Below are 55124 nucleotides of genomic sequence, written 5' to 3'. Positions count from 1 at the left end.
TCGTCGACGAGGTCCTCGGCGGCCCAGTCCTCGCCCTCGACGGCCGGGTTCTCGCCCTCGTCGGCGTCCTTGGCGGCGGTCTTCTTCGCCGCCGCGGTCTTCTTCACGGCGGTCTTCTTGGCGGCGGTCTTCTTGACCGTGCGCTTCTTCGGCTCGGCGGCGGCCTCGGCCGGCGCCGCCGCCTCCGCAGCCGCGGCGGCCGACGGAGCGGATATCGCCGAGGCAGTGGACGTGACGGTGGTGGCCGCGGTCTTGCGCGCACCGATGGGGCGCGGCGCGGCGGCGGCCTTCTTGGTCACGGTACGGGCGGGGGCGGCGGCAGCCTTGCGGGGCTTCTTCGCGGCAGCCTTGGTGGCGGGGGCCGCGCTGACGTGAAGGGCGACACCCTCCTCGTCGAGGACCTGGTTCAGGCTGCGCAGGACCCGCTTCCACTGGTCCACCGGGATGCGGCCGGCCTCGAAGGCCTGGCGCACGTCGTCACCGTTGATGTGACCCTGCTCGCGGCCGCGCTCGACGAGCGCGACGAGGGCCTCGGATTCGGCGATCTCCGGAGGGAACGTACGGGACGGGCTGAGCGACACAAGGAGCCTCTCGTTGCGAACAGATAAGGGGTGGGCGGGACATCATCGCGCGAACTCGGGAAACAGACCCGAGGGGGGTCTGTATTCCGGGCCGCGCGAGGACACCTGTCGGTTCATCGCCTGCCCGAGTCGATTCGTTACGCGCTGAATTGAGTGACCTGCGCCACGCTACGGCAGGGCAACCGGATCGGGCGTGGATCCGTCGCCCTCCACATCAGTCCGTTTTGCGGGCCTCGATCAGGAAACGGGCGGTATGTGCGACGAACGGGCCGTCGCGCTCGATCCGTTCGTGCAGCTCGCGCAAGCGGTCCCGGTACTGCCCGACCGTGAAGCCGGGCACCATCCAGATCACCTTCCGCAGGAAGTAGATCACGGCTCCGATGTCGTGGAACTCGGTGCGCAGTCGTTCCGAGCGCAGGTCGAGGACCTCCAGACCAGCCTTGGCGGCGTCGGCGGCGGCGTCGTCGGGATGCCGGGCGCGCCGGACCTCCTCGGGCTGGGGCCCGAGGAAGTACTCGACGAGTTCGAAGACGCTCGCCGGGCCGACCTGCTGCGAGAGGTACGTGCCGCCGGGTGTCAGCACCCGGGCGATCTCGTCCCACCAGATGGTCACCGGGTGCCGGCTGGTCACCAGCTCGAAGGCCTCGTCGCCGAAGGGCAGGGGCGGCTCGTCGGCGTCCGCGACCACCACCGCGCCCAGCGGGTGCAGCAGCCGGGTCGCCCGCTCGACGTTGGGGGGCCAGGACTCCGTGGCCGCCATCAGGGGCGGCAGGGGCCCGGACCCGGCGAGGACCTCGCCGCCGCCGGTCTGGATGTCCAGGGCGGAGCGGACCCGGGCCAGGCGCTCGGCCATCAGGCGCTGGTAGCCCCACGAGGGACGCTGTTCGGTGGCCCGCCCGTCGAGCCAGGAGAAGTCCCAGCCGTCCACGGACACGGACTCGGCCTCGGCGACAAGATGGTCGAAAGTGCGCGTCATGTACTGATCGTCGCAGGTCGGGCGCCGGGCGACCACCGGTTTGGTGGACTACAGTGGTCGGCGGGCCGTGACTGGCGTTCGGGTGGATCACCACCGGGGAGCGGCCCGGCGCACCCGAGGACCTCCGGTGGCGTCGACTGCCGCGCGCCTGGGCGAACCGCGAACCGCGACCGCGATCCGCAGCGACGTTCAGGAGATCCCGTGACGACTGCCCAGACCGCCCCCGCCGCCGGCACCGCCCGGCTGATGGACGGCACCGCCCTCGCCCGCCGCGTCTCGGAGCGGACCGCCGCCCTCGCGGCGAAGATCACCGAGCGCACCGGTACCGCGCCCTGCCTCGCCACCGTGCTGGTCGGGGAGGACCCCGCCTCCGTCACCTACGTCCGCATGAAGCAGAACCGCTGCGCGAAGGCCGGAATCACCTCCCGCCACGTGGAGCTGCCGGCCTCGACGACCACGCAGGAGCTGGTCGCGGCGATCACGGCCCTCTCCGAGGACCCGGAGATCAGCGGCATCCTGCTCCAGCACCCGGTCCCGCACCACATCGACGAGCGCGCCGCCTTCGAGGCCATCGCCCCCGGCAAGGACGTCGACGGCGTCACCATGCACTCCTTCGCGGCCATGGGCTTCGGCCTGCCGGGCTTCGTCTCCTGCACCCCGGGCGGCATCATGCGGCTGCTCGCCGAGTACGACGTGGACCTGACCGGCAAGCACGCCGTGGTCGTCGGCCGCAGCGCCATCCTCGGCAAGCCGGCCGGCATGCTGCTGCTGGAGCAGAACGCCACCGTCACCTACTGCCACTCCCGCACCCGGGACCTCTCCTCGATCGTGCGCCAGGCGGACGTGCTGGTCGCCGCCGTCGGCAAGGCCGAGTTCATCCGGGGCGAGGACATCAAGCCGGGCGCGGTGGTCCTGGACGCCGGCTACAACGAGGGCAACGTCGGCGACGTCCACTTCGAGTCGGCGGCGGCCCGTGCCTCGCTGATCACTCCCGTGCCGGGCGGTGTCGGCCCGATGACCATCGCCGTCCTGCTGGAGCAGACGGTGCGGGCCGCGGCCGCGCAGGCCGGGCTGGACCTCGCGGACCTCTGAGCCGCTCCGCCGTATCGCGCGGCGCCCCGGACCCCGGTCCGGGGCGCCGCGCGTTTCTCAGGCCACCACCGGGGCGGGGTCCCGCCCGCCGCTCATCGGGCCTGTCCGACGGGGTCGGCCGGGCCGACCGGATCGGTCGCCGGGCCGGTGGGGGCGGCGGTGCCGGTGCTGCCCCCGGAGCCGCTGCCGGAGCCGGTGCTGCCGCCGGAGCCGGAGCGGGAGTCGCTCCCGCCGTGCGTGCCGGGTGTCGGGCCGAGCCCCGCGACCGCCCGCTCGGCGGCGGTGAGCGGGGGCGCCTTCAGCGCGCCCCGGTCGGAGGCGCGCATCACGTGCCAGACCACCGACGGGCGCAGCCAGTGGGTGGGCTCGATGCTCATGGTGAGGACGTTGAACAGGGCGGCGGTGAGCGCCTCGTCCGTCGTGGCTCCCGTCATCAGGCGGTTGACGTAGCCGTTGAGCACGTTGGTGCCGGCGCGCGGCTTCATCCCGGTGGCGCCCGGGTAGAGGATGTCCTGCGAGGTGGCGAGCTCCCAGGCGGTGGCGACCTGGGGCGCGATGACGCGCTGCGCCTCGCGGCCGATCCCGGGATGGGCGAGGCCCTTGTCCCGCAGCAGGGTGCGTACGGCGAGCAGACCCTGGGCGGCGACGGTCATGCCCTGCCCGTACAGCGGGTTGAAGGTGGCCACGGAGTCGCCGACGGCGAAGAAGCCGTCGGGCAGCTCGGCCTTCTCGAAGTAGACCCGGCGGTTGGCGGTGCCCTGGGTGACGGCGACGTCCGTGAGCGGCTTGCGGTGCTCCAGGAGCTCGCCGACGATCGGGTCGCGGACGGACTTGGCGAAGGGGATGAACGCGTCGGGGTCGCCGGTGGGCTGGCCGCCGCGGGTGCCGGACAGGGTGGCCTGCCACCGGCCGTTCTCGATGGGCACGATCGTGGCGGTCTGCCCGGGCACGGGCACCCGGGGGTCGGACTGCACGTTGACGATGGGGAAACCCATCTCGTGCGCGCCCGGGGGAGCCTCGAAGATCCGGGTCGCGTAGACGAGACCGGAGTCGACCTCGGCCTGCCGGATGCCGCTCACGCCGAGCGCCTGCAGCCACGTCCGGGCCCGTGAGCCGCGACCGCTGGCGTCGACCACGAGATCCGCGGTCACCAGCCGGTCCTGCTCCTCGGGAGTGTCGACGCGGACGCCGGTGACCCGGGACGCCGCGCCCTCCAGGCCCCGGACCCGGCTCCGCGTGAGGGTGGTTACCCCGGGCAGACCGGTGACGCGGGCGCGGACCACGGAGTCGAGGAGGTCGCGGCTGCAGGAGATGTTGAACTGCTTCTCGCCGCAGCGCGGGATCCAGCCCTGGGCGGTCTTGGTGACCAGGTCGGTGGGCAGGCTGCGGCGGATGGCGCCGGCCTTCGTCCAGTCGTCGGTGATACCGGGCAGGATCCGCTCGATCGCCCGGGCACCGCCCGACCACAGCAGATGGGTGTGCCGGGCCTGCGGGAGTCCGCGGCGCGGGGCCGGTCCCTCGGGCAGCGGGTCGGCGTCGATGACGGTGACCGTGGCGTGCTCGGCGAGGACAGCGGCCGCGAGGAGGCCGGCCAGGCTGCCGCCTATGACGACGGCGTGGCGGCGCGGGGAGGACTGGTTCATCGTGGCGGGCTCTCTGTCAGGGCCGTGCTGAGGGCATCGGCGTGAGGGATGCGGCGACTGGCTGGTGCTGGTCACGGCGTGGCACGGGGCTTCCCCAGCCGAGTGAGGACGTGATGCGCTCGATCGCCTCGGGGAACTGCTGCTCCCGGGGCGACGGCAGGTAGGTGCGCAGGATGGTGCCGAGGTGCAGTCCGAAGGTCTCGGCGCGGACCTCCGCCGCGTCGTGCGGAGTAGGCGGCGCACAGCGCCCCGATGATCTCCGCGACGTCGGCCGGTGGCGTCAGGCGTGCGCCCTCCAGCAGTTCGGAGCCCAGCTTGCGCATGGCCCGTGTGGTCCTCATGGTGTTTCTCCCTCGGCGGCGGCGCCCTCGTTCGGCGCCCCGCCCTTCGTGCCCCGAACTCCGAGCTGCCCCTCGCGCGCGAGGAGGTCGTCCAAGTGGTCGGCCAGTGACTTCCAGCCCTGGGGCGACAGCCGGCCGGCCCGCGTGACGATGCTCCGTACATCGTGCGCACGCAGCACGGCCAGCATCGGATTCTCCCGTTCCCGTTCCACGCACTCCAGTTCGCCCTCGATCAGCGCGAGTGCCGTGGCGAGCGCCTCGCTGTCGTCGGCGAGCAGGAAACCGCCGTCGACACCGTAGAAGCGCTGGATCCCGGCGGCCGCGGCGAGGTTCGGCATGCCCTCGCCCTGGGCGAGGCGGGTCAGCGACTGCCCCGACGCGTCGAAGGACCTGGCTATGGCCGTCAGCGAGTGGGCCTGGCCGTCCTCCCGCGGCCGGGTGCGCCGCAGGTGCTCGAACCGCTGGTGCACCTGCTCCTTCAGGGGGAGCCGGGGCGGCCGGCCGTCGAGCGTCTGCCGGACGCCCTGGGGGCTGATGCCGGTCAGGTACGAGAGATGCTCCAGCTCGTCGCGGCCGTCGGAGACGGTGGTGGCGGACAGGGCGAGGGCCCGTTCCACCGCGCTCTTGCAGTCGGCCAGCAGGAAGCCCGCGTAGACGCCGAAGAACCGCTGCACGCCGGCCGCGTGACCCATCCGCGGCAGCCCGGTGCCCGCGTTGAGCGGGCCCAGGGAGGCGCCGGGGGCGCCGAAGTCGTGGGCGATGGCGGCGAGCGGCCGTTCCCGGCCGTGTGTGTCGCGGCGGGTCGCGCGCAGCAGCCGGAACCGCTGGTGCACGCGCTGCTCCAGCGGCACTTCGGCGGCCGTGCCCGCTACCACGCGGGGGACGCGCCGGGGATCGACGCCGGACAGATGACTCAGCCGCCCCACCGCCAGCACCTCGCCGGGATCCCGGCCGCACCGCTCCGCGAGTGCCCCGACGCGGCGCCAGATCGCGGCGAGGTCGGGTCGATCGGCGGCTCGCACCTGCGGAATCTCCATATGTCGACAAGGCGTTCGAGTGGATCGGGCTGCGTGAAGCCTAGCCCCCCACCTCCGGCCGAACCACGGGAACCCCAATGTTTCCTGCCGCCCGCCTCAAAAACCGTTGGCATGACCTCGCAGGTAATCGACCCCCCGCGAGGGAGCGCGGCACAGTGGGGGCGTCGGGTTCCGGGTCCGCGCACTCGGTTCCGGGGCCCGGCCCCCACCTGGCCGTTCGACCTCGACGGAGGCTGATTCCCCATGTCCGCGACCCTGCTCTCCGGTTTCGCCCGTACCGCCGTCCCGCAGCTCGCGCTGCGCCGCTTCCTCGCCCTCGACTCCGTCGTCACCACCGGCAACGGCCTCGCCTACGTCGCCTTCTCCGCCCCGCTGGGGCGGCTGCTCGGGGTCGGTCAGGAGCTCCTCCTGGCCCTCGGCGTCCTGCTCGTGCTCTACGGCGCCGCCGTCGGCGCGCTGGCCTCGCGCCGCCGGCCCCCGGTGCTCGCCGTGAAGGCCGTCGTCGAGACCAACTACGCCTGGGCCGCGCTCAGCCTGGTGGCCCTCGTCGTCTGGTTCTCGCCGACCGTCGCCGGGACCGTGTGGATCCCGGCGCAGGCCCTCGTCGTCGCCGGCTTCGCCGTGCTCCAGCAGCTCGCCCTGCGCTCAGCCGCCGAGTGAGCGCAGGTACTTCACCGTCGCCGGGTCGGCCGGGAGCATCGTCTCGATGGCCAGCTCGGCGACGGTCACGTCCATCGGCGTGTTGAAGGTCGCGATGGAGGAGACGAAGGACAGCAGGTGGCCGTCGTGCTCGATGACCAGCGGGAGCGCGATGGACGCGACCGGTGCGCGCGGCTCGCCGTCGTCGGCGCGTTCGGCCACCGGGTAGGAGGAGACCTCCTCGTACAGCGCACGGAGCGGTTCGGAGCGGGCCAGCGCGATCTGGCGTTCCATCTGGGCGAGCAGGTGCCCCCGCCACTGGGCGAGGTTGCGGATCCTCGGGGCGAGGCCCTCGGGGTGCAGGGTGATCCGCATCGCGTTCAGCGGTGGCGTCAGCAGGTGCTCTGGCAGGCCGTCGAGCAGCATCACGATGCCCCGGTTGGCGGCTACGACGTCGTACGTGGCGTCCACCACCAGCGCCGGATAGGGCTCGTAGCCGGTCAGCAGCCGTTCGATGCCCTCGCGCAGGGTCTCCATCGAGGGGTCGTCCAGCGCGGTCTGCCCGTAGCGCGGGGCGTAACCCGCAGCCAGGAGAAGGGAGTTGCGCTCCCGGACGGGGACGTCGAGGCGGTCTGCGAGCCGCAGCACCATCTCCTCGCTCGGCCGGGACCGCCCGGTCTCGACGAAGCTGATGTGCCGGGAGGAGGAGTCGGCGCGGCCCGCCAGCTCCAACTGGCTGATGCCGCGCCGCTCCCGCCATGCGCGGAGCAGGGCGCCGACCGTGGGCGAGGAGGTGGTCATGGCCCCGACGGTAGCCGAGCCCGCCGGGCCGGGGAGCCCCGCCGCGATCAGCCGACATCGAAGACGTTGCGCAGGCCCAGGCGGTACCGCCACAGATCGTGCCGCTTGGCGGACTCCATCTCCGGAGCCCGGTACAGCGGGCGGACGGTGCACCGCGGCGCCGCCGAACCGTCGCGGTCCAGGAGGCTGTTGACGGCCGCGCGGGCCGAGGCGTTGGCGCCCTCCATCGTCGCCAGGTCGATGTCGACGGCGACGTAGTCCCCGCTGAGGAAGAAGTTCGGGACGCGCGTGCCGGCGCTCGGCCGGTTGGGGAGGGTGCCGACCGGGTGGATCAGCAGTTCGTCCTGGTTGGTGGGGTGCGGGGTGCCGAGCCCGTCCACCCCGGGGTCCAGGAACCACGAGTGCAGCTTCGAGTCCGACAGCACGGTCCTCCCGGTGTCGTTGAGCGCGGCCTTCAGCTGCGCCCACACCTCGCGCGCCACCTCGTCGCGGGTGCACTGCTTGGCCGTCTTCCCGTACAGGATCCCGGGTCTGTCCCACTCGGAGATGTCCACCGACAGGCAGTCGACCGCCGCCCCGTCGCCGTAGTCGGCGGGGAAGTCCCGCGACGGCCAGTGCTCCGCCTGCTGGATCGCGGTCAGGGACCAGGGCGAGTCGATGCAGTTGAGGTGGCCGTGCACCAGCGGGGCCCGTTCGGTGAGGTAGAACTGGATGCCGGTCATCCAGTCGGTCCGGAGCCTGTCGCAGCGCCCCAGCATCGGGTCGGCGGCCCGCAGCCCCGCGCTCCAGGTGCGGCGGGCGTGTTCGACGGGCAGGGCGCTGACGTAGTGGTCGGCGGTCACGGTGTGCCGGTCGCCGTCCGGGCCCTCGACCGCCACCCCGCTGACCCGGCCGCCTCCGTACCGCACCTCCCGTACCGTCCAGCCGATCCTGAACTCCACTCCGAGGGCACGCAGATGGGTCTCCCAGGGGCCGATCCACGCTTCGTTGGTCGGCAGGTTGAGGATCCGGTCCGGCGGGCCGTCCGCCCCGCGGCCGAGCAGGTTGAAGACGAAGGCCTCGCCCAGGGTGCCGACCGTGCGGGTGGAGGCCTCTTCCGCCTTGGTCGCCACGATGTTGCGGGTGACGCCGACGGCCAGGATGCGCTGGTACTCGTGCGACATCCGGCCGGCCCGGGTGAACTCCCACCACGGCGTGTGCTCCCAGACCTCGGTCCGCCGCTCGTCGCAGCTGGTCAGGAAGACGAGCACGCGGTCGACGAAGTACGCCGTCTCGTGCAGCGGCAGCCGGAACAGGGTCTGCAGCATGCCGGACAGGGCGCGCCGCACCTCGTCGGGGGTCAGGGCGGCGGGGGAGTGCCCGGGCCAGGGAATGGGGCCGCGCAGGTCCTCGCGGCCCCCGGCGCGGGCGAACATCATCTCGGGCGGGGCCACCAGGTTGTCCCACACGCCGCCTGCGTTGCCCGCGAAGGGGATGCGGCGCATGGTGTCGGGCAGGTTGTGGTAGATGCCGGGGATGAAGCGGAAGCCGTGCTCCGCCGGCAGTGCCCTGCGGCCGCCGCGGGCGCTGCCCGGCACGTCCATGCTGCGCGCCTTGCCCCCGAGTGCCCGGCGCTCGTAGACGGTGACGGCATAGCCGCGCTCGGCGAGTTCGTGGGCCGCGGTCAGGCCCGCCACCCCACCGCCGAGCACGGCGACGCGCCGGCCGTTCGGCGGGGGCGGCGCGGCCGGTGCGGCCGGTGCCGGGGCGGACCCGGCGACCGCGGGCGGAGCCCCCAGAACCGCCGCGGCCTGGGCCGACAGGGCCGCCGCGCCCGTGCCCGCGATGAACGTACGCCTGGAACTCCCGGAGCCGGCCATGGCGAATGCCCCCTCGTTACCGCTGGTAACAGTCACGTCGGCGCAGGAGCCTAGGGGGTGGGCGCCGGAGGCGGAAGATGCAGAAGTACCCGAGCGCACTATGGCGCGAAAGGTTCGATCCGGCGTGCGCTGTGGAAACCTTGACTACACGTCACGGGAAAGGGAGCCGGTGCATGCCGAGTGAACCGCTGTCGCAGAAGGAGATCGAGGACCGGTTGCGGGAACTCCCCGGCTGGTCCTTCGAGGACGACCGCATCATCCGTACCTACCGACTGGGCACGCATTTCGCGGCGAGCGCCCTGGTCGCCCACATCGCCTCCGTCCAGCAGGAGTTGAACCACCACTCCGATCTGACGCTCGGCTACAACACGGTGCGGCTCTCCGTGAACAGCCACGACGCCGGAGGCGTGGTCACGGAGAACGACTTCGCCCTCGCCGAGCGCGTCGAGTCCCTCGCCCCCGCCCACGGGGCGAGCTGATGACCACCCCGATAACGACCGCGAAACCCCTGCTCGACTACGACACGGAAGCCGCGTTCTACGACGCCACCCGTGGCGGCACCCCCCGCGCCGAGGCCGCCGCCGCGGCCGTCCTCAGCCTCCTTCCGGCCGAGGTCGGCACCCTCCTCGACCTCGGTTGCGGCACGGGCATCGTCACCTCCCGCCTCACCCGCCCCGGACTGCGCGTCCTGGGCGCCGACGCCTCCCACGGCATGGCCGGTGCGGCGCTGCGCCGCGGCGTCCCGGTGGCCCTCGCCGACGCCGCACGGCTGCCGGTGCGCTCGGGCTCCCTGGACGCGGTGAGCGCGGTGTGGCTGCTGCACCTGCTGCGGGAGCCGGGACTGGTGCCCGCGGTGCTCGCCGAGGCGGCCAGGGTGCTGCGGCCCGGCGGGGTCCTCGTCGCCACCGTGGACAAGGACTCCGCGCACGACGTCGGCAGCGACATCGACGCCGTGTTCGCCGCGCACCTGACCCCGACCCCCTCGGACGCCTCCGGGGAGGTCGAGGCGCACGCGGCCCGGGCGGGCCTGCGCCCCGGCGGCGAGGCGCACTTCACCGGCCACGGCCAGGGCCGCACCCCGCGCGGCTCCGCGGCGGCGCTGCTCGCCGGACGGTACGCCTCACGCATCGTCCCGCGCGGCATCACCGCGCCGGAGCTGGCCGCCCGGCTGGAACTGCTGCCCGACCAGGACACCCCGCGCCCGGAGCCGACGTACCGCCTGCGGAGCTTCGTACGGGTGTGACGCGCGGGGCCGGGGCCGGGCCGGGTGCTACGCCGGTTCCAGCCGCCACCACTGGGAGGGGGAGTCGGTGTCCTCGCCCTGCCGGACCCGGCCCTCCCCGTCGGCCTCCAGGAGCAGGCCGCTGATACAGGCGATCAGAGACACCACTCCGGGATCGTCGAGGTGCTCCTCGACGATCCACTCCTGCGCGCCGAACGCGTTGGCCCGCCACACCTGCACCCGGGCGCCGCTCTCCGTCGACGCGTTCGCCACGTCCAGACGCCGCTCGTTGTCCTCGCTCACCACGTGGAAGATCCCGCCGCCGCTGTGCACCGGCGCGATCAGCCAGCGGCGGGCGGCCGTCGGGGCGGGCGGCCCGTCCGGGCCGAGCCGCACCCGGGAGGCGCCCTCCAGCTGGAGCACCAGCCCGCTGTCCACGTTGCGGATCCGGTAGGTCCCTTCGAGAAGGTTCAACCCGGCCGCCCTCACACGTCGAATTCGGCCGGGTCCGGGCCGATCCGGCGGCCCGCCGCGCCGGCGCCCAGAGCGTCCAGGGCGGCCATCTCGGCGGCGTCCAGCCCGAAGCCGAAGACGTCCAGGTTCTCCCGGATCCGGGCGGGGGTCACGGACTTGGGGATCACGACGGTCCCGTGCTGGAGGTGCCAGCGCAGCACCACCTGCGCGGCGCTGCGGCCGTGCGCGGCGGCGATCTCGGTGACGGCCGGCAGCGACAGGAGTTCCTTGCCCTGGCCGAGCGGGGACCAGGCCTCGGTGACGATCCCGCGCGCGGTGTGCTCGGCGCGCAGCGCGGCCTGCGGGTGCAGCGGGTGCAGCTCCACCTGGTTCACGGCCGGCACCAGGGCGCTCTCGGCGGCGATCCGGTCCAGGTCCTCGGTGCGGAAGTTCGACACGCCGACGGCCTTGGCGCGGCCGCTCGCCGCGATCTCCTCGAAGGTCTTCCAGATGGCGACGAAGTCGTCGCGCATCGGGCGCGGCCAGTGGATCAGGTACAGGTCGACGTGGTCGAGACCCAGCTTGGTGAGGGAGTCGTCGAAGGCGCGCAGCACCGCGTCGCGGCCCCACGTCTGCTTCGGGCCGTTCCACAGCTTGGTGGTGACGAACAGCTCGCCCCGCGGCAGCCCGGAGGCCGCGACGGCCTTGCCGGTGCCCTTCTCGTTGCCGTAGATCGCGGCCGTGTCGATGCTGCGGTATCCGGCCTCCAGGGCGGTCCCCACGGCGTGCTCCGCCTCCGCGTCCGGCACCTGCCAGACGCCGAAACCGAGCTGGGGCATGAGCGTGCCGTTGTTGAGCCTGATGGCCGGGACCTGGTTCACGTCGGGTCGTTCCCTCACGTCGGCGCGTTGCTGCGCGGTGGTACAGCGTCGTACGAGGGGCGACAACCGGCCCCCCGTGCGACGTATTCCCGCCACCCACCCGGCCGGCGGGGCCGTCCGGGTGACTCCCCGGCCCCGTCCGTGGCCGCCCGGCTCACCCGGCCCCCAGGTACGCCTCCCTCACCAGCGGGTCCGCCCGTACCTCGGCCGGGGTGCCCTCGGCCAGCACCGTGCCGAGGTCCAGTACGACGACCCGTGTGCAGAGGTCCATCACGAAGGCCACGTCGTGCTCGACCAGCAGCACCGCACAGCCCTCCTCGGCCGCCAGCCGCCGCACCACCGCCGCGAGCCGCTCACGCTCGGGCGCCGACATCCCGGAGGCCGGTTCGTCCAGCAGCAGCACCCGTGGCGGGTCGGCCACCGCGCGCGCCAGCTCGACCATCCGTGCCTGCCCGACGGGCAGCCCGCCGGCGTACGAGGTGCTCAGCGCGCCGATGCCGCAGTCGGCCAGCACCCGCTCGCCGCGCACCCGGCGGGCCTGCTCCCGGGCCCGCCGGGCCGGGAGGGCAAGGAGGTCGGCGGCCGGACCGCCCCCGCCGCCCCGCCACTCCTGCGCCACCAGCACGTTGTCGGCCACGCTGAGCTGCCCGAACAACTGCCGGCGCTGGAACGTCCGGCGCATCCCGTTCCGGGCCCGCCACACGGGGGAACGGCGCGTGATGTCCGTCCCGTCCAGCAGGACCCGCCCCCGGTCGGGCCGGCGGATCCCCGACAGGACGTCGAACAGCGTGGTCTTCCCGGCCCCGTTGGGTCCGATCAGCCCGCACACCTCGCCCGCCCCGACCCCGAGGTCCACCCCGCTGAGCGCCCTGACGCCGCCGAACCGCACGCCGACACCGCCCGCGTGGAGCACGTAGCCGCTCATGTCCCCGTCCCCAGATAGGCCTCGGTGAGCCGGTCGGCCTCGACCTCGCCCCGGGGACCGCACCAGGCCACCCGGCCCCGGGAGAGGTAGGCCACGGTGTCGGCGACGCCCAGGATCCCCGCGGCCTTCTCCTCCACCGGGAGCAGTACGGTCCCGGCATCGCGGAACTCGGTGAGCAGCGCGTACACCTCCTCCGCGACGCGCGGAGCCAGCCCGAGTGAGGGCTCGTCCGCGATCAGCACCTCGGGCGGCCGCTGCAGCAGCGGGGCCAGCGCGAGCAGCTGCTGCTCACCGCCGGACAGGGCGCCCGCCGGCACCCCGCGGCGTTCCGCGAGCCGCGGGAAGCGGTCGTAGACGGCGGCCCGGGCAGCGGCCCCCGGCAGGTACAGGGCCAGGTTCTCCTCGATCGTGAGCGACGGGAAGATCCCCCGGCCCTCGGGGGCGAGCAGCACCCCGGCGCGTGCCCGCCGGACGGGCCCGTCGGCGGTGGCGTCCCGCCCGCGGATCCGTACCTCCCCGCCGGCCACGGGCAGCGATCCGGCGGCGACCCGGGCTCCCGGATGCCGGTCTCCGGCTGCCGGCTCCCCGGCTCCGGCCCCCCGGGATCACCTCCGGTAGAGCTCGGCGACCTCCTTCGCGTACGCCTTCTCGATCGCCCGGCGCTTGAGCTTCAGCGAAGGGGTCAGCAGCCCCCGCTCCTCGGTGAACTGCTCGGCCAGCACCCGGAAGGTGCGGATCGCCTCCGCCTGTGACACCAGGGTGTTCGCGGCCACCACCGCCCGGCGGACCTCCGCCGTCAGCTCCGGATCGCTCACGAGGTCCGCGGCCGGCATCTGCGGTCTGCCGCGCATCGACAGCCAGTGCGCTATCCCCTCGGTGTCCAGGGTGAGCAGCGCCGCGATGTACGGCCGGTCGTTGCCCACCAGCACGCACTGCGCCACCAGCGGATGCGACCGGACCCGCTCCTCCAGCGCCGCCGGGGCGACGCTCTTGCCGTTGGACGTCACCAGGATGTCCTTCTTGCGCCCGGTGATGACCAGGTAGCCGTCCTCGTCCAGCCGCCCCAGGTCCCCGGTCGCCAGCCAGCCGTCGCGCAGCACCGCCTCCGTGGCACGCGGGTCGCCCAGGTACCCGGAGAAGATGTGCCCGCCGTGCAGCCAGACCTCCCCGTCGTCCGCGATGTGCACCGTGCTGCCCGGGATCGGCCGGCCCACCGTGCCGTACTTCGTCGCCCCCGGAGGGTTCGCGGTGGCCGCGGCGCAGGACTCGGTCAGCCCGTACCCCTCGAACACCCTGATCCCGGCGCCGTCGAAGAACAGCCCGAGACGGCGGGACATCGCCGACCCGCCCGACATGGCGTACCGCACCCGGCCGCCCAGCGCCTCGCGGACCTTGCCGTAGACGAGCTTCTCGAAGAGCTGGTGCTCCATCCGCAGCGTCGCCGAGGGGCCCGGACCGGTGCCGAACGCCTTCCGCTCGCGCGCCTCCGCATACCGCACGGCCGTCTCCACGGCCCGGTCGAAGGGTCCCGTGCGGCCCTCCGCCTCCGCCTTGCGGCGGGCCGCCGCGAAGACCTTCTCGAAGACGTACGGGACACCGAGCACGAAGGTCGGCCGGAACGCCGCGAGGTCCGGCATCAGCTCGGCCGCCGCCAGCACCGGCTGGTGCCCGAGCTTGACCCGCGCCCGGACCGCGGCCACCTCCACCATCCGCCCGAAGGCATGGGCCAGCGGAAGGAACAGCAGGGTTGACGGCAGCTCGCCCTGCCGGCCCTGGAACACGGACTCCCAGCGGGCCACCAGGGTGTCCGTCTCGTACATGAAATTGGCGTGCGTGAGCACGCACCCCTTGGGCGGGCCGGTGGTCCCCGAGGTGTAGATGACGGTGGCCGTCGCGTCGGGCGTCACCGCGCCGCGGTGGCGGTGCACGACGTCCTCGGCGACCGAGCGGCCGGCCGCGACGAGGTCGTCCACCGCCCCGGCGTCCAGCTGCCACAGCAGTCTCAGGTGGGGGAGCCGGTCGATGACCGAGCCCACCGTCATGGCCTGGTCCTCGTTCTCCACGACGCAGGCCGTGCAGGCGGTGTCGTGGAGGATCCAGTGCACCTGCTCGGTGGACGACGTCGGATAGACGGGGACGGGCTGCGCGCCGATCGCCCACAGGGCGAAGTCGAACAGCGTGAACTCGTAGCGGGTACGGGACATGACGGCCACCCGGTCGCCGAAGCGCACCCCCTGGGCCAGCAGTCCCCTGGCGAGCGCCAGCACCTCGGCCGCCAGCTCGCCGGACGTCACGTCCCGCCAGACCCCCTCGGTCTTCCGGCCGAGGACCACCCGGTCCGGTTCCTCCCGGGCGTGCTGGAAGACGACGTCGGCCAGCCCGCCGACGGGCGCGCCCGTGACGACCGGTGGGACGGTGATCTCACGCAAGGCCCCGCTCCTCTCCGCGCGCCGCGGTGAACGTACCTCAGTGTCAAGGGGGGTTGATGGGCGTTCGGACACCTCCACAAGACCTCCCCAGTGATCACGCCGTTCACGCCGCTGACGTGCGGCTCGCAGGGCGCGGGCCGGTCGCCGTGCGCCCCCTGGCCACCCCCCGTGCGCCGGGCGCCGGACCGAGTCGCCGGACCGATGGGCCGGACCGTGGCGCCGGACCGACGAGCCAGGCGGTCCGACGGGCGCCCCGACGGGCGGCCTCGATCCGGGCGGTCCGCCGCGCGGTCGACGGTGCGCGGCGGTCAGCCGGAGCGGGTGAGCCGGTCCGCACCCGAGAGGACCGCCGCCACCAGCGCCTCGGCCGCGGGCGACGCACGCGGCCCGCGCAGCAGCGCGAACTCCACGGGCCCCAGCTCGGGCAGCCCCCCGACCCGCACCAACCCGGGCGGGATCAGCCCCCGCGTGTGCGCCATCACGCCCAGCCCGGCCCGGGCCGCCGCGACCAGCCCGCTCAGGCTGCCGCTCGTGCACGCGATCCGCCACGCCCGGCCCTCCCGTTCGAGCACCTCCAGGGCCCGTGCCCGGGTGATCCCGGGCGGCGGGAAGACGATCAGCGGAACCGGGCGCTCGGGATCCACCCGCAGCCCCTCCGCGCCGATCCACACCATCCTGTCCCGCCAGACCAGCCGGCCCCGCTCGTCCCCCGGACCCCGCCGCTTCGCCAGCACCAGGTCCAGGCGCCCCGCGTCCAGCCGCTCGTGCAGCGTGCCCGACAGCTCCACCGACAGCTCCAGGTCCACCTCGGGGTGCTCGTGCCGGAACCCCTCCAGGATCTCCGGCAGCCGCGACAGTACGAAGTCCTCCGACGCACCGAACCGCAGCCGCCCCCGCAGCCGCGTACCCGTGAAGAAGGCCGCCGCCCGCTCGTGCGCCTCCAGGATCGTCCGTGCGAAGCCGAGCATCGCCTCGCCGTCCTCCGTCAGCTCCACGCTGTGCGTGTCCCGCAGGAACAGTGGCCGCCCCGTCACCTCCTCCAGCCGCCGCACGTGCTGGCTCACGGTGGACTGCCGTACGCCGAGACGTCCCGCGGCCTGCGTGAAGCTCAGCGTCTGGGCCACCGTGAGGAACGTCCGCAACTGGACCGGGTCGTACATGCCCCCATCGTAGGCGGCTCATCTCGATCCGTGATGACAGTCAGAGCGGTGTACGAGTTTCCCGATCGCCGGCGCGCGCCGACCATGGAGGGGCACCGAGAAGGGGACGAAGAGCATCCGGTCCCGCCCGACCCGACAGCAAGTGAGCACCCTGCGCATGCGCCGCCCGCACCTCCCCGCCCGGCTCCCCGTGGACCCGTACGTCCTGGCCCTGCTCGGCACCGTCGGCCTCGCCGCCCTGCTCCCCGCCACCGGCGTGGCCGCCAAGGCCGCCGGCGCCGCCTCCACCGCCGCCGTGGCCCTGCTCTTCTTCCTCTACGGTGCCCGGCTCTCCGCCCGCGAGGCACTCGACGGGCTGCGCCACTGGCGGCTCCACCTCACCGTGCTCACCTGCACCTTCCTGCTCTTCCCGGTGCTCGGCCTGGCCCTGCGCGCCCTCGCCCCCGGCCTCCTGCCGCCCCCGCTCCAGAGCGGACTGCTCTTCCTCTGCCTGGTGCCCTCGACCGTCCAGTCCTCGATCGCCTTCACCTCGGTCGCCCGAGGCAACGTCCCCGCCGCGATCTGCGCAGGGTCCTTCTCCAGCCTGGCCGGCATCGTGCTCACCCCCCTGCTCGCGGCGGTCCTGCTCGGCGGCCGCACGGGCGGCTTCTCCGCCGACGCCATCCTCAAGATCACCCTCCAGCTCCTGCTGCCCTTCCTCCTGGGCCAGGCCCTGCGCCGCTGGGTCGGCGGCTTCCTCACCCGCCACAGGAAGACCCTCGGGTACGTCGACCGCGGCTCGATCCTGCTGGTCGTCTACACGGCCTTCAGCGCGGGCATGGCCGCCGGCATCTGGCAGCAGGTGAGCCCCCTGCGCCTGGGCGCGCTGATGCTCGTGGAAGCCGTGCTCCTCACCGTCATGCTCCTCGTCACCTGGTACGGCGCGGCGCGCCTCGGCTTCGGCCGCGAGGACCGCATCGCCATCCAGTTCGCCGGGTCCAAGAAGAGCCTGGCCGCCGGACTCCCCATGGCCGGCGTCCTGTTCGGGGCCCAGGCCGGCCTCGCCGTGCTCCCGCTGATGCTCTTCCACCAGATGCAGCTGACGGTCTGCGCGGTCCTCGCCCGGCGCCGCGCCCGGGACCCGCGGCCCGAACTCCCCGCCGACCGTGTGGCGGAGGTCTCCCGTGCGGCCTGATCGGCAAGATCCCCGGGCCCGGTAACGTGCTGTGGTGACCTGGATACGCCCGCTCGGTGCCCACGCCCAACGCCCCTGCACCCTGGTGGTCTGCCGCGGCTGCTGCTGCGGCGACCCCCGCAAGAACCCCGGCTCCGACCACGCCGGCCAGCTCGCCCGGCTGCGCGAGGCCGCCGCCGCCTCCCAGGGCCGCCTGGCCGTCCGTACGAGCGACTGCCTCGGCCCCTGTGCCCAGGCCAACGTCATCGTGGTCCAGCCCACCACCGAAGCCCGCCGCCGCGGCGCCCGCGCGGTGTGGTTCGGCTGGGCCCTCGACGACACCGCCACCGACGAGATCATCGCCTGGGCCGAATCCGGCGGGCCGGGCATCACCCCGCTCCCGGCCACCCTGGACCTCCACCGCATCGACCCGCCGGCCCCGAAGCCGGCGGCCGACGGCGGCCGCCGCTCCCGCAGGGGACGCTGACGTGCGCGACCACAACCTCGCCCGGACGGTGACCATAGTGCTCGGCGTGCTGTTGCTGTCGGCCCTGGCCTTCGGCCTGTTGGGCGACAGGTCCTCCCCGGCGCTGACGGAGGCGGACGTCATCGGGACCTGGCAAGGCGACCGCGGAGCCCGGCTTGAGGTGACGCCCGACGGCCGGGCCCGCCTCTCGGACGCCTCGGGCTGGAAGTGCGCACGGGGCGAGAAGCTTGGAGTGTTCACCGGCGATGGCCGATGGACCCTCGGGCACCTCCCGGACGAGGACCCGGGCATCCGGGTCGAGTTCAGCCCCGAGGGTACGCCCGCGGTGCAGGAGTGCAACGACTGGTTCCTGTTCCACGGCACCGGCAGGGAGGGGGCAGCCGGCGACGAGGTGTGGGCCACCTTCCTCAGTCGCGACGGCAGCGCCGCGGAGCGGTTCCGGCGCGTCCCTACAGGATGATCCGCTCCTCACCCGCGTAGACGTTCATGTCCGGGCCCCGCAGGAAACCGACCAGGGTCATGCCCGACTCCAGCGCCAGGTCCACCGCCAGCGAGGACGGCGCGGAGACCGCCGCCAGCACCGGGATCCCCGCCATCACGGCCTTCTGCGCGAGCTCGAAGGACGCCCGGCCCGACACCAGCAGCACCGCGCCCGCCAGCGGGAGCCGTCCCGCCTGCAGCGCCCGGCCGACAATCTTGTCCACGGCGTTGTGCCGGCCCACGTCCTCCCGCAGGTCGAGCAGTTCGCCCTCGGCCGTGAACAGCCCCGCCGCGTGCAGGCCGCCCGTACGGTCGAAGACCTTCTGGGCCGCCCGCAGCCGCTCCGGGAGCCCGGTCAGGACCTCCACCGGCACGCGTACCGGATCGCCGGCGATCCCCGGGAAGCGGGTCGCCGTGCGGACCGCGTCGAGGCTGGCCTTCCCGCACAGGCCGCAGGACGAGGTGGTGTAGACGTTCCGCTCCAGGGTGATGTCCGGCACCGGGACCCCGGCGGCCAGCTGCACGTTCACCACGTTGTAGGTGTTGGAGCCGTCCGTCGTCGCCCCCTCGCAGTACGTGACCGCCTGCACGTCCGACGCGTCGGCGAGCACGCCCTCGCTCACCAGGAAGCCCACCGCCAGGGCGAAGTCGTCGCCCGGCGTCCGCATGGTGATGGCCAGCGGTCTGCCGTTCAGGCGTATCTCCAGCGGCTCCTCGGCCACCAGTGTGTCCGGGCGGACACCCGCCCCGCCGTTCCGGATCCGGACGACGCGACGGCGCTCGGTGACCCGTCCCATGGTGATCAGCCCACCCCTTCTGTTTCTCGCCGATGCCCGACGTACTCATTCTCCCGGTTCCGGATCCGACCTGGTCCCGGGCAGGGAGCTCCTCGGGAAGCTCCAAAATCAAGGGCCGGAATCCTGTTGGGTCACACGCATATGTACCCATCGGTAGCAGGCGAAGCTGGGTGATCCTGACTTGCCTACGAGGGGGGACCCCGCCCATGACCGGTTCACGCGTGGTGGCGCTAGGGCACTACCAGCCCGCGAAAGTGCTCACCAACGAGGACCTCGCGGCCATGGTCGACACCACCGACGAGTGGATCCGCTCCCGCGTCGGCATCCGTACCCGCCACATGGCCGGCCCGGACGAGCCGGTCGACGAGCTGGCCTTCCACGCGGCCGGTAAGGCCCTGGCCGGAGCCGGCCTGACCCCGGACGACATCGACCTCGTCCTGGTCGCCACCTCCACGGCGATCGACCGTTCGCCCAACATGGCCGCGCGCGTCGCCGCGAAGCTGGGCATGGGCGGCAGCCCCGCCGTCATGGACATCAACGTCGTCTGCTCGGGCTTCACCCACGCCCTGGCCACCGCCGACCACGCCATCCGGGCCGGCTCCGCCACCCGTGCGCTGGTCATCGGCGCCGACAAGATGACCGAGATCACCGACTGGACCGACCGCACCACCTGCGTCCTCACCGGCGACGGAGCCGGCGCGGCCGTCGTCGAGGCCTGCGACGAGCCCGGCATCGGCCCGGTGCTGTGGGGTTCGGTCCCGGAGATGGGCAACGCGGTCCGCATCGAGGGCTCGCCGCCGGTCTTCGCCCAGGAGGGCCAGTCCGTCTACCGCTGGACCACCAGCCAGCTCCCGCCGCTCGCCCGCAAGGTGTGCGAGAAGGCGGGTATCGCGCCCGAGGACCTGGCCGCGGTCGTCCTCCACCAGGCGAACCTGCGCATCATCGAGCCGCTCGCCGCCCGGATCGGCGCGGTCAACGCCGTGGTCGCCCGCGATGTCGTGGACTCCGGCAACACCTCGGCGGCGAGCATCCCGATGGCCCTGTCGAAGCTGGTCCAGCGCGGCGAGGTCCCCTCCGGTGCCCCGGTCCTGCTCTTCGGCTTCGGCGGCAACCTCTCCTACGCGGGCCAGGTCATCAGCTGCCCGTGACGCCTTCCGCGTCCGCTCCCCGCGGCGCCCCCGCGGCGGGGGAGCGGGCGCCCTCGGCGATCACCGCACCGACCAGGACGATTGCCAGGGCCACCAGCTGGCCCGCTCCCGTCCACCGGGTCCCGACGGGCACCGTGGCGAGCGCGAGGACCAGGGCCGTGGCGCGGTAGCGGCCCGGGCCGATGCCGAGCGCCGCACGGAAGGCGAGGTTCCCGGCCAGGTACAGGGCCACCCCGCCGGCCAGCGCGACCGCCGGACCGGTGTGCAGGTGCTCCCCGAGGTGCCCGATCGTCTTCTTCACCCCGGCCGCGAAGACGGCGATGCCCAGCAGCACGGGCAGGAAGGCGTAGTAGTACGCCGCCATCGCGAGCTTGAAACGCCGGTCCGGCGGCATCTGCGCGAAGACCTCCTCCGCCCGGCCCTCGTCGCGCACGAAGTACATCCACCACATCGCCGACGCGATCGCGAGAGCGAGGAACGTACCGCCCGCGATACCGGCGGACAGCGGCAGCGACCCCACCCCGATGCCGATCGCGATCACGGACTCGCCGAAGACGATGATCAGCAGCAGGCCGTGCCGTTCCACCAGGTGCGCGGCGTTCATCCCGCCGAGCTGGTCGCCGACGGTCCGCTCGGGCACCTCCGGCTCCGCCGCGGCCCCGCTCGCCGCGACCCGCTGCACGACCAGCGGCGTCACGAACTGGAGCAGCAGCGCCAGCAGCCACAGCCCCCAGGCCGGCAGCCCCTCGAAGAACCCGGCGGCCGTCACCGCCAGCGCGCACAGCACGTTGGGCAGCGCGAACCACAGCACCCCGCGGCCGTGCGCCTGCGTGAACAGCGCGCCGTGCACCAGGACGACCAGCAGGTAGCCCAGGCCGAAGGCGACACCGCCCGCGCCGAAGGCGGTGGGCACGGCCAGCGCGCACACCATGAACGCGCCCATGGCCAGCATCAGGAGCACGCGCCGCACGGTGCGGTCGGGCGGCACCTGGTTGGTCAGGTGCGCGTAGCCCCCGTACATCCAGAACAGCACGGTGAAGATGAGCAGGACCTGCCCGGCGCCCCGCAGGGTCAGGTCGTCCGCCAGCAGCACCGTCAACTGCGTGATGGTGAAGACGAAGACGAGGTCGAAGAACAGCTCCAGCGTGCTGACGCGGTGCTCGGTTTCCATGCGCGGCTCCCCCCGGACGTGTGCCCGGCCATCCGACCGCCCATCGCCCACCGCTGTCCACCCGGATCCCCACATCCGCCCCCCGGACTCCGGCGAGACGCACCGTCCCGCCAGCCCCCGTTCGGGCATGCCCGCAGGTCAGCCCGGCGTGGCGGACCACCACCGCCCGGATAAGTGGTCGGAGCCCCGCCGATCCTTTGCTATTGTTGTCCATGTCGCCGCGGGAAACCGGGGCCGACCACCGGTCCGGGTGGCGGAATGGCAGACGCGCTAGCTTGAGGTGCTAGTGCCCTTTATCGGGCGTGGGGGTTCAAGTCCCCCCTCGGACACCAGCAGGGACCCCAGTTCATCTGGGGTTTTTTGCATTTCTGGGCGGTGGCGTGACCGACCACGTGACCAAGAGCCCAGCGAATCCCCAGATGGAAGCCGACCCCCGAGACTCAGGCGGAGTGCGAGGGGAGCAGCCCCGCGAACGGTCCGGTACCCGACAGCGAAGCCATCGTCAGGATTCCGGCCCGGTTGATCCCGGTGATCAGGGAGGCATGTGATGCCGTCGAACGTGCCCAGCTTCGCTGAGCTGCTCGGCCAGTGCGAGCGCTCCGCCGTCCACCTGGAGCTGCGCGACTCCTACGCCTCGACCGACCGGTTCGAGGCATGGAAGCGGGGTGAGCGGATCAATTGGGAGGACCGGGAATCCTGGTGGCACCCCTATGACCAGTTGATCACGGACACCGTGGCCCGGGGCGTGGCGATCCGCCGCGCCCGGGTGGTCTCCGAGCCCGTATCGGAATACATCCGCTGGGAGCACTACGTCACCCACGCCAACGTCACTGCGGGCGAGGATGTCCGGTGGCTGCCACGGCGACGGGCCACGAGCATCCCCCTGCCGGGGAACGACTTCTGGCTGTTCGACGGTGCGCTTCTCCGAGTGCACCACTTCTCGGGTGACGGCGTGGTGGTGGAAGACGAGATCACGGCCGACCCGGAAGCCATGAAGCTGTGCTCCCACGCCTTCGAGGCGGTCTGGGAGCGAGCGATCCCGCACCACCTGTACGAGATCTGACGAAGGCCGGCTCCATGCCCCCACACCCCTCATCCAGCGTGCAGAAGGCTCGCGAAGACCTTGCCGGGCGCCTGGGCGAGATCCGGAAGGATGCAGGGATCAGCGGGCGGGAGCTGGCTGTCAGGTGCGGCTGGTCCGAGTCGAAGTCGTCCAGAATCGAGAACGCCAAGACCCCACCATCCGACGCGGACATCAAAGCGTGGTGCCGAGCCTGCTCCGCAGAGGATCAGACCCCTGACCTGATCGCGGCAAACAGACAGTCCGCCAATGCTCATGTGCAGTGGAGAGCACTCCAGCGGGGCGGTCTCCGTCGCCTGCAAGAGTCCACAGGCGATCTATACCAACAAACCAAAGCGTTCCGGGTCTACGTTTCCGACGTGGTCCCCGGATTCCTCCAGACGCCCGGTTACGCCGCTGCTCTTCTGTCGTCCATCGCGGACTTCCGGGGCACCCCCAACGACGTGAGTGAGGCCGTGGCGGCCCGCATAAGGCGCAACGCGGTGCTGAGCAACGGCGCACGCCGGTTCTCATTCGTCCTGGAGGAGTCCGTACTGCGGTATCGCCTGTGCAGTGCCGAGACCATGGCGGCGCAACTCGGGCACCTACTTGGGGTTATGGATCTCCAGAATGTCGCCGTGGGCATCGTCCCCTTCTCAGCACAACGGACCGTGTGGCCGATGCCCACCTTCACGATCTTCGATGACGCCAGGGTGCATGCGGACAGTCTGGATGCTGCTTCCACCCTCATACAGCCCAGCCAAGTCGAGCTGTACGCCAGAGCCTTCGAACGGCTCTCGCAAGGAGCCGCCCGGGGTGCTGCTGCACGATCTCTCATAGCGGGTGCGCTGGCGGCCCTGAACTGAGTCCTCTGACGGCCAGCAGCAGGCTCCGTAGCAGGTTGGACCGGTTGGCCACGTGACCAACGCATGACCAACAGCGGGCGGGAACAGGCAGTAGTGCCAGGTAATCGGGACCAACCGCAGCTACGATGAAGTGACCTCAGGGGGTACGTTTACCCAGGTCAGGTGCCAAAAGGGCTGGTGCCCGAGTGGAGGGTTCACGTCCCCCCTCGGACACAAGCAAGAGCCCAACACACCGTGTGGGGGCTCTTCTGTATCTCCGGGGGCGGGCATGAACACGGAGCGGGCGCTACTGCGGTATGCCTGCGACATCACGGAGGACGACCTCTGGGAGGTCTTCGACTTCCTGCACCCGAGGCTGGAGGCCCTGGAGGCCGGCCACCCTCCGGGAACCGAGGAACACCGGACGGCCGATGCGCTGGCCCGGATGCTGTCCGCTGCCGTGCTGCAACTGGAGTGGGACATCCGGGCGCGGTTCTGGAGGCCCTACCGCAACAGGCGGGGATCGATGCCGGTCCTTGTGTGGGCGCCGCCGCCCGAGGCGGTGCTCCGCGCCCGGGACGAGTGGCGCCTCGACAAGATCCGCGAGAACTGGAACACCCTCTGCGACGGCCTGCGGGTCTGGCGTGACTGCGAGGGCTACGCCCTCGACCGCTGGCACCCGGTCGAGTTCAACGACGCCGCCGCGGAGGCAGAGTACGACCGGCGCTGCGACGAGCTGGGCCTCAGGCGGACGAAGCGGCTGTGACCTCCCGGCTGCCGGTGGGGCGAATCGTTAGGTACCCAGGACCACCAGGCCCGAAGGGCGGGTCAGGCTGCCCGGGGTGACCGAGGTGAAGGTGTGGGGGAGGGACAGGCGGGGGGCGGCGCCGTCCGGGGCCGCGTCGAAGAGGTAGGCCGCCCCGGACGTGGTGTCGCTGACCAGGTGCGGGCCCTGGGGCGCCGCCGCGGCCTCGGCGAGCGGGGTGCGGAAGAGGCGCCGGAGGTGGCGCAGGGTTTCCGGGGTGACCGGGGCCCGCGTCGGCCGCGGCTCGGGCCACCCCTCGGGTGCGGGGCCGGGCTCGGCGGTGGGGGAGGCCGCGGCCTCCGGTGGGTCCGGGGGGATCGCACCGGTCAGGAGCAGCGCGAGGAGGACCGGAACGGCCTTGCGGCGCAGCGTCCCCGTGGCCGAGCGCAGCCGGTGCGCATGGGTCGCGGGCAGGGACAGCGCGAGGCTCCCCGCGGCGCCGCCCGTGGCGATGGGAACCGCCGAGCAGACGACCCCGGGGGCGTATTCGAGCAGGTCGAAGACGGGGGAGCCCGGGGCCACCGCGTCCAGCGCCGTGAACAGGGCCCGGCTGTCGGTGATGGTCTGCGGGGTGAGCCGGGCGGGCCGGTGCCGGGCCACGTGGTCGGCCCGGCGTTCGTGGTCGAGCTGGGTCAGCAGGCACTTGCCGACCGCGCTGGCATGCGCGGCGTCCCGGAAGTCGACCCACTCCCGGACCGGCGGGGTCGCCGGACCGGCCGCCATCTGCGTGATGTGCACCTCGCCCCCGGCGTACCGGCTGAGGTACACCGCGGCGCCCGCGCTGTCCCGGGCCAGGGCGAGGGTGCGCTGGAGCTGCCCGGCCAGGCCCTGCCCGCCGGGGGCGGCGAGCCGGTCCAGGGCCGGGCCGCGCCCGTACACCCCCGCACCCGCCCGGTACGCGTACTCCTCCTCGCACAGCATCGTCAGGAGCGCGGGCAGCTCCGCCTCCGCGAGGCCCGACTCCCGTGCGAGCTGGGCTGCCCGGACCCCCAGCGGGTGCCGCTCCAGGACGCGTACGACGGCCAGGGCGCGGCGGGCCTCCGCCAGCGCCTCGCCCGTGCCGCCCTGTACGACGGTCCCGCGGGCCGCCGCCGTCAGCGCGGGGTGGCGCAGCGGCCCGGCGGCCGGCCGGACCGCCGCCACCGGCGGCACCTGCGCCACGGCCGTGGCGGGCGGCGGCGGCAGGAACGCGCCCAGCGCCCCCGACAGCCCGGCCCTCGGCAACGGCACGGGCCCCAGGTCGGGATCGTCGCACTGGTCGACGTGGCGCAGGACGGCGGCCTGCGCGCACAGCCGGATCTCGCGCAGGTCGCGCCGCCCGGTCGGCCGGAAGCCGCGGTGGCCCAGCTCGCGGGCCCAGTGCCGGGCGTCGTGGTGCTCGCCGCGCCGGGAGTGGTCGAGGAAGAGGCAGTAGGCGGCCGCGGCGGCCCGCGCACTGCCGGACGCGGCGGCGAACTGCCACCAGAAACGGGCGCCTTCGCGCATTCCGGCGAGGTGCAGCAGGCAGCCGAAGACGACGGCGCCGCTCAGGTCGGTGCGCAGGCCGGTGAAGGCGTCGAGGTGCGCGGCGGCGTCCGGCGCGCACACGGAGGCCAGGCAGATCGCCTTGAGGTCGCGCCGGGCCCGCTCGGAGTCGAGCGGTCGGTCCCGGACCGGGTCGCTCCAGCCGTGGGCCGCCCGGCGCCGGGCACGGTGCGGGACGGCCGGGTGCGGGGTGGCACGCAGCAGCCGGGCCTCGGCCGCGCCGAGGTCGTAGTGGCGGTAGCGGTCGCGGACGCCGGCCCGGGCGAGGAACTCGGCCAGGGAGCGGGGCGCCGGGTCGCCGTCCGGCCGCTCCAGCCGGTCGCGGCGCCTCATGACCCGGCTGGTTCGGCCGGTTCCGCCGGATCGGCGGAGGCGTCGAGCAGCCGGGCGAGGCGCCGGTGGGCCTGGCCGAGCTGGGAGCGGACCGTGGCCTCGTCCACGCCCATCACGGAGGCGGCCTCCCCCGGGGTGCACTGCAGCCCGTACCGCAGCAGCACGGCGTCGCGCTGGCGCTCGGCGAGCCGGGAGACGGCGGAGTAGAAGCGGATGGTGTCCGTCAGCACCTCGTACTGGTCGGCGTGGGCCTCCTTGAGGGCCGCCTCGAAGGCGCTGATGTCCGTCGGCTCGGGCTCCTGCTGCCGCGGGTGGAGCCGGTTCCGGCAGTCGACCAGGCAGTGCTTGAGGACGGTCCACGCGTAGGCGTCCAGGCGGTCCATGTGCAGCATCCGCAGCCAGTCGCCCATGATCGAGTCGAAGGTGGCGTCGACCGCCGCCTCGGCCGCGGAGTCGGAGCCCAGCTGCAGGTACGCGAAACGCATGTACGCGGGGCGCCGGTTGGCATGGAAGGCCCAGTACGACAGACGTGCCGTCGGGTCCCACTGGCTCATGGGCGTCGGCCGCCGACGTCGGCTCGGCAGTCCCACGGCCCCACCGGACTCCTCCGGTCCGACATCGCTCACGGCTCCACCTCATCCCCTGGTGCGCAGAACAGGAAAGCAGCGTGGGCGCACTCGGGGGGCGCAGAGAAGAAACCTGGGAAGCAATGCGTCGCGGATGATCGAACCGTGATCGGTACCGATCGGGCGAGGCGCCAGCCAGCACGTATGCATATGCCGCCTGCCGGTGCCGTCGTATCACCGGTCGAGCCTCCGGTCCGGCGCTCCGTCACCCCGCTGTACCATGGGCCCGATCGCGAGGGCCGTGACGCAGGGGTCACTGTCCTCGCTTTTGCTTTACGTCCACCCGAGAACAAATGCGGCGCGTGGCCTTTCGGCGGTTCGATACGATGACCGCACTCACAGTCCGTGACGTCATGTTGCACCGCACATAGGAAATGGAGCATCCGAGGATGGCTCGACACCTGATCACCAGCGCGCTTCCGTACATCAACGGGATCAAGCACCTGGGCAACATGGTCGGGTCGATGCTTCCGGCGGATGTGTACTCCCGGTACCTCCGCCAGCGCGGCCACGACGTCCTGTACATCTGCGCCACCGACGAGCACGGCACCCCCGCCGAGCTCGCCGCCAAGGAGGCGGGCATCTCGGTCGCCGAGTTCTGCGCGCAGGCCCACGACGCCCAGAAGACGGTCTACGACGGCTTCGAGCTGTCCTTCGACTACTTCGGCCGCAGCTCCTCGCCGCAGAACGTCGAGATCACCCAGCACTTCGCACGCCGGCTCCAGGAGAACGGCTTCATCGAGGAGCGGGCGATCCGCCAGGTCTACTCGCCCGCCGACGGCCGTTTCCTCCCGGACCGCTACGTCGAGGGCACCTGCCCGCACTGCGGCTACGACAAGGCCCGCGGCGACCAGTGCGAGAACTGCACCCGCGTCCTGGACCCCACGGACCTGATCGAGCCGCGCTCGGCCATCTCCGGATCCACCGATCTGGAGGTCCGCGAGACCAAGCACCTCTTCCTCCTGCAGTCCAAGCTGCAGCACGAGGTGGAGGCCTGGGTCGCCGAGCACGAGGAGGAGTGGCCGCAGCTGGCCTCCTCGATCGCCCGCAAGTGGCTGACCGAGGGCCTGCACGACCGCGCCATCACGCGTGACCTCGACTGGGGCGTCCCCGTCCCGGCCGACACCTGGCCCGACCTGGCGGCCGAGGGCAAGGTCTTCTACGTCTGGTTCGACGCCCCGATCGAGTACATCGCCTCGACCAAGGAGTGGGCGGACGCCGACCCGGCGAACCGCGACTACAAGGCCTGGTGGTACGAGGCCGAGGACGTCCGCTACACCCAGTTCATGGCCAAGGACAACGTCCCGTTCCACACGGTCATGTTCCCCGCCACCGAGCTGGGCACCCGCGAGCCGTGGAAGAAGGTCGACTACGTCAAGGCCTTCAACTGGCTGACGTACTACGGCGGCAAGTTCTCCACCTCGCAGAAGCGCGGCGTCTTCACCGACCAGGCGCTGGAAATCCTTCCGGCCGACTTCTGGCGCTACTTCCTCATCGCCAACGCCCCCGAGTCCGACGACTCGTCCTTCACGTGGGAGCACTTCGCGGCCACGGTCAACAAGGACCTCGGCGGCACCCTCGGCAACTTCGTCAACCGCGTCCTGACCTTCTCCCGCAAGAAGTTCGGCGACGACGTCCCGGCCGGCAGCCCCGCCGGCGAGGCCGAGGCGAAGCTCGGTGAGCAGATCGCCGAACTGCTGGCCGAGTACGAGGGCCACATGGACACCCTGCAGTACCGCAAGGCGGCGGCCGCGCTGCGCGCCCTGTGGTCCGCGGGCAACGCCTACCTGGACGAGAAGGCCCCCTGGCTGGAGGTCAAGACCGACCTGGAGGCCGCCGCGCTCACCCTGCGCACCGCGATGAACCTCATCCACCTCTACTCGGTGGTCTCCGAGCCGTTCATCCCGGCCTCGGCGCGCGCCATGCGCTCCGCGTTCGCGCTCGCCGACGACACCGCCACATGGGTGACCCCGGAGCAGGCCAAAGCCCTGGACGCGGTCCCGGCCGGGACCCCGTTCACCGTGCCGCCGGTGCTCTTCGCCCGGGTCACCGAGGAGGACCTGGAGTCCTACCGCGAGCGCTTCGGCGGCACCGAGGCGGGCTGACACCGGGGCGGCCGACCGCCGTACCACCGACCGAAAGGGGCGCGAACGCGGGTTCGCGCCCCTTTCGGCGTACCCGGACGCACGGCGGCCGGGCTCAGCCCGCGGCGCGGGTGAAGGTGCGGACCGCCGTGTCGAAGTGGTCGCGGGACTCGGCCGTGCGGCCCACCGGGGCGGAGACCCACACGTCGTAGAGCCGGCCGTCCTCCTCCCAGCACAGGTCACGGGTGTGCCGGGGGCCCTCGGCCGCGGAGAAGCCGTTCCAGGTGAACAGCCACAGGGCGGCGTCGCGGCCGTCGTGCGTGCTCGCGGAGACCTCGGCGTCACGGTAGCCGGGGTTGTTCGCCGGCCCCTTGGCATGGGAGCGCCGGTGCACGGCGAGCGGGCCTCCCGACTCGGTGTCCGACACCTTGATGCCGATGCGGAAGGTCTCGTCCGGCGACATGTAGAAGATCCGCGGGCCGTCGGTCCTGCGGGTGAAGCCGTGGGGGACGGCGAGCGAGAAGCCCGCCGGGTCCTGGACGACGCGGTAGCCGGCGGGGACGGCCTCGCCCTCGGACGACGGACCGGTCCGTTCACCGGGCGCCGACGGCGCCGGGGCGGGCGCGGAGACCTGCGCGCCCGGCGGCGCGGCCGGGGCGCCGCCGGCACGGCCGCCCGTGGCGCCGCTCGCGGCCGCGGGCCGGTCGGCGCGGTCGGCCGGGTCGTCCTCGTTCATCAGCAGGGCCGCGGCCGACGCACCCGCACCCACGATCGCGGCCATGAGCAGGCCGGCGACCAGTGCCGCACCCGGCCGCCGCCGTGCGGGGACGCCGGCCGCCCGCTCGGACACGGGCGCCGTCCGGGCCACGGGGCGCGCTGCCGGGGCCGGTGCCGTCCCGGCCGGTGCAGTCCGGTCCGGTTCCGTCCCGGCGGGTTCCGTCCGGTCCGGTGCCGTCGTCCGGGGCGGCGGAGTCCGGGACGGTGTCGTCCGGGCGTCGGGCACCGCGGGGACGCTGCGCCGTATCGGCGCGTGGCCGCCCGCCGACGGTGCCAGGGCCCGCAGCATCTCCTCCGCCTCGTCCGCGCCGAGCCGCGTGGCGGGGTCGCGTTCCAGCAGGCCCCGCACCACCGGCAGCAGCGGCCCGCACGCGGCGGGCGGCCGGATCTCGTCGTAGACCACCGCGTGCAGCACTCCGCCGAGCGAGTCCCGCCGGAAGGGGGACACCCCGCTGACGGCCGCGCACAACAGGGCGCCCAGCGACCACAGGTCGGACTCGGGCCCGGCCGACGACTGCGCCGACATCCGTTCGGGTGCGGTGTACTCGGGGGACCCGACGAACGCCCCGGTCGCGGTGAGGGTCGTCGCCCCCGACACCTGCGCGATCCCGAAGTCCGTGAGGACGGCCCGGCCGCCCGGCGCCTCCAGCAGGACGTTGGCCGGTTTGATGTCGCGGTGCAGTACCCCGGCGGCGTGCGCGGTCCGCAGGGCGCCGATCAGCGCGATGCCGATACCGGCGGCCTCGGCGGTGTCCACCGGCCCCGTCCGGGCGAGCCGGTCGGCGAGGGAGCCGCCCTCGACCAGTTCCATGACGATGCACGGCCGTTCGCCGTCCGCGACCACGTCGTGCACCACGATGATGTGGGGGTGCTTGACCTGTGCGGCGGCGCGGGCCTCGCGCAGGGTGCGTTCCCGCTGGATCCGGGCCTCGTCGGGGGACAGCGCCGGGTCGAGCGCCATCTCCTTGACGGCGACGCGGCGGCCGAGCAACTGGTCCGTGGCCCGCCACACGACACCCATGCCGCCGCGCCCGAGCTTGGCGTCCAGTCGATAACGCCCCGCGATCAGTCGGGCGTTCTCCCCCTCGGTCAGCATGGCGACATCATGCCGCATCGCCGGAGGGCTCGTGCGCCTGCGGCACGGCGGTGGATCTCCACCGGTCCGCCGCGTGTCGAAGCCGGGCCTTGATCGTTTCTTCAGACGTAGCCCTCATGTCTGCTGCGGAATCGGGAGGACGCGCGGTGACCGCTTGGCAGTACTTCGCCGGGGCCGGTCTGGTGGCGGCGCTGTGTCCGCTGCACGGCCACGTCGCCGTCGCGGGCGACGGCCCCGGCCGCGGGGCGCGGGTCGACCTGTGCGTGCCCGCCGGCCAGCCGAAGCGGCCCGCCGTCCGGCCGTCCGGCCGACCCTCGGTGCGGGTGGCCGTGCCCGGCGCCGACGCCGGGCTCACGGTGCGCCACCCCGGTTGGGCACCCGGGCCCGGTCGGCCCGCGGTGGTGCGGCCCGGTCCGGCGGAGCCGTCCGCCGCGGCCGGGCCGGCGGAGCCTTCCGTGGAGACGGAGTCGGTGGCCGCGCCCGCGGAGCCGCCGCCGCCCGCGCCGGGTGCCCCGGCGGCTGCCGGGCAGGCGCCGGCCGCAGCATCCGCCCCGCCCCGGCCCGGGGCCGCCGCGCCCGTGAGCGCCTTCCACGTGCGTCCGTACCGCGCGGTCGCCGTGGAGCGGCGCGGCCCGGGCGGGCTCTCCACCGTGATGCTCATGGTCGTCGTCACCACCCCGGCCGTACTCGCCGCCGCCGCCCTGCGGCCACGCTCCAAGAGCCGCGGCTGACCGCCGTACCCCCGTCCGCCGCACCCCGTCCGCCCACCGATCCACACCGGGAGAATCCACGTGTCCGAATGGCTGGTCCTGGCCATCGCCATGGTGCTCGTCTGCGCCCTCGTCCTCGCCTTCACGGCGATCCGGCACCGCCGGGCCGCCGCCGACGAGGACACCAGCGAAACCCCCGACGTCATCGAGTACATGACGATGATGGTGGGCGTGGTCTACGCGATCGTGCTCGGCCTGGCCATTGCGGGGGTATGGGAGGCGCGCGGCGCCGCCGAGGACAGCGTGCGCCGGGAGGCCCAGGCCCTGTACGAGGTCACCCAGCGCTCCGACGTCTACCCGGCCGCGGTCCGCGACCGGATCCGCGGCGAGGTGGACGCGTACGTCTCCCACACCGTCGCCGTGGACTGGCCGCTGCTGACCTCGGGCGAGAGCGCGTCGGCCGAGGGCGGCGAGCTGCTCGGCAAGCTCCGTACGTCCGTCACCCACCAGAGCCCGGCCACCGAGCTGCAGGCACAGGCCTACCAGCCGCTCCTGGACCACATCGCGGCCGCCGACGAGGCCCGCCACTCGCGGACCCAGAGCTCGGAGTCGACGCTGCCGGGCGTGGTGTGGTTCGGGCTGCTGGTCGGCGGGGTGGTCACGGTCGGGCTGATCTTCACGCTGCAGATCCGGCGCTCGGGGCGGGAGTTGCTCCTCGCGGGGCTCTTCAGCGCGCTGATCGTCTTCCTGCTGTTCATGGTGTGGAGCTTCGACGCGCCGTACGGCCGGGACGGCATCGACTCGGCGGGCCCGTTCCAGGACCTGTTCCCGAAGACGGCGGTGGCCGCTCCGCGCTGACCGGCGGCACCGCCCCCGGCGGTGGACCCAGGCCGTCTCCGCCGGGTCCTGCCGGGCCCGGCCCGCCCGGCACGGCACCTCGCGCGTCGTGTTCAGTACCAGCCGCGGCCCTCCGCCGTGCGAGGCACCGCACCGCACAGCGCGACCCGGCACACCCTTACGGCGACCGCACTAGACGGTCACCTGCCGGCGGACCGCCTGGACCACCGGTGAGCGCCGCAGGGCGTCGGAGATGCGCAGGAGGTCGCGCGGTCCGTCGGAGGCGGCCGGCAGGGTCTCCTCGTCCTCGCCGATGATCTTGCCCTCGGGGTCGGCGGAGCGGGCCCGTACGGCCGCCGCCACCATGGCGGCGTCGGCGACCGCGCGCGCGGTCTCCTCGTCGGCCCCGTCGGCGACGGCGCAGCCGTAGGCGTCGTCGCGCAGGCCCTTGTCGAAGTAGGGACCGAGGTGCAGGAATCCGTCGTGGATGTCGGACTCCCGCTGGATCACCCGCAGTTCCGCCGCCGTCCACCACGCCATCTGCACGGCGGGCGTGCCGACGGGGGCGGAGATCTGCACCTCCTGCCACAGCGGGCCGAGCCCGCGGTACGTCGCCCAGGTCTGCCAGTGGTCCGACAGCCGCTGGCAGACGAGCGGCACCACGAAGCCCACCGCGCTGATCAGTGCGCCCAGCGAGGCGAGCGGGGGAGCCACGTAGGTGCTCAGGCCGTCGAGGTCGTGGCCGAGCCAGCGGGCGACGACGGCGGACATCTTCGTGGCGTCGTAACCGAGGTTGAAGACGTAGCCCGCGACGATGATCATCAGGCCGACCCGCAGCCAGCCGCGCACCTGCAGCGACCAGCGCCAGCACAGGACCACCATCACCACCGCCGCCACGTGGTGCGCCAGCAGGTAGAGGGCGATCATCGCGCCGACGTAGGGCGTGTTGGCGTAGAAGGTGTCGAAGTCCCGCAGGCGCTCCTCAGGGGTCTCACCGAGGGCGAACAGCACGATCAGGGCCACGACGACGATGGCGTAGCCGAGGATCCAGCGCCGCGAGACGCGGCGCGTCCGTTCGGGCGGCCCGCCCCGCCAGTTGACCATCAGGACCAGGCAGGAGGCGCTGAAGGCGGTGATCAGGCAGTACACCAGCGGGGCCGAGAAGTTGACGATCCCGGTCCAGCGGTTGACCGCCGCGATGGTCGGCGGGGCGGCGAAGGCGAACACCGCCCCCGCCAGGGTCAGCAGGGCGACGACCGAGCGCAGCAGCGGGTCGCGCCAGTTGTGCCGTAGGGCCGGCAGCTTGAAGGCGAGGGAGACCGCCATCGCTGCTGCCGGTATGTAGTAGTCCTCACCGTTCAACGGTCGTTCCTCAGTCCCCGGTACCCCAGCGAGGCCTCGATCCGGCCCGCCAGGTCGTCGCGCTGGACCGGAGCCCGGTGGCTCGCCGACCCGGCCAGCCAGTTCCGGCAGCGGCTGCTCAGCAGTAATCCGAAGGTCTCGGCCTCGGTCTCCTCCTGGACGTCGGCGCGCGTGCGCGCGGCGACGCGGCGGACCGTCTCACCGATGTCGGCCTCGTCGGACAGCAGCCGCGCGGCGACGGCGGCGCCGTCGACGTGGTGGCTGCAGTGACCGGCCTTCATGTGCCACAGCTCGTGTCCCAGGATGACCAGTTGGTGGTCGGGTGCGGTGCGTTCCTCGATGACCACGAGATCGCGGTCCGCCATGTCGAGCCACAGGCCGCTGGCCGTCCGGGGAGGGAACGAAGCCATCCGGAAGTCGACCCGGCGGCCGCGGTGTCTGCTCATGCCCTCACAGAGGGCAGCGTAGAGGTCCACGGGCTCCACGGGGGCGGTCAGCCGGATGCCGGCCACCAGCTCCCCGCACAACCGCCGCTGCTCTCTGCCTATGCTCACCGTTCTCCCCGTCGGCGCGGATCCGGATCAGGACTCAAGGATCAGACCCAGACTTTCGACTGGGTCAGGATTCGTTCGGTTTGACGCTTTCGAGGAGCATGTCCAGCCATTCGGTCACCTTGTCCCGGTGCTTGTCGCTGGGCAGTTGGGCGGCGCGCCAGGCGATGCCCCGTACACCGTGGTTCTGTAGGAGTCTTGCCAGCGGATCGCCCGCCGAAGCGGCCGCGGCCGGTACGGTTTCCCGCGCGCGGCCCGCGTAGTCCTGGAGCAACTGCTGCTCGGTCCGCTGGAGCGCGTCGGTCAGGGCGGCGGCGTCGTGGGCCGTGAGGAACCCCGCGTGCACCCCGAAGAAGCGCTGGATCGCGTCGCAATGCTCCATCGTGGGGCGGCGGTCGCCGTTGATGAGGGCCCCCGCCTGCTGCCTGGACATGCCGGCGCCGTCCGCGATCTCCTGCTGCGTGTAGCGGCGGCCGTTCGGCTTGACGCGGGTGCGCCGGAGCAGGTCGAGCCGTTGCAGGAAGCGGGCCTGGAGGTCGGGTTCGCCGGCCGGCCTGCCGTCGAGCAGGGTCTTGACCACATCCGTGGGCACGCCCGAGGCCTCCGAGAGGCGTCGCAGGTCGAAGACCTGGTTCAGGTCGCGCCCCATCTTGCCCGCGAGTTCGGCGACGCGGGTGATGGTCGCGGCCAGGGGTGCGTCGGCCACCGCGACGGGAGCCGGGAAGCCGTCTGTCACCAGTGGTTCTCCTAGATCGCGCGAAGTCGGTACGGCACATGGTCGGCTTCTGGAATCTAGCCGCTCTCGCCCGGAAGGGCTAGAACGTGCCACAGCTGTGGCGGGATTGAGCTGTCAAGAGGCTGGAATTGCCACAATAGTTGACACTCGAATGAAGTCGGTAGCAGGATCGCCACACGGAAATGAAGATCCAGACCGGAGGAGGGGGAGCTCTCAGTGCCACATCTCGCAGCGGTGGGCCCGTCCGATGGCCTCGCCCGAGCCGGTGAGGAACGCCTGGCGGGCGAGGAGTCCGCGCGCGGCGCCGTGCGCTCGGAGCGACGCAAGGAGATTTTGCGCCAGCGCCGCGAAGAGCTGGGGCTGAGTCAGGAGGACCTCGCCGCCCGACTGCGCATCAGCGTGCGCGCGTACGGCAACTGGGAACGCGGACTCGTCAAGGAGTGGACGGACCGCAAGCTCCTCGCCCTGGCCGAAGCCCTGGAGATGAGCGAGCGGCAGTGCTTCTGGCTCTTCCGCGTCATGGTCGACCGCGACCCGCCGCCCACGTGGCGGGCCTCCGACGAGAACCGGCTCCCCGAGGACCCGGCACAGCGCGACTACCTGTGCGACTACGCCGCCCTCATGGAGGCCGTGCCCTACCCGAGCTTCCTCGTGGACCACCGGTGGGACGTCGCCCTCACCAATTCGGCCTTCGACCAGCTCTTCCAGACCGTACGGCCGCACCCGACGGCCCTGCCGGACGACAACTTCCTGCGCTTCGTGCTGTTCCACCCGGACGCGGCGGCCGTGCTGGAGGACCACGAACCGGGCTGGTGCGTACCGTTGCTCGCCCGGTTCGCGGCCGCGCTGGCCGAGGCCCCGGAGGACGAGGGGCTGTGCAGCATCCGCCAGGAGGTGGCCCGTGACCCGTTCATGGAGGCCGCCTACCGGTACGGCGTACCCCACTGGCTGAGCCAGCGCGGGCCCGAGGCGGCCGAACCGGACGGAGCGGTGCGCACCGTGCGCCACCCCGACCCGCGGTGGGGCCTGGTGCGCTGCCGGATGGTGGCCGAGACCAGCCGTATGCTCGACCAGATGGGACTCACCCGGATCACCCTGATCCTGTCCGGGCCGCAAGGCGTGCCGACGGGTCCGTCCCGGGGCCTCACGGCCATTCCCCAGCAGCCGGGCGCCCGGCTGCGCGCCGTGCCGCCGCTGGGGGAGTGACCGACCGGGGCAGACTGATCGGGGCAGACTGGTCGGGGCGGACGGCTGCCGGACGTCCCGGGCCACCGGTCGTGTCATCGATCGTGGCACCGGCGCCGGCATCCTGTCCGTATCCGTACCGGTATCTGCACGGGCGAAGGGCGGTAGGGGCGTGCGGCTGACGATCCTCGGCGGAGGCGGCTTCCGGGTACCGCTCGTCTACGGAGCCCTCCTCGGCGACCACGCCGAGGGGCGGGTCTCCCATGTGACGCTCTACGACGAGGACCCCGCGCGGCTCGCCGCCATGACCCGCGTCCTCGCGGATCTGGCCGCGGCCGCCGGAGTGCCCGACGCCCCGGCCGTCACGGCCGCCCGGGACCTCGACGAGGCCCTGCGCGGGGCCGACTTCGTCTTCTCCGCCATCCGGGTCGGCGGCCTCGAAGGGCGGGCCGCGGACGAGCGCGTGGCCCTGGCCGAGGGGGTGCTGGGCCAGGAGACGGTGGGCGCGGGCGGGGTCGCGTACGGACTGCGGACCGTTCCCGTCGCCCGGGAGATCGCCCGCAGGGTCGCCCGTACGGCCCCAGAGGCCTGGGTCATCAACTTCACCAACCCGGCCGGCCTGGTCACCGAGGCGATGGCCGAGGAACTCGGCGACCGGGTGATCGGCATCTGCGACTCGCCCGTGGGCCTCGGCCGGCGCGTCGCCCGGCTGCTGGGGGCCCGGCCGGAGGAGGCGTGGATCGACTACGTGGGCCTCAACCACCTGGGCTGGGTGCGCGGGCTGCGCATCGGCGGCCGCGACGAACTGCCGCGGCTGCTGGCCGACACCGAGGCGCTGGAGTCCTTCGAGGAGGGCCGCCTCTTCGGTGCCGAGTGGCTGCGCTCGCTCGGCGCGATCCCCAACGAGTACCTGCACTACTACTACTTCAACCGTGACACCGTACGGGCGTACCAGGAGGCCGGACAGACCCGTGGGGCCTTCCTGCGCGACCAGCAGCGCGGCTTCTACGCCGAGGCGGGCCGGGCCGGGCTGCCGGCCGGCGCGGCCCTGGCCGCCTGGGACCGGACCCGGGCCGAGCGCGAGGCCACCTACATGGCCGAGAACCGACAGGCGGCCGGGGCGGGCGAGCGCGACGAGAGCGACCTGGAGTCCGGCGGATACGAGAAGGTCGCACTCGCACTGATGCGGGCCATCGCCCGCGACGAGCGGGCCACGCTGATCCTCAACGTCCGCAACGGCTCGACCCTCTCCGCCCTGGACGCCGGGGCCGTCATCGAGGTGCCCTGCCTGGTGGACGCGAACGGCGCCCACCCGATGGGCGTCGAGCAGCTACCGCTGCACGCGGTCGGGCTGGTCACGGCCGTCAAGGCGGTGGAGCGCGCGGTCCTGGCGGCCGCCGCGAGCGGTGCGCGGGCCGACGCCGTGAAGGCCTTCGCGCTCCACCCGCTGGTCGACTCCGTGACCGTGGCCCGGCGGCTGCTGGACGGCTACGCGGCGGCCCATCCGGGGCTGGCGTACCTGCGCTGAGCCGCCTCGCGGATCCCCCCGACGGCCCAGCGCCGCATGCGGGGCGGCGGGCGGGCTGTGAGAGTGCGAGATGTGACCACTGCCCCCGCTGCCGCCGCGCCCCCCGTGCTCGACCGGCAGCGGCGCAACGTCGTCTTCGGCACGATCATGCTGGGCGTGCTGCTGGCGGCCCTCGACCAGACGATCGTCGGCACCGCCCTCCCCACGATCGTCGGGGACCTGGGCGGCGGGGACCACATGTCCTGGGTGGTGACCTCCTACCTGCTCGCGGAGACCGTGGCGACGGTCCTGGTCGGCAAGTTCGGTGACCTCTTCGGCCGGAAACTGATCTTCCAGATCTCCGCCATCGTCTTCATCAGCGGCTCCTTCTTCTGCGGCCTGGCCGGCAACATGACGCTGCTGATCGTGTGGCGCGGGGTCCAGGGCGTCGGCGCCGGCGGCCTGATGGTCACCGCGATGGCACTGATCGCCGACGTCGTGCCGCTGCGCGAACGCGGCAAGTACCAGGGCATGATCGGCGGTGTCTTCGGCATCGCCACCGTGATCGGGCCACTGCTCGGGGGCTTCTTCACTGACCAGCTGAGCTGGCGGTGGTGCTTCTACGTCAACGTCCCGATCGCCATCCTGGTCGTCGTCGCCGCGGCCAGGACGATCCCGGCGGTACGCGCCTCGGGCAAACCGGTCATCGACTACCTCGGCATCACCCTGGTGGCGATCGGCTCCAGCGCCCTGATCCTGGCCACGAGCTGGGGCGGCAACGAGTACGCGTGGGCCTCGCCCGTGATCATCGGCCTGTTCGCGGGCGGCGCGGTCGCGCTCGCCCTGTTCTGCCTGGTCGAGACGCGCGCCGCGGAACCGATGCTCCCGATGAGGCTGTTCCGCAATCCGGTCTTCGCCGTGTGCTCCGTGCTGAGCTTCGTCGTCGGCTTCGCGATGCTCGGCGCGATGACCTTCCTGCCGACCTACCTCCAGTACGTCGACGGCGACTCGGCCACGATCTCGGGCGTCCGGACCCTCCCCATGGTCTTCGGCCTGCTGCTCGCCTCCGTCTTCAGCGGCAACGTCGTCAGCAAGACCGGGCAGTACCGGATCTTCCCGATCGTCGGCAACGCGGTCATGGGCATCGGCCTGTACCTGCTGTCACGGATGCAGCCGGGGACCAGCACCCTGCTGGAATCGCTGTACATGTTCGTGCTCGGCGTCGGCATCGGCCTGTCCATGCAGGTGCTGACGATCGCCGTGCAGAACACCGTCGACTACGCCGACCTCGGCACGGCCACCTCCGGGGTCACCTTCTTCCGTACGCTCGGCAGCGCCTTCGGGACCGCGGTCTTCGGCACGATCTACGCGAACCACCTGGGGCCGTCGCTGGAGGAGGCGGTCGCGGAAGCGGCGCGCGCCACCGGGGCGGACCCGGCGGCGCTGGCCCGGGCCGTCTCGAACCCGCAGGGCGTGCACCGGCTCGACCCGGCCGCCGCGACCCCCGTCATCGAGGCGTACGCGGAAGCCCTCCATACGGTGTTCCTCTGGACCGTCCCGGTGGCGGTGTTCGGCTTCGTCGTGGCGCTCTTCCTCAAGCAGGTCAAGCTGCGCGACACCGCCCGGGTCGGCTCCACGGACATGGGCGACGGCTTCGGCTCGCCGGCCACGGCCTCGGGGGACTCCGCCAAGCTGCTGGAGCTGGCGGTCGGCAAACTCGTACGGAACATGGGGGCGGACACGGCGCGCGCGATCGTCGCGGGCTCCGACACCCGGCTGGACATCGCGGGTGCGTGGACGGTGATGCAGGTGGAGCTGATGACGAGGACGATCGGCTACTCCAGCATCGGCCTTGTCGCAGGCCGGCGTTCGCTGCCGCCGGAGGTACTGCTCCCCGTGTTCGACCGGATGGTGGAGGAGGGCTTCCTCACCCGGGATGCCTCCTTCTTCAGTCTCACGCCTGCCGGGCAGCGGGAGGCCGACGTCATCTCGGCCGCGTGGGGCAAGTGGCTCGGGGACCAGCTGGAGAAGGACCGGGGCCGGCCGCGCAGCGCCGAACTGAGGGTCGCGGCGGACGCGATCGCGAAGCGGCTGCTGGCCGAGGACCTGGGCGACGGGAGCTTCGCACCGAGGGTGGTCGTGCGGCATTAGGGCCTGTATTGAGTTGCCCCGTGGAGCAAGGAGCGGCGTTCGGTGCGTGCCCTCGGCGTGCGGGACGAATATCCTCGTAGCGGAGCTACTAGGACATTCGGCTCGTGCGCCGAGGGTGCGTGCCGGGCGTCGCGACGCCGCGGGGCAACTCAATACAGGCCCTAGCGGGTTGAGGGCGTCGGAACGGAACTCCCGGTGGCCGCCGGACGTCCTTCCGTTCGAAAGCGTACGAACATCGGGGGGCGACCAACATGGCCACCAATGCGGGAATGACCATCACGCTGGCCGAGGAGATCATGCTGCTGTCCCTGGACGACCGGTCCGGGGCGCAACGGAAGCGTCAGTCGGTGGCGCCGGCTCTGGCGGGGGCGGTCCTGACCGAACTGGTGCTGGCGGAGCGGGTGTCGGTCTCGGGCAAGCACATGGAGCTCCGGAGCACCGAGTCCACCGGGGACCCGCTGCTGGACGGCCGGCTCCGGCTCATCGAGACCTGGTTGCGGGGCCGGCGGCGCCGCATGACGGACTGGCTGACGAAGGACTACATGAAGGTGTCCGGCCCCGTGCTGGAACGCCTGGGCGAGCGCGGGCTGGTGGCGCAGCAGGTGCACAAGGTGCTGGGGGTGTTCCCCCAGCGGCGCTACCCCGAGGTCGACGGCACGGTCGAGCGCGCCCTGCGCGAGCGGCTGGCCGCGGTGGTCCTCGCAGGCGCCCGGCCCGACGAGCGCACGGCGGGCCTCATCGCCCTGCTCCACGCGGCGAACCTGCACCGCCTGGCCTTCCCGCAGCACAGTCCCGGCTCGGTGAAGCCGAGGATGGCGGAGATAGCGGACGGGCAGTGGGCGGCCGACGGCGTCCGCGCGGCCATCCGGGACACGCAGGCCGCGATGGTGGTGATCATGGCGGCCACGGTCGTCGCCGTCAGCTGAGTCGCCGCTCCTCGGATCCGGACGACGGGGGAGTCGACTCGGCCGACTCCCCCGTCGGTCCCTACGGCTTGAGGATCGCCTGCCTGCCTGCCTGCCTGTCTGCCGCACGGGGTATCGGCCCGGGAACTTCGACTCCACCTCGAAGCGGGTGACGAAGCCGGCGCCACTGTGCTTGACGTTCCTGTCCCGGGCGATCCGTACCGCGCAGTCCTCGTTGAGGACCGGGGAGAAGATCGGCTGCTCCGGCAGCCGGGGCAGCCAGGCGCGCCACCACCCCGGGCTCGCGGACCAGGGCGGGCGGCCGGGAGGCCCGACCCGGGGCAGCAGGTGCATTGCCGCCACGCTGTTCCGGGCGCACGGGCGCACGGGCGCACGGGCCCTCAGGCGCTTGGCGCCGGGTCCGTGGTCGGGTAGTCGTACGAGGGGACGTGCGGCAGCTGCGTGAGGTCCGGGCGCCATGTGCGGAGCACCGCCGCCGAGGGGGCGTACAGCGCCGACGGGATCGCGGCGGGCGCGAACCACTCCCAGCGGGTGATCTTGTGGGGCTCGGTGACGGCGGGCTCACCCTCCGCCGTGGTGGTGACGGCGGCCGCCGTGAGCCGGGTCAGCCCGGACTTCGCGTCGATCTGGACGGACAGGACGCGGACGCCCTCGGGAGCCACCCGCAGGTCCGTCTCCTCGGCCAACTCCCGCGCGGCGGCCTGTTCGAAGCCCTCTCCGGGGTCGACCTTGCCGCCGGGCAGTTCCCAACGGCCGTCGTGCGCCTGGCCGAGCAGCACCCGACCGTCCCGCCCGATGACGACGAGGCCGACGCCGACGACGGCGTTCGGCCGGGGAACGGCGCGTTCGGGGCGCTCGGGGTGTTCGGGGTGTTCGCCGGTGGTGGTCATGGACGTCCTTCCGAAGAGGTGGTGGGCCGGGCGCGGACGTGGATCCGTTCGCCCTGGGGGCCGAAGAGGCTGAGGAACTCCGCAGGCTGCGGACCGGCGTTGCAGAAGGCGTGCGGCGTCCGCGTGTCGAACTCGGCGGCCTCTCCGGGGTCGAGCACGAGGTCGTGCTCCCCGAGTAGCAGCCGGACCCGTCCGGACAGCACGTACAGCCACTCGTAGCCCTCGTGGACCTTCAGTTCGGGTACGGGCTGCGGTCCCTCGACGGGCGGGAGGATCTGCTTGAAGGCGTGCACCCCGCCGAAGTTGCGGGTCAGCGGCACGTAGGTGTGGCCGTGCCGGACGAACGGGCGCGGGCGGATCCGCGGGTCCCCGGTCTCCGGGGCGCCGACCAGCTCGTCCAGCGCCACCCGGTGTGCCTTGGCCAGCGGCAGCAGCAGCTCCAGCGTCGGCCTGCGCTGCCCGGACTCCAGCCGGGAGAGCGTGGAGAGCGAGATGCCGGTGGTCTCGCTGAGCTGCGCCAGAGTGGTGCCGCGCTGCCGGCGCAGGGCCCGCAGCCGCGGGCCCACGGCGGTGAGCACCTCGGTGAGTTCCTCGTCGTCCTGCTTCTCGGGGGCCATGACTCCATTTGCCGCTTCGGCAAGAACATTTGTCAAACGGCGGCATCGGGCAGACCCTCGCAGACATGGACAACTCAAGGGAAGAAATGTTCGACGTGGTCGTCGTCGGTGGCGGTGCGGCCGGGCTGGCCGGAGCGCTCACCCTGGCCCGGGCCCGCCGCTCGGTGCTCGTGATCGACTCCGGCAGCCCGCGCAACGCCCCGGCCGCGCACATGCACGGCTACCTCGGCCTGGACGGGCAGAGCCCGGCCGAACTGCTCGCCCGGGGGCGTGCGGAGGTGGAGGGCTACGGCGGGCGGATCAGGCCGGGCACGGCCGTGGCCGCGGACCGCCTGCCCGACGGGAGCTTCCGGGTCCGCTGCGGGGACGGGTCGACCGTGCGGGCGGGCCGGCTGCTGGTCGCCACCGGCCTGGTGGACGACCTGCCCACGGTGCCGGGGCTCGGGGCGCGCTGGGGACGGGACGTGCTGCACTGCCCGTACTGCCACGGCTGGGAGGTCGGGGACCAGCCCCTCGCGGTGCTCGCCGACGGCCCGGTCGCCGTGCACCAGGCACAGCTATGGCGGCACTGGAGCGCGCGGACCACACTGCTCGCGCACACCTGGACCCTGGGGGAGGAGGACCGGGAGCTGCTGGCGGCCCTCGGGATCCGGGTCGTCGAGGGCGAGGTGACCGGCCTGGTCGTCGAGGACGACCGGCTGGCCGGGGCGACCCTGGCCGACGGCGACGCGGTGGAGTTCCGGGCGCTGGTGGTGGCCCCGCGGTTCACGGCGCGTTCGGGCGTCCTGACCAGCCTGGGTCTGCCGACCGCGGACATGACGCGGGACGGCCACGTGATCGGCACGTGCGTCGAGTCCGACCCCGCGACCGGGGCCACCGCGCTCCGGGGGGTGTGGGTGGCGGGCAATGTGACCGCGCCGCTGGAGAAGGTCGCGGGGGCGGCCGCTCAGGGCGCGCAGGCGGCCGCCGCGATCAACGCCGACCTGATCGAGGCGGAGACCCGGCGGGCGGTGGAGGCCCATCGGGCCGGGGCCGGCCGAGCGGGCACCCCTCGCGTGGGGGCGGCGGTGGGCGCGGCCGACCGTCCGGTCCGGGGCTGACCAGGCGGGGGACGGGCTGACCGGGCGGGAACGGTCGGGCCGGGGCGGGCCGGGGCGGGGCGGGGCGGGGGAGCGAGCCGGTGGGCGGGTGGACCCTTGCCCCGGTGGCGGCGCGCCGGACACCTGTGCGGGTTTCGGCCCGGCTCCGTACGCGCAGGCTCAGGGCGGTGTGATCGTCGTACGGTCCAACAGTCCGGTCGTACGGTCCAGCGGTCCAGTCGTCCAGTGGTCGTACGGTCCAGCGGTCCAAGGGTTCGGGGGGACGTTCCATGGCACATGTGCTGGTGATCGGCGGAGGCATCGGCGGGCTCGCCACCGCCCTGCTCGCGGCGCGGCGCGGGCATACCGCGGAACTCTTCGAGCGCGATTCGCGCGCCCCCGGAACCGCCCTCGACCGGGACTTCTTCACCTGGCGGCGGCCGACCGTACCGCAGGCGGCCCAGCCGCACGCGCTGCTGGGAGCCGCCCGCAACGTCCTGCGGGACGACCTGCCCGACGTGTACGGGGAGATGCTCCGGCTCGGCGCCCGCGAGCGGCACGAGCTGGACTGGTTCGACGTACGGCCGCCCGCGCTGCCGGGGGACGACGACCTCGTCATGCTCCAGGCGCGGCGCATCGTGCTGGAGAGCGCCCTGGCCACGGCGCTGCGCGCGGAGCCCGGGGCGGTCGTCCGCCACGGGGAGCAGGTCACCGGACTCACCACCGCGTCGGCCGGGGGTGAACCGGCCGACGGGGTCCGGGTGACGGGTGTGACCACCGGGACGGACCGTTACGAGGGGGATCTCGTCGTCGACGCGGGCGGCCGACGCGGAGGCATCGAGCGCAGGCTCGGGGCGGTCGGCTGCCGGCCGCCCGTCGTCGAACGGCACCGTACGGGGCTCGCGTACTTCTGCCGCTGGTACCGGCTGCCCGCGGGCACGGACGAGGGGCCGCGCCGGCCCTGGGCGGTGACCGGCGGCGCCTTCGCCGGGTGCGCGGTCTTCCCGGCCGACAACCGGGTCTTCGCCGTGACGCTGTTCGTGCACACCGCTGACACCACGCGTTCGGCGTTGCGCGATCCCGCGGTCTTCGAGCGGGCGGCCCGTTCCTTCCCGCCCGGCGAGGCCTGGCTGGCGCTCGGCGCCGAGCCGTTGTCGGGCGTCCTGGCCACGGCGAGCCTGGACAACCGCTGGAGTGCGCTCGTGGACGAGCGGGGGCCGGTGGTGACCGGGCTGGTGCCGGTCGGCGATTCCATCACGCACACCAACCCGACCCTCGGCCAGGGCACCTCGCTCGCCCTGTGGGCGGCGCGCCGGGTGTCCCGCACGGCACACCGGGACCCGGGGTCGGAGCGCTTCGCCGTGGACCACCACGAGTGGGCGGTGCGGACGCTGAAGCCGTGGTTCGACTTCCAGGTGGTCGCCGACGCGGCCATCGGCGAGCGCTTCGCGACGCGGGCGGGGCGTACGGGGCGTACGGGGACGGCGCGCGAGGTGGCCGCGCTGTTCGACTGCGCGCTGGACGACCCCGAGGTGATGCGGGCCCGGGCACGGGTCCGGCACCTGGCCGAGCCGCCGGAGCGGGCGTATTCGGATCCGGAGATCCGGGCGCGGGTGGCGCGCTGGCTGGCGGCGCGGCCGGACTACGCGCCGAACGAGGCGGGGCCGGACCGGGAGGAGTGGGAGAAGCTGACGGCGGGGTGACGCGGCGGCCCGGCAGCCCGGCGCCCCGGCCGGTCGGCGCGGGCGCCGGGGGCGGTCCGCGCGGACGCCCCGGCCGGTCGGCGGGGCGCCGGGGGCGGCTCGGCCCCTGAGCACTCGGGTCGGCGTGAGCGCTCGGGTCGGCCTCTGCCGGTCCGCGCGGGTGCCAGGGGCCGCTCTCAGCCGGTCTGGCCGAGCACTTCGGCGAGGTCGTAGCCCACGACCTCCTCCAACTGGGCGTAGGTACAGCTCGCGGGTGTCCGGTCGGGCCGCCAGCGCCGGAACTGGGCGGTGTGCCGGAAGCGATCGCCCTCCATGTGGTCGTAGCCGACCTCGACGACGCGTTCGGGGCGCAGCGGCACCCAGGAGAGGTCCTTCTTACCGGTCCAGCGGCTCTGCGCGCCGGGGAGCCGGGCGCTCTCGTGGGCGGACTCCTCAGCCCAAGCGGCCCACGGGTGCCCGGTCGGATCGGCCATCCGCAACGGTTCGAGCTCCTCCACCAGCTCGGCCCGGCGCTTCATGGGGAAAGCGGCGCAGACGCCCACGTGCTGGAGCGTGCCCCGCTCGTCGTGGAGGCCGAGCAGGAGCGATCCGACAATCGGACCGCTCTTGTGGAAACGGAAACCGGCGACGACGACGTCGGCGGTACGTTCGTGCTTGATCTTGTACATGAGGCGGGCATCGGGCCGGTAGGGGAGATCGAGCGGTTTGGCGATCACTCCGTCGAGCCCGGCGCCCTCGAAACGCTCGAACCACTCCTGCGCGAGCGCGGGATCGGTGGTCGCGGGCGCGAGGTGGACGGGGGGCCGAGCAGTGGACAGGGACGCGACCAGGGCGGCACGGCGGTCGGTGAGCGGGGTGTCGAGGAGGGCCTCGTCGCCGAGGGCGAGCAGGTCGAAGGCGACGAAGCTCGCGGGGGTGGTCTCGGCCAGAAGGCTGACACGGGACTGCGCGGGATGGATCCGCTCGGTCAGCCGGTCGAAGTCCAGACGCCCGTCATGGACGATCACGATCTCGCCGTCCATGACGCAACGGCTGGGCAGATTCGCCCGCAGCGCCTCCACCAGCTCCGGAAAGTACCGGGTCAAGGACTTACCCGTGCGGCTGCCGATCTCGACCTCGTCACCGTCGCGATGCACGACCGCCCGGAAGCCGTCCCACTTGGCCTCGTACTGCATGCCGGGCGGGATCTTCGCCACCGACTTGGCGAGCATCGGTTTGACCGGCGGCATCACTGGCAGATCCATGCCATCGATTCTGCGGTGGTACGTCCGGACCCGCCCGGTATGCGGCGGCGGTCCGGCGCGCCTACGGTGGCGCACATGGGTGCTGCGGGCAATGCGATCGAGCTGGAGGTGGCCGGGCGGACGGTACGGCTGTCCAACCCGGACAAGGTCTACTTCCCGGAGCGCGGCCTCACCAAGCGGCACGTCGCCGAGTACTACCTGGCCGTCGCGGACGGCATCCTCCGCGCCCTCCGCGACCGGCCGACCACCCTGGAACGCTATCCCGACGGGGTGGAGGGCGAGTCGTTCTTCCAGAAACGGGCCCCCAGGAACCTCCCCGACTGGATCCCCACCGCCCACATCGCCTTCCCGAGCGGCCGTACGGCCGACGAGATCTGCCCGACCGAGCCCGCCGCAGTCCTGTGGGCCGCCAACCTGGGATGCCTCACCTTCCACCCCTGGCCGGTACGCCGTGCGGACACCGACCGGCCCGACGAACTGCGCATCGACCTGGACCCGCAGCCCGGCACCGACTACCACCACGCGGTGGCCGCCGCCCATCAACTGCGCGCCCTGCTGGAGGAACTGGGCCTGCGCGGCTGGCCCAAGACCTCCGGCGGCCGGGGACTGCACGTCTTCGTCCCGATCGAGCCGCGCTGGACCTTCACCGAGGTCCGCCGCTGCGCCATCGCCCTCGGCCGGGAACTGGAGCGCCGCATGCCGGGCAAGGTCACGACCGCCTGGTGGAAGGAGGAACGCGGCGAGCGGATCTTCGTCGACTACAACCAGACGGCGCGGGACCGCACGATCGCCTCCGCCTACTCGGTCCGCCCCCGCCCGCACGCCCCGGTCTCGGCTCCGCTGCGCTGGGACGAGGTGGACGACGCGGAGCCGCAGGACTTCGACATCCTGACGATGCCGGCCCGCTTCGCGGAACTGGGTGATGTGCACGCGGACATGGAGGACCACGCCTTCACTCTGGACGCCGTACTGGACCTCGCGTCCCGCGACGAACACGAACACGGCCTGGGCGACATGCCGTACCCCCCGGACTATCCGAAAATGCCGGGCGAACCGAAACGAGTCCAACCCAGCCGGGCCAAACCCACCGACTGAGGCCGTACCACGGCCGGTTGCCGTCACTCCAGCACGGGATTGCCCAGCAGGCCGACCACCGGGACGACCGTTTCCAGGAAGTCCGCCCCGTAGCAGGTCGCATACAGAGGCCCGGACGGGTGCCGGGCGGCGACGGACCATATCCGTCCCGGCAGGGCGAAGCGAGACGAGAGGGTCATGGGTACGCATCCTGCCGCAACAGCACTCGGTGGCACGGCCGGCCGTTGTCAGTGGGGGGTGAGAGGCTCCGGGAGGGGCTCCGTACGGCATGTTGATCAGGCGTATAGCGGACGTCCATCCACGCTGACCAGTATCTCCGGCATGTCTACGAACACCTCTACTGCAACCACCGAAACCGCCGCCTGGTACGAACTCGCCCTGTGCGCCCAGACCGGGCCGGGCTTCTTCTTCCCGGAGCCGGGCGCCTCATTGCGCGATGCGAAGCGGCTGTGCGGGGCGTGCGAGGGGCGGGTGGCGTGCCTGGAGTACGCCCTGGCCAATGACGAGCGCTTCGGGGTCTGGGGCGGCCTCTCGGAGGCGGAGCGCCTCGCGCTCCGCCGCCGCAGCTGATTCAGGTCCGAGTGGCCTTCCCACTGGCACGCACCAGCCCCACCCGCCACGCGAGGCCGAACCCCTCTCCGCCGCACTCCTCGCGCCGCGGCGTGTGGGGCACGACCCGCACGGGGTAATGCCCCCCGACGGGCGACACGACCCCACCGAAGCGAGGGTCCCCCGCGAACCAGATCCGGTCCGGGTAGTGGTCGTTCTCCCACCGCGCGAGCGCGATCGGGAACGACAGGGGGCGGCTGCCATGGCCGCGCGGGCGGCCGCCGTCTTCGCCGCAGCCGCCCGGGCCTCGTAGCGGGCTGCCGGTTCGCGGTGCGCGACCAGGGTGTCGTGCCACCCCGTGAGGCGGCGGGCGGCCTCCGTCAGGGAGGTGTGGGCCGAGGCCAGGTAGCGGGGGAGGGGAGGTCCCGTGAGAGGGAGGCGCGGAAGGCGGTCGCCGCCTCGCCCTGCCAGGACGGGCTGTGGGAGACGAGGTCCGCGACCACGCGGGAGGCCTCGCCGAGGGACTTCGCCGACGCGCCGAGCTTCTTGGTCAGGGCGAGGACCGCGCCGGGGTTTCCCGGGGCCGGGTCGAAGCCCAGTGCCGCGTGCTCAGCCATGGGCGGGCGCCGCCCGGAGGAACGCCGCGCGGACGGCCTGCTCCAGCTCCGCGTACTCCGCGGCGCTGCGGTCCACGCCCTCCCGTACGGCCTTGACGCGTTCGGTCAGCTCCCCGTGCCGTGGGCCCACCGTTCCCGGAGGCCGTCGCACGCCGCGTCGAGATCCGCCGTACCCAACTGGTCGGGCCGTACGTGGTCCAGCGCCCGGCGGGCCTCCCGCAGGGAGCTCAGCGAGGAGTCCAGGGTGCGGGTCAAACGGGTCAGCTGGTCGATGTCCACCTGCAGTGACGTCATGACGCGAAACCCTGGCAGAGCACGGCTCTGCCAGGGCAATCGGCGTCACTCGCCCGAGCGGGCGGCGGGAACCGGTCAGCCCTTGCGGGCCGCCATGCGGGCCGCGCGGGCGGCCAGCTTCTCGTCGAACTTCTTCGCCTCGGTGTCCAGGCCGTTCATGAACAGGCCGAGCTCGTCCTGGGCCTTCTGCCCCTCCGGGCCGAGCTCGGCGATGTCCATGACCTTGAGGAAGCGCAGGACGGGGGCCAGCACGTCGTCGTGGTGGATCCGCAGGTTGTAGACCCCGCCGATGGCCATCTGCGCGGCCATGCGCTCGAAGCCGGGCATGCCGTGTCCGGGCATCCGGAAGTTGACGACGACGTCGCGCACCGCCTGCATGGTCAGGTCCGGGGCGATCTCGAAGGCCGCGCCCAGCAGGTTGCGGTAGAAGATCATGTGCAGGTTCTCGTCCTGCGCGATGCGCGCCAGCATGCGGTCGCAGACCGGGTCACCGGACTGGTGGCCGGTGTTGCGGTGCGAGATGCGGGTGGCGAGCTCCTGGAAGGCCACGTACGCCACCGAGTGCAGCATGGAGTGGCGGTTGTCGGACTCGAAGCCCTCCGACATGTGCTGCATGCGGAACGCTTCGAGCTTGTCCGGGTCCACCGCGCGCGAGGCCAGCAGGTAGTCGCGCATCACGATGCCGTGGCGGCCCTCCTCGGCCGTCCAGCGGTGCACCCAGGTGCCCCAGGCGCCGTTGCGGCCGAAGAGCGTCGCGATCTCGTGGTGGTAGCTGGGGAGGTTGTCCTCGGTCAGCAGGTTCACCACCAGCGCGATCTTGCCGATGTCGGTGACCTTGGACTGCTGCGGGTCCCAGGCCTCTCCGTCCTCGAAGAAGCCCGGGAAGTTCCGGCCGTCGCTCCACGGAACGTACTCGTGGGGCATCCAGTCCTTGGTGACCTTCAGGTGGCGGTTGAGCTCCTTCTCGACCACCTCTTCCAGCGCGTACAGCAGCTTGGCGTCGGTCCACGCCTCCGAGCTGCCGAGGTGGGGAGAGGTGATCGTCACGGGTACTCCTGGGTGCAAAGCGAATTACCTACGGTTCCGTAGCCTACGGAGTCGTAGGTTAAGCGCGACATCAAGGCCAGCCAAGCCCCGCGCATGCCTATGTCCGGTTACGTCCGGTTATCTATGCAGTTTGAGAGGGTGCTGAGAGGGAAGCGAAAGGCCAAAATCACGCCAGCAGGTGGTCCGCGGCCCCCGCCTTGACGGCCGAGATCAGCGCGCGGAGGGCGTCGAGGGAGTCGGACACGTAGGCGGCGGACCCCGTCGTGCCGATGTGCGCCCGCCCGTCGGCGCCGCGGCCGAGGCGGAAGCAGTTGGCCCCCTCGCTGCAGAACGGCTCCGACCAGGCGATGTCCGTGCGCGTCGGGCGGGCCGTGGCGGCTGTACGTTTCGTCTGGTTCGCGCGGTTCATGGCGGCCGCCGCAGCGGCTCTGGGGCTGATCATGTCGTTCTCCGGTCTCCTCGGTCTCCTCGCCGGACCCGGTCACAGGTCCCGCGCGACGGTGCGGATGAAATCGCGGGAGGCGGCCGCCGGCAGCGCCAGGCCGCGCAGCCGCGCCAGCAGCCCCCGGTAGCGGCGCCAGCTTCGGGGCCGTGTCGACCAGCAGCGAGCCGTGCGAACTGTCCAGCTGTACGGTGTCCAGCCGTCTCAGCGCCGCGGCGGCGTACGTGAAGGACTGTCCGGAGCCCGGGACGCCGCCGACGCTGAACGGGATGACCCGGACGGACGTACGCTCCCGCTCGGACAGTGCGAGCACGTGCTCCAACTGCTGCCGGACCACCCCCCGACCGCCGAACCGCATCCGCAGCGCCGCCTCGTGCACGACCGCCTCGTACAGCGGCGGCCACTCCCGTGCGAACACCTGCTGGCGGCCCATCCGCAGCGCGAGCCTGGCCTGGAGGTCGGGCTCCGGCAGCGGCGGGTCGGCGGCGGCGAAGACGGCCCGCGCGTGCGCCTCGGTCTGGAGCAGTCCGGGTATGTGCGTGGCCACCGCGGTGTGCAGGCCGACCGAGTGGTGCTCCAGCTCGCAGATGTCGAGCAGCTCGGGCGGCACGGACCCCCGGTGCCGCTCCCACCACTCCTTGTGCCGCTCCCGCGCCATCGCCGCGAGCAGGCCCACGAGGGCGGGGTCCCGGCAGTCGTAGTGGTGCGCGAGGGTGCGGACCCGCTCGGCGCTGATGCCGATCCGGCCCGATTCGATGTTGGGGATCCGGGTGCGGTCGACGCCGAGCAGGGCCGCGGCCCGCTGGACCGACGTGCCCGACTCTTCGCGGAGCCTGCGCAGCTCGGCGCCGAGACGCCGCTGCCTGGCGGTCGGTGTGCTTCTGGGTGGCACGGTTCCCCTCTCCCGCTGCACCGAGTCTCGCTACGTTCGGTAGCGCAGTATTACACAGAGTGACTCTCGTGCCGGGTGTGACGCACCCTGGCGCGGGGAGGGAAGCGCGAGCGCCGGACCCCTCAGGCGGTCACCCGCGCCACAGCGCCTCCCGGACCTCCTCGGCCGTGGTCGGCCGCAGCTCGCCGTCCAGCAGCAGCCAGCGCGTGACACCGATCGACTCCAGGAACGGCACGTCGTGGCTGGCCACCACGAGCGCGCCCTGGTACGACTCCAGCGCCTCGGTCAACTGCCGCACGCTCGCCAGATCGAGGTTGTTCGTCGGTTCGTCGAGCATCAGGAGCTGCGGGGCGGGCTCCGCCAGCAGCAGCGCCGCCAGCGCCGCCCGGAAGCGCTCGCCACCCGACAGGGTGCCGGCCGCCCGGTCCGCCCGGCCGCCCCGGAACAGGAAGTGCGCCAGCCGGGCCCGGATCAGGTTGTTGCCGGCCTGCGGGGCGAACCGTGCCACGTTCTCCACGACCGACCGGTCCTCGTCCAGCACGTCCAGCCGCTGCGGCAGGAACCGCGTGGCCACATGGGTCTCGGCGGTCCCGGACTCCGGGGCGAGCTGTCCCGCGATCGTGCGCAGCAGGGTGGTCTTGCCCGAGCCGTTGCGGCCCACCAGGGCGATCCGCTCCGGGCCCCGCAGCTCCCACTCGCCCGGAACGCGGGCGCCGTGGGGCAGGCGCAGATCGCTGAGGGTCAGGACGCGACGCCCGGGCGGGACCACGGTGGCGGGCAGCTGGATACGGATCTCGGCGTCGTCGCGGACCGCCTCCACCGCCTGGTCCAGCCGCTCCTTCGCCTGGGCCAGCTTCTCGGTGTGCAGGGTGCGGTGCTTGCCGGCCGATTCCTGGGCCGCACGTTTGCGTGCGCCCATCACGATCTTCGGCTCGCGCTTGTTCTCGGACATCTTCTGGCCGTACCGCTTGCGCCGGGCCAACTTGACCTGAGCGTCGGCCAGTTCGCGCTTCTGCCGCTGTACGTCCGCCTCCGCCACCCGGACCATCCGTTCGGCCGCGTCCTGCTCGGCCGCGAGCATGGTCTCGTAGTCGGTGAAGTTGCCTCCGTACCAGCGGACTTCGCCGTCGCGCAGATCGGCGATCTGGTCGACCCGTTCCAGCAGCTCCCGGTCGTGGCTGACCAGGAGCATCACGCCGGACCAGGACTCGACGGCCGCGTACAGGCGGCCGCGGGCGCGCAGGTCCAGGTTGTTGGTGGGCTCGTCCAGCAGCAGCACGTCGGGCCGGGCCAGCAGCAGTGAGGCGAGCCGCAGCAGGACGGACTCCCCGCCGGAGAGCTCGCCGATGGTGCGGTCCAGGCCGATCCGGCCGAGCCCGAGCTGGTCGAGCGTGGCCAGTGCCCGCTCCTCCACGTCCCAGTCGTCGCCGACGGCGGTGAAGTTGGCCTCGGTGGCCTCGCCCGCCTCGATGGCGTGGAGGGCGGCGCGCGCGGTGTGGATGCCGAGCGCCTCGTCCACGCGCAGCGCGGTGTCGAGGGTGACCGTCTGCGGGAGGTGGCCGACCGAGCCGGCGACGGACGACTGGCCGTCGGACGGGGTCAGTTCGCCGGCGATCAGCTTCAGCAGGGTGGACTTGCCACTGCCGTTGAGTCCGATGAGGCCGGTGCGGCCGGGGCCGACGGTCAGGTTGAACCCGTCGAACACGGGGGTTCCGTCGGGCCAGTCGAAGGACAGGGCGGAGCAGGTGATGAATGCGGGGGCGTGACTCATGGAGGCCTCCAGGTTGCGGGAATGGTGCGTGCAACGCGGGGAGACAGCCGACGCTCGGATGGTGATCGCGCTCGTCACGGCGGCCGTGATGACGGGATCACGGTGGTGACGGTCGCGGTGGTCGGTGTCTCGGACCTCAGAAGGGCAACGTCCTGCTCCGTTCGACGGCGATGGGGCGTCAACGAAGCTACGGGCGGCGGGCGACCGCCCGCAAACGGTTTATGAGCGCGGTGATCACCGCGGTGATCACCGTGGCGACCGCCGCGCGGATCACCTTCGGGATCGCCGTGCGGGTCAGCAGGTGTCGCGCATCAGCTCGGCCAGGCTGTGGTCCATGTCGAGGTAGAGGTGCTCCAGACCGGGCGGGACCACGGCCGCGGCCCGTTCCAGGAAGCGGTGCAGGTCGGCCGTCAGCATCAGCACGATCGCGACCCCCTCCACCGCGTGGAACTCGATCGTGGTCCGGTCCCCGTCGTGCGGCCGCACGCGCACGTCGCCCCAGCCGGACGGGCGGTCCAGCCCGGACTCCAGCAGCTCGCGCGAGAAGGTCCACGAGACCTCGACCCCTTCCAGCGTGGCCGGGGCGGGAAAGGCCATGCGCACGGCGAAGGGGTCCGCCCGGTCATAACAGAGAGTGACGGGAACGGTCTCGACCTTCGGCGCGGTGGCGACCAGACGGGCCTGCGAGGCCTGCTCGATGACAGTGATCAAGGCTCACTCCCTTGCGGCGGATCTGCTGCCGGACTGTGGGGGTGGAGCCCGGCAACCCGATAGACGCCGGAATCGGCAAATCCGTGCATGGGGGTTCGAGTGAGCTGTGTCACCGACTGGCCTGAACCTTTCCGTGTGATCGCACAGAGTGACCGGCTGGGCGGAAGCGCCCGAAGGCGGGCCGGAGCGCCGGACGGGGGCGGGGAGCTCCACAGAAGGGCCGGTTGTCGCTCACCCGACCGGCGGAGCGTGCCGTCGGACGCCCTCTGGGCGGCGGCTTTGAGGGTGCGTTAACTTCCGGCGCCATGAGACCTCTGGATGTTGGAATTGGCATGTGCGCGGCAATCCTGGCGGTCGGGGTGCTCGCCGGCCCCGCACACGCCGAAGAGCAGGGCCGGGCAACGGACTTACGGGCGGCCGGCTGGTCCCTGAAGGAGACCGGCACGACGGCCCGCTTCCGCGGACTCGCCGCGGTCAGCCGCACCACGGCCTGGGTCGCCGGCTCCAAGGGGACCGTGCTGCGCACGCTCGACGGCGGCCGTAGCTGGCAGGACGTCTCGCCTCCGAGCGCGGTCGCGGAGCAACTGGAACTGCGCGACATCGAGGCCTTCGACGCCCGGCGGGCGGTGGCCCTCTCCATCGGCGAGGGTGAGGCCTCCAGGGTGCTGCGCACCGAGGACGGCGGCGCCACCTGGGCCGAGACCTTCCGCAACCCCGACCCGCGCGCCTTCTACGACTGCCTGACGTTCTTCGACGCCCGGCACGGGCTGGCCATGAGCGATCCGGTGGACGGGAAGTTCCGCATTCTCGCCACCGACGACGGCGGCCGGCACTGGCGCGTGCTGCCCGGCGAGGGCATGCCCGAGGCGCTGCCGGGCGAGGCGGGCTTCGCCGCCAGCGGCCAGTGCCTGGTCAGCGCCGGCCCGCGCGACGTCTGGCTGGCCACCGGAGGCGGGGCGAGCGCACGTGTCCTGCACTCCGCGGACCGAGGCCGGACCTGGCGGGTGGCCGAATCCACCGTGCCGGCGGGCGATCCCGCGCGAGGCGTCTTCGCCCTCGCCTTCCGGGACCGTACGCGGGGCCTCGCCGTGGGCGGCGACTACCGCGCCGGCCAGGCTTCCCCGCAGGCCGCCGCCGTGTCCTCGGACGGGGGGCGCACCTGGAGCGGGGCGACGACCCCGCCGCCCGCCTACCGCTCCGGAGCGGCCTGGTACCCGTACAGCGGCGGGACGGCCCTCGCTGTCGGACCCACGGGCACGGACGTGACCACGGACGGGGGCCGCAACTGGCGTCCGCTGGACGCGGGTTCCTTCGACACCGTCGACTGCGCGCCCGACACGGGGTGCTGGGCGGCGGGGGAGAAGGGCCGGGTCGCCCGGCTGGAACGCCGCTGACCCGCAGCCGGCCGCCCGCCCTCAGGTGGCAGGCCGCAACCGGCGGTATTCCGTCCGCCGCCGACCGTCCCCGCTGCCTCCGGTGCCGCTGCCCCCGGTGCCATGGTGCCTCGGCGGCCCCGCGGGGCCCGCGGGGCCGAGGAGAACACCGCAAGGCGGAGGGGCGCCCGGGTGCGTTGACGTACCCGGGCGCCACGGCAACGCGGCGAGGTGCGGTGCCGTAGCTAGGTGCGGTGGCGCGGCGAGGTGCCGTAGCTAGGTGCGGTGGCGCGGCGAGGTGCCGTGCGGTGGCGCCGCAGGTCAGGCGGGACCCTGACGACACGGCCTGCCTAGCCGAGCGGGTTCTCCCGGACCGTCGCCAGGTCCGACGAGGTCTTCGTGGCGATGAA

At 72.9% G+C, this 55124-nt stretch carries 54 protein-coding genes, 1 tRNA gene, 2 pseudogenes and 1 riboswitch (2 of these 58 running past the window's edge); of the genes and pseudogenes, 24 read left to right on the top strand and 33 right to left on the bottom strand.

Translation table 11 applies throughout. The features are described 5' to 3' along the window. Positions 1–581, bottom strand: partial view of an RNA polymerase sigma factor gene (locus ACIPXC_RS17580; RefSeq protein ID WP_401618556.1) — the start only. The gene continues 1006 nt to the left of window position 1, outside the view; the window shows 581 of its 1587 coding nt (coding positions 1–581); its start codon is at positions 579–581; the stop codon falls past the left edge of the window. A gap of 214 nt (positions 582–795) precedes the next feature. After that, positions 796–1557, bottom strand: a complete 762-nt coding sequence (locus ACIPXC_RS17575) for a methyltransferase domain-containing protein (RefSeq protein WP_401618553.1) — start codon at positions 1555–1557, stop codon at positions 796–798. 57 nt (positions 1558–1614) lie between these two features. Continuing rightward, positions 1615–1718: riboswitch (ZMP/ZTP riboswitch) on the top strand. Between the two features lie 85 nt (positions 1719–1803). Here ACIPXC_RS17575 and ACIPXC_RS17570 point away from each other — a divergent pair. Then, the gene (locus tag ACIPXC_RS17570) at positions 1804–2649 is read left to right on the top strand and encodes a bifunctional 5,10-methylenetetrahydrofolate dehydrogenase/5,10-methenyltetrahydrofolate cyclohydrolase (RefSeq protein ID WP_401618641.1); all 846 of its coding nucleotides are present in this window, start codon (positions 1804–1806) and stop codon (positions 2647–2649) included. Positions 2650–2741: 92 nt separating this feature from the next. On the opposite strand, the gene ACIPXC_RS17565 is transcribed toward ACIPXC_RS17570, so the two are convergent. Both ACIPXC_RS17565 and ACIPXC_RS17560 read right to left on the bottom strand, forming a co-directional pair. Then, positions 2742–4292 (bottom strand): NAD(P)/FAD-dependent oxidoreductase, encoded by a 1551-nt coding sequence (locus ACIPXC_RS17565; RefSeq protein WP_401618550.1) that lies wholly within the window; start codon positions 4290–4292, stop codon positions 2742–2744. A gap of 337 nt (positions 4293–4629) precedes the next feature. Then, a complete protein-coding gene (locus ACIPXC_RS17560) occupies positions 4630–5655 on the bottom strand; it encodes a hypothetical protein (RefSeq protein ID WP_401618547.1) in 1026 nt (341 codons plus the stop codon). A gap of 258 nt (positions 5656–5913) precedes the next feature. Here ACIPXC_RS17560 and ACIPXC_RS17555 point away from each other — a divergent pair, with 258 nt between their 5' ends. Next, positions 5914–6330: a hypothetical protein gene (locus tag ACIPXC_RS17555; protein ID WP_401618544.1), complete on the top strand. Its 417-nt coding sequence runs from the start codon at positions 5914–5916 to the stop codon at positions 6328–6330. Here the strand turns inward: ACIPXC_RS17555 and ACIPXC_RS17550 are convergent. Beyond that, the gene (locus ACIPXC_RS17550) at positions 6316–7110 is read right to left on the bottom strand and encodes a helix-turn-helix domain-containing protein (protein ID WP_401618541.1); all 795 of its coding nucleotides are present in this window, start codon (positions 7108–7110) and stop codon (positions 6316–6318) included. The two genes, ACIPXC_RS17555 and ACIPXC_RS17550, sit on opposite strands and share 15 nt — an antisense overlap. A gap of 47 nt (positions 7111–7157) precedes the next feature. Then, complete coding sequence (locus ACIPXC_RS17545) at positions 7158–8969, bottom strand: FAD-dependent oxidoreductase (RefSeq protein WP_401618638.1); 1812 nt, start codon at positions 8967–8969, stop codon at positions 7158–7160. 173 nt (positions 8970–9142) lie between these two features. Here ACIPXC_RS17545 and ACIPXC_RS17540 point away from each other — a divergent pair, with 173 nt between their 5' ends. Both ACIPXC_RS17540 and ACIPXC_RS17535 read left to right on the top strand, forming a co-directional pair. Beyond that, a complete protein-coding gene (locus tag ACIPXC_RS17540; protein ID WP_401618538.1) occupies positions 9143–9448 on the top strand; it encodes a 4a-hydroxytetrahydrobiopterin dehydratase in 306 nt (101 codons plus the stop codon). A 29-nt stretch (positions 9449–9477) separates the two neighbouring features. Next, positions 9478–10212 (top strand): class I SAM-dependent methyltransferase, encoded by a 735-nt coding sequence (locus tag ACIPXC_RS17535; RefSeq protein ID WP_401618635.1) that lies wholly within the window; start codon positions 9478–9480, stop codon positions 10210–10212. 27 nt (positions 10213–10239) lie between these two features. On the opposite strand, the gene ACIPXC_RS17530 is transcribed toward ACIPXC_RS17535, so the two are convergent. From ACIPXC_RS17530 to ACIPXC_RS17505, 6 genes are all read right to left on the bottom strand, one after another. Beyond that, positions 10240–10665, bottom strand: a complete 426-nt coding sequence (locus ACIPXC_RS17530; protein WP_401618535.1) for an RICIN domain-containing protein — start codon at positions 10663–10665, stop codon at positions 10240–10242. 11 nt (positions 10666–10676) lie between these two features. Then, the gene (locus ACIPXC_RS17525; RefSeq protein ID WP_401618532.1) at positions 10677–11525 is read right to left on the bottom strand and encodes an aldo/keto reductase; all 849 of its coding nucleotides are present in this window, start codon (positions 11523–11525) and stop codon (positions 10677–10679) included. A 154-nt stretch (positions 11526–11679) separates the two neighbouring features. Next, complete coding sequence (locus ACIPXC_RS17520; RefSeq protein ID WP_401618529.1) at positions 11680–12450, bottom strand: ABC transporter ATP-binding protein; 771 nt, start codon at positions 12448–12450, stop codon at positions 11680–11682. Beyond that, positions 12447–12977 (bottom strand): ATP-binding cassette domain-containing protein, encoded by a 531-nt coding sequence (locus tag ACIPXC_RS17515; RefSeq protein WP_401618527.1) that lies wholly within the window; start codon positions 12975–12977, stop codon positions 12447–12449. Before ACIPXC_RS17515 ends, ACIPXC_RS17520 begins: the two co-directional genes overlap by 4 nt. A gap of 78 nt (positions 12978–13055) precedes the next feature. Next, entirely contained in the window at positions 13056–14879 is a 1824-nt protein-coding gene (locus ACIPXC_RS17510) for an AMP-dependent synthetase/ligase (protein ID WP_401618524.1), read from the bottom strand. A gap of 308 nt (positions 14880–15187) precedes the next feature. Beyond that, entirely contained in the window at positions 15188–16039 is an 852-nt protein-coding gene (locus tag ACIPXC_RS17505) for a LysR substrate-binding domain-containing protein (protein ID WP_401618521.1), read from the bottom strand. Positions 16040–16196: 157 nt separating this feature from the next. Here ACIPXC_RS17505 and ACIPXC_RS17500 point away from each other — a divergent pair, with 157 nt between their 5' ends. The 3 genes from ACIPXC_RS17500 to ACIPXC_RS17490 are packed head-to-tail and all read left to right on the top strand — an operon-like array spanning position 16197 to position 18139. After that, positions 16197–17213, top strand: a complete 1017-nt coding sequence (locus ACIPXC_RS17500) for a bile acid:sodium symporter family protein (RefSeq protein ID WP_401618632.1) — start codon at positions 16197–16199, stop codon at positions 17211–17213. Between the two features lie 34 nt (positions 17214–17247). Next, positions 17248–17679, top strand: a complete 432-nt coding sequence (locus tag ACIPXC_RS17495; protein ID WP_401618518.1) for a (2Fe-2S) ferredoxin domain-containing protein — start codon at positions 17248–17250, stop codon at positions 17677–17679. A gap of 1 nt (position 17680) precedes the next feature. Next, the gene (locus tag ACIPXC_RS17490) at positions 17681–18139 is read left to right on the top strand and encodes a hypothetical protein (RefSeq protein WP_401618515.1); all 459 of its coding nucleotides are present in this window, start codon (positions 17681–17683) and stop codon (positions 18137–18139) included. On the opposite strand, the gene fdhD is transcribed toward ACIPXC_RS17490, so the two are convergent. Further along, on the bottom strand, positions 18129–18956 hold the full coding sequence (gene fdhD, locus ACIPXC_RS17485; RefSeq protein ID WP_401618512.1) for a formate dehydrogenase accessory sulfurtransferase FdhD: 828 nt from the start codon (positions 18954–18956) through the stop codon (positions 18129–18131). The genes ACIPXC_RS17490 and fdhD overlap by 11 nt on opposite strands. A 206-nt stretch (positions 18957–19162) precedes the next feature. On the opposite strand from fdhD, the gene ACIPXC_RS17480 reads away from it, so the two are divergent. Beyond that, positions 19163–20104, top strand: coding sequence for a beta-ketoacyl-ACP synthase III (locus ACIPXC_RS17480; RefSeq protein ID WP_401618510.1), 942 nt, complete (start codon positions 19163–19165; stop codon positions 20102–20104). Here the strand turns inward: ACIPXC_RS17480 and ACIPXC_RS17475 are convergent. Further along, the gene (locus ACIPXC_RS17475; protein ID WP_401618507.1) at positions 20091–21275 is read right to left on the bottom strand and encodes a low temperature requirement protein A; all 1185 of its coding nucleotides are present in this window, start codon (positions 21273–21275) and stop codon (positions 20091–20093) included. The two genes, ACIPXC_RS17480 and ACIPXC_RS17475, sit on opposite strands and share 14 nt — an antisense overlap. A gap of 244 nt (positions 21276–21519) precedes the next feature. Between ACIPXC_RS17475 and ACIPXC_RS17470 the strand changes: the two genes are divergently transcribed. The 4 genes from ACIPXC_RS17470 (at position 21520) to ACIPXC_RS17455 (ending at position 23946) form a co-directional block, all read left to right on the top strand. Then, positions 21520–21607 (top strand) — tRNA-Leu (locus ACIPXC_RS17470). Positions 21608–21822: 215 nt separating this feature from the next. Further along, a complete protein-coding gene (locus tag ACIPXC_RS17465) occupies positions 21823–22338 on the top strand; it encodes a DUF6879 family protein (protein WP_401618504.1) in 516 nt (171 codons plus the stop codon). 14 nt (positions 22339–22352) lie between these two features. Next, positions 22353–23201: a helix-turn-helix domain-containing protein gene (locus tag ACIPXC_RS17460; RefSeq protein WP_401618501.1), complete on the top strand. Its 849-nt coding sequence runs from the start codon at positions 22353–22355 to the stop codon at positions 23199–23201. Positions 23202–23469: 268 nt separating this feature from the next. Continuing rightward, on the top strand, positions 23470–23946 hold the full coding sequence (locus ACIPXC_RS17455; RefSeq protein ID WP_401618498.1) for a hypothetical protein: 477 nt from the start codon (positions 23470–23472) through the stop codon (positions 23944–23946). 366 nt (positions 23947–24312) lie between these two features. On the opposite strand, the pseudogene ACIPXC_RS17450 reads toward ACIPXC_RS17455, so the two are convergent. Continuing rightward, positions 24313–25032 (bottom strand): annotated as a pseudogene (locus tag ACIPXC_RS17450) (IclR family transcriptional regulator C-terminal domain-containing protein); the annotation flags it as partial. Between the two features lie 806 nt (positions 25033–25838). Further along, on the bottom strand, positions 25839–26468 hold the full coding sequence (locus ACIPXC_RS17445; protein ID WP_401618495.1) for an RNA polymerase sigma factor: 630 nt from the start codon (positions 26466–26468) through the stop codon (positions 25839–25841). Positions 26469–26857: 389 nt separating this feature from the next. Between ACIPXC_RS17445 and metG the strand changes: the two genes are divergently transcribed. Continuing rightward, entirely contained in the window at positions 26858–28573 is a 1716-nt protein-coding gene (gene metG, locus ACIPXC_RS17440; protein ID WP_401618492.1) for a methionine--tRNA ligase, read from the top strand. A gap of 94 nt (positions 28574–28667) precedes the next feature. Here the strand turns inward: metG and ACIPXC_RS17435 are convergent, their stop codons facing one another. Further along, the gene (locus ACIPXC_RS17435) at positions 28668–30425 is read right to left on the bottom strand and encodes a serine/threonine-protein kinase (protein ID WP_401618490.1); all 1758 of its coding nucleotides are present in this window, start codon (positions 30423–30425) and stop codon (positions 28668–28670) included. A 146-nt stretch (positions 30426–30571) separates the two neighbouring features. On the opposite strand from ACIPXC_RS17435, the gene ACIPXC_RS17430 reads away from it, so the two are divergent. Together ACIPXC_RS17430 and ACIPXC_RS17425 are read left to right on the top strand one after the other, a co-directional pair. Beyond that, the gene (locus ACIPXC_RS17430) at positions 30572–31156 is read left to right on the top strand and encodes a hypothetical protein (protein WP_401618487.1); all 585 of its coding nucleotides are present in this window, start codon (positions 30572–30574) and stop codon (positions 31154–31156) included. A 60-nt stretch (positions 31157–31216) separates the two neighbouring features. Then, positions 31217–31993 carry a hypothetical protein gene (locus ACIPXC_RS17425; RefSeq protein ID WP_401618484.1) on the top strand — a complete coding sequence of 259 codons (777 nt, stop codon included), beginning with the start codon at positions 31217–31219 and terminating at the stop codon, positions 31991–31993. A 171-nt stretch (positions 31994–32164) separates the two neighbouring features. Here ACIPXC_RS17425 and ACIPXC_RS17420 read toward each other — a convergent pair whose 3' ends face one another. The 3 genes from ACIPXC_RS17420 to ACIPXC_RS17410 all read right to left on the bottom strand — a co-directional run bounded on the left by ACIPXC_RS17420 (position 32165) and on the right by ACIPXC_RS17410 (position 34621). Further along, entirely contained in the window at positions 32165–33334 is a 1170-nt protein-coding gene (locus ACIPXC_RS17420; RefSeq protein ID WP_401618481.1) for an MAB_1171c family putative transporter, read from the bottom strand. Next, complete coding sequence (locus ACIPXC_RS17415; protein WP_392576840.1) at positions 33331–33888, bottom strand: toxin-antitoxin system, toxin component; 558 nt, start codon at positions 33886–33888, stop codon at positions 33331–33333. Before ACIPXC_RS17415 ends, ACIPXC_RS17420 begins: the two co-directional genes overlap by 4 nt. A 64-nt stretch (positions 33889–33952) precedes the next feature. Then, entirely contained in the window at positions 33953–34621 is a 669-nt protein-coding gene (locus ACIPXC_RS17410; protein ID WP_401618478.1) for a helix-turn-helix domain-containing protein, read from the bottom strand. Between the two features lie 216 nt (positions 34622–34837). On the opposite strand from ACIPXC_RS17410, the gene ACIPXC_RS17405 reads away from it, so the two are divergent. From ACIPXC_RS17405 to ACIPXC_RS17390, 4 genes are all read left to right on the top strand, one after another. After that, entirely contained in the window at positions 34838–35827 is a 990-nt protein-coding gene (locus ACIPXC_RS17405; RefSeq protein WP_401618475.1) for a helix-turn-helix domain-containing protein, read from the top strand. 151 nt (positions 35828–35978) lie between these two features. After that, positions 35979–37334 (top strand): 6-phospho-beta-glucosidase, encoded by a 1356-nt coding sequence (locus ACIPXC_RS17400; protein WP_401618473.1) that lies wholly within the window; start codon positions 35979–35981, stop codon positions 37332–37334. Positions 37335–37370: 36 nt separating this feature from the next. Beyond that, positions 37371–39464, top strand: coding sequence for an MDR family MFS transporter (locus ACIPXC_RS17395; RefSeq protein ID WP_401618470.1), 2094 nt, complete (start codon positions 37371–37373; stop codon positions 39462–39464). 269 nt (positions 39465–39733) lie between these two features. Continuing rightward, positions 39734–40390, top strand: coding sequence for a GPP34 family phosphoprotein (locus tag ACIPXC_RS17390; protein ID WP_401618468.1), 657 nt, complete (start codon positions 39734–39736; stop codon positions 40388–40390). A gap of 87 nt (positions 40391–40477) precedes the next feature. On the opposite strand, the pseudogene ACIPXC_RS17385 reads toward ACIPXC_RS17390, so the two are convergent. The 3 genes and pseudogenes from ACIPXC_RS17385 to ACIPXC_RS17375 form a co-directional block, all read right to left on the bottom strand. Then, positions 40478–40660, bottom strand: a pseudogene (locus ACIPXC_RS17385) (hypothetical protein); the annotation flags it as partial. Between the two features lie 110 nt (positions 40661–40770). Beyond that, the gene (locus ACIPXC_RS17380) at positions 40771–41280 is read right to left on the bottom strand and encodes an NUDIX hydrolase (RefSeq protein ID WP_401618465.1); all 510 of its coding nucleotides are present in this window, start codon (positions 41278–41280) and stop codon (positions 40771–40773) included. After that, positions 41277–41897 carry a helix-turn-helix domain-containing protein gene (locus ACIPXC_RS17375; RefSeq protein ID WP_386522745.1) on the bottom strand — a complete coding sequence of 207 codons (621 nt, stop codon included), beginning with the start codon at positions 41895–41897 and terminating at the stop codon, positions 41277–41279. Before ACIPXC_RS17375 ends, ACIPXC_RS17380 begins: the two co-directional genes overlap by 4 nt. A 65-nt stretch (positions 41898–41962) precedes the next feature. Here ACIPXC_RS17375 and ACIPXC_RS17370 point away from each other — a divergent pair, with 65 nt between their 5' ends. Together ACIPXC_RS17370 and ACIPXC_RS17365 are read left to right on the top strand one after the other, a co-directional pair. Further along, positions 41963–42997 carry an NAD(P)/FAD-dependent oxidoreductase gene (locus ACIPXC_RS17370; protein ID WP_401618461.1) on the top strand — a complete coding sequence of 345 codons (1035 nt, stop codon included), beginning with the start codon at positions 41963–41965 and terminating at the stop codon, positions 42995–42997. A gap of 269 nt (positions 42998–43266) precedes the next feature. Next, a complete protein-coding gene (locus ACIPXC_RS17365; protein ID WP_401618458.1) occupies positions 43267–44679 on the top strand; it encodes an NAD(P)/FAD-dependent oxidoreductase in 1413 nt (470 codons plus the stop codon). A 176-nt stretch (positions 44680–44855) separates the two neighbouring features. Here ACIPXC_RS17365 and ACIPXC_RS17360 read toward each other — a convergent pair whose 3' ends face one another. Continuing rightward, positions 44856–45923, bottom strand: coding sequence for an ATP-dependent DNA ligase (locus ACIPXC_RS17360; RefSeq protein ID WP_401618455.1), 1068 nt, complete (start codon positions 45921–45923; stop codon positions 44856–44858). A 75-nt stretch (positions 45924–45998) separates the two neighbouring features. On the opposite strand from ACIPXC_RS17360, the gene ligD reads away from it, so the two are divergent. Continuing rightward, positions 45999–47018: a non-homologous end-joining DNA ligase gene (ligD, locus tag ACIPXC_RS17355; RefSeq protein WP_401618452.1), complete on the top strand. Its 1020-nt coding sequence runs from the start codon at positions 45999–46001 to the stop codon at positions 47016–47018. A gap of 23 nt (positions 47019–47041) precedes the next feature. Here ligD and ACIPXC_RS17350 read toward each other — a convergent pair whose 3' ends face one another. Then, positions 47042–47197, bottom strand: a complete 156-nt coding sequence (locus ACIPXC_RS17350) for a hypothetical protein (protein WP_401618449.1) — start codon at positions 47195–47197, stop codon at positions 47042–47044. A 142-nt stretch (positions 47198–47339) separates the two neighbouring features. Between ACIPXC_RS17350 and ACIPXC_RS17345 the strand changes: the two genes are divergently transcribed. Continuing rightward, complete coding sequence (locus tag ACIPXC_RS17345) at positions 47340–47588, top strand: WhiB family transcriptional regulator (protein ID WP_401618447.1); 249 nt, start codon at positions 47340–47342, stop codon at positions 47586–47588. Between the two features lie 359 nt (positions 47589–47947). Here the strand turns inward: ACIPXC_RS17345 and ACIPXC_RS17340 are convergent, their stop codons facing one another. The 7 genes from ACIPXC_RS17340 to ACIPXC_RS17310 form a co-directional block, all read right to left on the bottom strand. Further along, on the bottom strand, positions 47948–48184 hold the full coding sequence (locus ACIPXC_RS17340) for a WXG100 family type VII secretion target (RefSeq protein ID WP_401618445.1): 237 nt from the start codon (positions 48182–48184) through the stop codon (positions 47948–47950). Continuing rightward, a complete protein-coding gene (locus ACIPXC_RS17335; RefSeq protein WP_401618442.1) occupies positions 48177–48314 on the bottom strand; it encodes a hypothetical protein in 138 nt (45 codons plus the stop codon). Before ACIPXC_RS17335 ends, ACIPXC_RS17340 begins: the two co-directional genes overlap by 8 nt. Next, positions 48290–48478, bottom strand: coding sequence for a hypothetical protein (locus tag ACIPXC_RS17330; protein WP_401618440.1), 189 nt, complete (start codon positions 48476–48478; stop codon positions 48290–48292). The genes ACIPXC_RS17335 and ACIPXC_RS17330 overlap by 25 nt, the downstream gene beginning before the upstream one ends. A 75-nt stretch (positions 48479–48553) precedes the next feature. Continuing rightward, the gene (locus ACIPXC_RS17325; protein WP_401618438.1) at positions 48554–49525 is read right to left on the bottom strand and encodes an acyl-ACP desaturase; all 972 of its coding nucleotides are present in this window, start codon (positions 49523–49525) and stop codon (positions 48554–48556) included. Positions 49526–49632: 107 nt separating this feature from the next. Beyond that, on the bottom strand, positions 49633–50859 hold the full coding sequence (locus tag ACIPXC_RS17320; protein ID WP_401618435.1) for a Scr1 family TA system antitoxin-like transcriptional regulator: 1227 nt from the start codon (positions 50857–50859) through the stop codon (positions 49633–49635). Positions 50860–50989: 130 nt separating this feature from the next. Continuing rightward, the gene (locus ACIPXC_RS17315; RefSeq protein ID WP_401618432.1) at positions 50990–52630 is read right to left on the bottom strand and encodes an ABC-F family ATP-binding cassette domain-containing protein; all 1641 of its coding nucleotides are present in this window, start codon (positions 52628–52630) and stop codon (positions 50990–50992) included. A gap of 294 nt (positions 52631–52924) precedes the next feature. Further along, positions 52925–53341, bottom strand: coding sequence for an SsgA family sporulation/cell division regulator (locus ACIPXC_RS17310; protein ID WP_401618429.1), 417 nt, complete (start codon positions 53339–53341; stop codon positions 52925–52927). A 305-nt stretch (positions 53342–53646) separates the two neighbouring features. Here ACIPXC_RS17310 and ACIPXC_RS17305 point away from each other — a divergent pair, with 305 nt between their 5' ends. After that, positions 53647–54735 carry a WD40/YVTN/BNR-like repeat-containing protein gene (locus ACIPXC_RS17305; protein WP_401618426.1) on the top strand — a complete coding sequence of 363 codons (1089 nt, stop codon included), beginning with the start codon at positions 53647–53649 and terminating at the stop codon, positions 54733–54735. Positions 54736–55064: 329 nt separating this feature from the next. Here ACIPXC_RS17305 and ACIPXC_RS17300 read toward each other — a convergent pair whose 3' ends face one another. Beyond that, positions 55065–55124, bottom strand: partial view of a YciI family protein gene (locus ACIPXC_RS17300; protein WP_392576817.1) — the final stretch only. The gene runs 240 nt beyond the window's last position; 60 of the gene's 300 nt are visible here — the last part of the coding sequence; the start codon falls outside the window, past its right edge; its stop codon occupies positions 55065–55067.

Source organism: Streptomyces sp. NPDC090021 (genome assembly GCF_044748225.1).
In the GTDB taxonomy this organism is placed as follows: Bacteria; Actinomycetota; Actinomycetes; order Streptomycetales; family Streptomycetaceae; genus Streptomyces.
The sequence above is the reverse complement of the archived record's forward strand: the minus strand, read 5'-3'. Positions and strand labels throughout refer to the sequence as shown.

Excerpts from the sequence above, each read along its gene's own strand:
- ACIPXC_RS17565 (WP_401618550.1), bottom strand. The coding sequence starts at position 4,292 with ATGAACCAGTCCTCCCCGCGCCGCCACGCCGTCGTCATAGGCGGCAGC.
- ACIPXC_RS17555 (WP_401618544.1), top strand. The coding sequence starts at position 5,914 with ATGTCCGCGACCCTGCTCTCCGGTTTCGCCCGTACCGCCGTCCCGCAG.
- ACIPXC_RS17305 (WP_401618426.1), top strand. The coding sequence starts at position 53,647 with ATGAGACCTCTGGATGTTGGAATTGGCATGTGCGCGGCAATCCTGGCG.
- ACIPXC_RS17345 (WP_401618447.1), top strand. The coding sequence starts at position 47,340 with ATGTCTACGAACACCTCTACTGCAACCACCGAAACCGCCGCCTGGTAC.
- ACIPXC_RS17480 (WP_401618510.1), top strand. The coding sequence starts at position 19,163 with ATGACCGGTTCACGCGTGGTGGCGCTAGGGCACTACCAGCCCGCGAAA.
- ACIPXC_RS17380 (WP_401618465.1), bottom strand. The coding sequence starts at position 41,280 with ATGACCACCACCGGCGAACACCCCGAACACCCCGAGCGCCCCGAACGC.
- ACIPXC_RS17360 (WP_401618455.1), bottom strand. The coding sequence starts at position 45,923 with ATGGATCTGCCAGTGATGCCGCCGGTCAAACCGATGCTCGCCAAGTCG.
- ACIPXC_RS17365 (WP_401618458.1), top strand. The coding sequence starts at position 43,267 with ATGGCACATGTGCTGGTGATCGGCGGAGGCATCGGCGGGCTCGCCACC.
- ACIPXC_RS17350 (WP_401618449.1), bottom strand. The coding sequence starts at position 47,197 with ATGACCCTCTCGTCTCGCTTCGCCCTGCCGGGACGGATATGGTCCGTC.
- ACIPXC_RS17460 (WP_401618501.1), top strand. The coding sequence starts at position 22,353 with ATGCCCCCACACCCCTCATCCAGCGTGCAGAAGGCTCGCGAAGACCTT.
- ACIPXC_RS17375 (WP_386522745.1), bottom strand. The coding sequence starts at position 41,897 with ATGGCCCCCGAGAAGCAGGACGACGAGGAACTCACCGAGGTGCTCACC.
- ACIPXC_RS17550 (WP_401618541.1), bottom strand. The coding sequence starts at position 7,110 with ATGACCACCTCCTCGCCCACGGTCGGCGCCCTGCTCCGCGCATGGCGG.
- ACIPXC_RS17570 (WP_401618641.1), top strand. The coding sequence starts at position 1,804 with ATGGACGGCACCGCCCTCGCCCGCCGCGTCTCGGAGCGGACCGCCGCC.
- ACIPXC_RS17435 (WP_401618490.1), bottom strand. The coding sequence starts at position 30,425 with ATGCTGACCGAGGGGGAGAACGCCCGACTGATCGCGGGGCGTTATCGA.
- ACIPXC_RS17475 (WP_401618507.1), bottom strand. The coding sequence starts at position 21,275 with ATGGAAACCGAGCACCGCGTCAGCACGCTGGAGCTGTTCTTCGACCTC.
- ACIPXC_RS17390 (WP_401618468.1), top strand. The coding sequence starts at position 39,734 with ATGACCATCACGCTGGCCGAGGAGATCATGCTGCTGTCCCTGGACGAC.
- ACIPXC_RS17395 (WP_401618470.1), top strand. The coding sequence starts at position 37,371 with ATGCGGGGCGGCGGGCGGGCTGTGAGAGTGCGAGATGTGACCACTGCC.
- ligD (WP_401618452.1), top strand. The coding sequence starts at position 45,999 with ATGGGTGCTGCGGGCAATGCGATCGAGCTGGAGGTGGCCGGGCGGACG.
- ACIPXC_RS17455 (WP_401618498.1), top strand. The coding sequence starts at position 23,470 with ATGAACACGGAGCGGGCGCTACTGCGGTATGCCTGCGACATCACGGAG.
- ACIPXC_RS17520 (WP_401618529.1), bottom strand. The coding sequence starts at position 12,450 with ATGAGCGGCTACGTGCTCCACGCGGGCGGTGTCGGCGTGCGGTTCGGC.
- ACIPXC_RS17465 (WP_401618504.1), top strand. The coding sequence starts at position 21,823 with ATGCCGTCGAACGTGCCCAGCTTCGCTGAGCTGCTCGGCCAGTGCGAG.
- metG (WP_401618492.1), top strand. The coding sequence starts at position 26,858 with ATGGCTCGACACCTGATCACCAGCGCGCTTCCGTACATCAACGGGATC.
- ACIPXC_RS17505 (WP_401618521.1), bottom strand. The coding sequence starts at position 16,039 with ATGTACGACCCGGTCCAGTTGCGGACGTTCCTCACGGTGGCCCAGACG.
- ACIPXC_RS17575 (WP_401618553.1), bottom strand. The coding sequence starts at position 1,557 with ATGACGCGCACTTTCGACCATCTTGTCGCCGAGGCCGAGTCCGTGTCC.
- ACIPXC_RS17370 (WP_401618461.1), top strand. The coding sequence starts at position 41,963 with ATGGACAACTCAAGGGAAGAAATGTTCGACGTGGTCGTCGTCGGTGGC.
- ACIPXC_RS17330 (WP_401618440.1), bottom strand. The coding sequence starts at position 48,478 with ATGACGTCACTGCAGGTGGACATCGACCAGCTGACCCGTTTGACCCGC.
- ACIPXC_RS17540 (WP_401618538.1), top strand. The coding sequence starts at position 9,143 with ATGCCGAGTGAACCGCTGTCGCAGAAGGAGATCGAGGACCGGTTGCGG.
- ACIPXC_RS17545 (WP_401618638.1), bottom strand. The coding sequence starts at position 8,969 with ATGGCCGGCTCCGGGAGTTCCAGGCGTACGTTCATCGCGGGCACGGGC.
- ACIPXC_RS17340 (WP_401618445.1), bottom strand. The coding sequence starts at position 48,184 with ATGGCTGAGCACGCGGCACTGGGCTTCGACCCGGCCCCGGGAAACCCC.
- fdhD (WP_401618512.1), bottom strand. The coding sequence starts at position 18,956 with ATGGGACGGGTCACCGAGCGCCGTCGCGTCGTCCGGATCCGGAACGGC.
- ACIPXC_RS17500 (WP_401618632.1), top strand. The coding sequence starts at position 16,197 with ATGCGCCGCCCGCACCTCCCCGCCCGGCTCCCCGTGGACCCGTACGTC.
- ACIPXC_RS17315 (WP_401618432.1), bottom strand. The coding sequence starts at position 52,630 with ATGAGTCACGCCCCCGCATTCATCACCTGCTCCGCCCTGTCCTTCGAC.